55 protein-coding genes (1 of these 55 cut by a window edge) are annotated in these 54,961 nt (G+C 73.0%); 28 read left to right on the top strand and 27 right to left on the bottom strand.

What is annotated here, in order from left to right; translation table 11 throughout:
• Positions 1-1,346, bottom strand: the 5' portion of a protein-coding gene (gene xylB, locus AOM09_RS07145) for a xylulokinase (RefSeq protein ID WP_062386099.1). 82 nt of this gene lie to the left of the window's left edge; 1,346 of the gene's 1,428 nt are visible here — the first part of the coding sequence; the start codon lies at positions 1,344-1,346; its stop codon lies beyond the left edge, outside the window.
• Positions 1,347-1,444: 98 nt separating this feature from the next.
• Positions 1,445-2,635 (bottom strand): xylose isomerase, encoded by a 1,191-nt coding sequence (xylA, locus tag AOM09_RS07140; protein ID WP_062386097.1) that lies wholly within the window; start codon positions 2,633-2,635, stop codon positions 1,445-1,447.
• Positions 2,636-2,821: 186 nt separating this feature from the next.
• Between xylA and AOM09_RS07135 the strand changes: the two genes are divergently transcribed.
• Together AOM09_RS07135 and AOM09_RS07130 are read left to right on the top strand one after the other, a co-directional pair.
• Complete coding sequence (locus AOM09_RS07135) at positions 2,822-3,991, top strand: ROK family protein (protein WP_062386094.1); 1,170 nt, start codon at positions 2,822-2,824, stop codon at positions 3,989-3,991.
• A complete protein-coding gene (locus AOM09_RS07130) occupies positions 3,988-4,938 on the top strand; it encodes an NAD(P)-dependent oxidoreductase (RefSeq protein ID WP_062386092.1) in 951 nt (316 codons plus the stop codon). Before AOM09_RS07135 ends, AOM09_RS07130 begins: the two co-directional genes overlap by 4 nt.
• A gap of 140 nt (positions 4,939-5,078) precedes the next feature.
• On the opposite strand, the gene AOM09_RS15620 is transcribed toward AOM09_RS07130, so the two are convergent.
• From AOM09_RS15620 to AOM09_RS07090, 8 genes are all read right to left on the bottom strand, one after another.
• Positions 5,079-5,558: a methylated-DNA--[protein]-cysteine S-methyltransferase gene (locus AOM09_RS15620; RefSeq protein ID WP_062386090.1), complete on the bottom strand. Its 480-nt coding sequence runs from the start codon at positions 5,556-5,558 to the stop codon at positions 5,079-5,081.
• Positions 5,555-7,078 (bottom strand): DNA-3-methyladenine glycosylase 2 family protein, encoded by a 1,524-nt coding sequence (locus tag AOM09_RS07120; RefSeq protein WP_228375081.1) that lies wholly within the window; start codon positions 7,076-7,078, stop codon positions 5,555-5,557. The genes AOM09_RS15620 and AOM09_RS07120 overlap by 4 nt, the downstream gene beginning before the upstream one ends.
• A 58-nt stretch (positions 7,079-7,136) precedes the next feature.
• Positions 7,137-7,451, bottom strand: a complete 315-nt coding sequence (locus AOM09_RS07115) for a hypothetical protein (protein ID WP_062386088.1) — start codon at positions 7,449-7,451, stop codon at positions 7,137-7,139.
• Between the two features lie 163 nt (positions 7,452-7,614).
• A complete protein-coding gene (locus AOM09_RS07110; protein WP_062386086.1) occupies positions 7,615-8,940 on the bottom strand; it encodes a cryptochrome/photolyase family protein in 1,326 nt (441 codons plus the stop codon).
• Between the two features lie 44 nt (positions 8,941-8,984).
• Complete coding sequence (locus AOM09_RS07105; protein ID WP_062386083.1) at positions 8,985-9,821, bottom strand: SDR family NAD(P)-dependent oxidoreductase; 837 nt, start codon at positions 9,819-9,821, stop codon at positions 8,985-8,987.
• A 131-nt stretch (positions 9,822-9,952) separates the two neighbouring features.
• Positions 9,953-10,516 carry an NADPH-dependent FMN reductase gene (locus tag AOM09_RS07100; RefSeq protein ID WP_062386080.1) on the bottom strand — a complete coding sequence of 188 codons (564 nt, stop codon included), beginning with the start codon at positions 10,514-10,516 and terminating at the stop codon, positions 9,953-9,955.
• Between the two features lie 157 nt (positions 10,517-10,673).
• Positions 10,674-11,360, bottom strand: coding sequence for an NADPH-dependent FMN reductase (locus AOM09_RS07095; protein WP_062386078.1), 687 nt, complete (start codon positions 11,358-11,360; stop codon positions 10,674-10,676).
• Positions 11,361-11,462: 102 nt separating this feature from the next.
• Positions 11,463-12,212: a MerR family transcriptional regulator gene (locus tag AOM09_RS07090; protein ID WP_062386076.1), complete on the bottom strand. Its 750-nt coding sequence runs from the start codon at positions 12,210-12,212 to the stop codon at positions 11,463-11,465.
• A gap of 75 nt (positions 12,213-12,287) precedes the next feature.
• On the opposite strand from AOM09_RS07090, the gene AOM09_RS07085 reads away from it, so the two are divergent.
• The 5 genes from AOM09_RS07085 (at position 12,288) to ilvC (ending at position 18,659) form a co-directional block, all read left to right on the top strand.
• Positions 12,288-12,689: a GNAT family N-acetyltransferase gene (locus tag AOM09_RS07085; RefSeq protein WP_062386073.1), complete on the top strand. Its 402-nt coding sequence runs from the start codon at positions 12,288-12,290 to the stop codon at positions 12,687-12,689.
• Between the two features lie 327 nt (positions 12,690-13,016).
• Positions 13,017-14,714 (top strand): dihydroxy-acid dehydratase, encoded by a 1,698-nt coding sequence (gene ilvD, locus AOM09_RS07080; protein WP_062386071.1) that lies wholly within the window; start codon positions 13,017-13,019, stop codon positions 14,712-14,714.
• A 474-nt stretch (positions 14,715-15,188) separates the two neighbouring features.
• Positions 15,189-17,060: an acetolactate synthase large subunit gene (locus AOM09_RS07075; RefSeq protein ID WP_062386068.1), complete on the top strand. Its 1,872-nt coding sequence runs from the start codon at positions 15,189-15,191 to the stop codon at positions 17,058-17,060.
• A 4-nt stretch (positions 17,061-17,064) separates the two neighbouring features.
• Positions 17,065-17,586 carry an acetolactate synthase small subunit gene (gene ilvN, locus AOM09_RS07070; RefSeq protein ID WP_062386066.1) on the top strand — a complete coding sequence of 174 codons (522 nt, stop codon included), beginning with the start codon at positions 17,065-17,067 and terminating at the stop codon, positions 17,584-17,586.
• Between the two features lie 41 nt (positions 17,587-17,627).
• Complete coding sequence (ilvC, locus tag AOM09_RS07065; RefSeq protein ID WP_062386063.1) at positions 17,628-18,659, top strand: ketol-acid reductoisomerase; 1,032 nt, start codon at positions 17,628-17,630, stop codon at positions 18,657-18,659.
• Positions 18,660-18,721: 62 nt separating this feature from the next.
• On the opposite strand, the gene AOM09_RS07060 is transcribed toward ilvC, so the two are convergent.
• Positions 18,722-22,888, bottom strand: a complete 4,167-nt coding sequence (locus AOM09_RS07060; protein ID WP_169747629.1) for an nSTAND1 domain-containing NTPase — start codon at positions 22,886-22,888, stop codon at positions 18,722-18,724.
• Positions 22,889-23,029: 141 nt separating this feature from the next.
• Here AOM09_RS07060 and AOM09_RS07055 point away from each other — a divergent pair, with 141 nt between their 5' ends.
• From AOM09_RS07055 to AOM09_RS07020, 8 genes are all read left to right on the top strand, one after another.
• Positions 23,030-23,803 carry a hypothetical protein gene (locus tag AOM09_RS07055; protein WP_062386059.1) on the top strand — a complete coding sequence of 258 codons (774 nt, stop codon included), beginning with the start codon at positions 23,030-23,032 and terminating at the stop codon, positions 23,801-23,803.
• 129 nt (positions 23,804-23,932) lie between these two features.
• Positions 23,933-24,991: a 3-isopropylmalate dehydrogenase gene (locus AOM09_RS07050; protein ID WP_062386057.1), complete on the top strand. Its 1,059-nt coding sequence runs from the start codon at positions 23,933-23,935 to the stop codon at positions 24,989-24,991.
• Between the two features lie 107 nt (positions 24,992-25,098).
• Positions 25,099-26,208, top strand: a complete 1,110-nt coding sequence (locus tag AOM09_RS07045; RefSeq protein ID WP_062386055.1) for a branched-chain amino acid aminotransferase — start codon at positions 25,099-25,101, stop codon at positions 26,206-26,208.
• Between the two features lie 88 nt (positions 26,209-26,296).
• Positions 26,297-26,740 carry a YbhB/YbcL family Raf kinase inhibitor-like protein gene (locus AOM09_RS07040; RefSeq protein WP_228375080.1) on the top strand — a complete coding sequence of 148 codons (444 nt, stop codon included), beginning with the start codon at positions 26,297-26,299 and terminating at the stop codon, positions 26,738-26,740.
• Between the two features lie 260 nt (positions 26,741-27,000).
• A complete protein-coding gene (locus tag AOM09_RS07035; protein WP_062386053.1) occupies positions 27,001-27,972 on the top strand; it encodes an alpha/beta fold hydrolase in 972 nt (323 codons plus the stop codon).
• 86 nt (positions 27,973-28,058) lie between these two features.
• A complete protein-coding gene (locus tag AOM09_RS07030; protein ID WP_062386051.1) occupies positions 28,059-29,018 on the top strand; it encodes an ATP-binding cassette domain-containing protein in 960 nt (319 codons plus the stop codon).
• Positions 29,015-29,854: an ABC transporter permease gene (locus AOM09_RS07025; RefSeq protein WP_062386049.1), complete on the top strand. Its 840-nt coding sequence runs from the start codon at positions 29,015-29,017 to the stop codon at positions 29,852-29,854. Before AOM09_RS07030 ends, AOM09_RS07025 begins: the two co-directional genes overlap by 4 nt.
• 69 nt (positions 29,855-29,923) lie before the next feature.
• Positions 29,924-30,313 carry a hypothetical protein gene (locus AOM09_RS07020; protein ID WP_062386047.1) on the top strand — a complete coding sequence of 130 codons (390 nt, stop codon included), beginning with the start codon at positions 29,924-29,926 and terminating at the stop codon, positions 30,311-30,313.
• Positions 30,314-30,418: 105 nt separating this feature from the next.
• On the opposite strand, the gene AOM09_RS07015 is transcribed toward AOM09_RS07020, so the two are convergent.
• Both AOM09_RS07015 and AOM09_RS07010 read right to left on the bottom strand, forming a co-directional pair.
• A complete protein-coding gene (locus tag AOM09_RS07015; RefSeq protein WP_062386045.1) occupies positions 30,419-30,979 on the bottom strand; it encodes a dihydrofolate reductase family protein in 561 nt (186 codons plus the stop codon).
• A gap of 46 nt (positions 30,980-31,025) precedes the next feature.
• Entirely contained in the window at positions 31,026-31,553 is a 528-nt protein-coding gene (locus tag AOM09_RS07010; RefSeq protein ID WP_062386043.1) for a hypothetical protein, read from the bottom strand.
• 95 nt (positions 31,554-31,648) lie between these two features.
• Here AOM09_RS07010 and AOM09_RS07005 point away from each other — a divergent pair, with 95 nt between their 5' ends.
• A complete protein-coding gene (locus AOM09_RS07005; protein ID WP_062386041.1) occupies positions 31,649-32,359 on the top strand; it encodes a M50 family metallopeptidase in 711 nt (236 codons plus the stop codon).
• On the opposite strand, the gene AOM09_RS07000 is transcribed toward AOM09_RS07005, so the two are convergent.
• Together AOM09_RS07000 and AOM09_RS06995 are read right to left on the bottom strand one after the other, a co-directional pair.
• Positions 32,310-32,765: a very short patch repair endonuclease gene (locus tag AOM09_RS07000; RefSeq protein ID WP_228375079.1), complete on the bottom strand. Its 456-nt coding sequence runs from the start codon at positions 32,763-32,765 to the stop codon at positions 32,310-32,312. The two genes, AOM09_RS07005 and AOM09_RS07000, sit on opposite strands and share 50 nt — an antisense overlap.
• Entirely contained in the window at positions 32,762-33,847 is a 1,086-nt protein-coding gene (locus AOM09_RS06995) for an HNH endonuclease signature motif containing protein (RefSeq protein ID WP_082098922.1), read from the bottom strand. Before AOM09_RS06995 ends, AOM09_RS07000 begins: the two co-directional genes overlap by 4 nt.
• Before the next feature lie 41 nt (positions 33,848-33,888).
• Here AOM09_RS06995 and AOM09_RS06990 point away from each other — a divergent pair, with 41 nt between their 5' ends.
• From AOM09_RS06990 to AOM09_RS06940, 11 genes are all read left to right on the top strand, one after another.
• Positions 33,889-34,536: an NADPH-dependent F420 reductase gene (locus AOM09_RS06990; protein WP_062386037.1), complete on the top strand. Its 648-nt coding sequence runs from the start codon at positions 33,889-33,891 to the stop codon at positions 34,534-34,536.
• Between the two features lie 77 nt (positions 34,537-34,613).
• Positions 34,614-35,195 carry a hypothetical protein gene (locus tag AOM09_RS06985; protein WP_062386035.1) on the top strand — a complete coding sequence of 194 codons (582 nt, stop codon included), beginning with the start codon at positions 34,614-34,616 and terminating at the stop codon, positions 35,193-35,195.
• 70 nt (positions 35,196-35,265) lie between these two features.
• Complete coding sequence (trxB, locus tag AOM09_RS06980; RefSeq protein ID WP_062386033.1) at positions 35,266-36,234, top strand: thioredoxin-disulfide reductase; 969 nt, start codon at positions 35,266-35,268, stop codon at positions 36,232-36,234.
• Positions 36,235-36,255: 21 nt separating this feature from the next.
• Positions 36,256-37,284: a metalloregulator ArsR/SmtB family transcription factor gene (locus tag AOM09_RS06975; RefSeq protein ID WP_062386031.1), complete on the top strand. Its 1,029-nt coding sequence runs from the start codon at positions 36,256-36,258 to the stop codon at positions 37,282-37,284.
• Positions 37,281-37,694 carry an arsenate reductase ArsC gene (locus AOM09_RS06970; protein WP_062386029.1) on the top strand — a complete coding sequence of 138 codons (414 nt, stop codon included), beginning with the start codon at positions 37,281-37,283 and terminating at the stop codon, positions 37,692-37,694. The genes AOM09_RS06975 and AOM09_RS06970 overlap by 4 nt, the downstream gene beginning before the upstream one ends.
• A gap of 63 nt (positions 37,695-37,757) precedes the next feature.
• On the top strand, positions 37,758-38,636 hold the full coding sequence (locus tag AOM09_RS06965) for a hypothetical protein (protein WP_062386027.1): 879 nt from the start codon (positions 37,758-37,760) through the stop codon (positions 38,634-38,636).
• Positions 38,636-38,983, top strand: a complete 348-nt coding sequence (locus AOM09_RS06960; RefSeq protein WP_062386026.1) for a DUF2568 domain-containing protein — start codon at positions 38,636-38,638, stop codon at positions 38,981-38,983. Before AOM09_RS06965 ends, AOM09_RS06960 begins: the two co-directional genes overlap by 1 nt.
• A gap of 24 nt (positions 38,984-39,007) precedes the next feature.
• On the top strand, positions 39,008-39,214 hold the full coding sequence (locus tag AOM09_RS06955) for a ribbon-helix-helix protein, CopG family (protein WP_062386545.1): 207 nt from the start codon (positions 39,008-39,010) through the stop codon (positions 39,212-39,214).
• A gap of 3 nt (positions 39,215-39,217) precedes the next feature.
• A complete protein-coding gene (locus AOM09_RS06950; RefSeq protein ID WP_062386024.1) occupies positions 39,218-39,589 on the top strand; it encodes a type II toxin-antitoxin system death-on-curing family toxin in 372 nt (123 codons plus the stop codon).
• 9 nt (positions 39,590-39,598) lie between these two features.
• Positions 39,599-40,714 (top strand): branched-chain amino acid aminotransferase, encoded by a 1,116-nt coding sequence (locus AOM09_RS06945; protein WP_062386022.1) that lies wholly within the window; start codon positions 39,599-39,601, stop codon positions 40,712-40,714.
• A 59-nt stretch (positions 40,715-40,773) separates the two neighbouring features.
• Positions 40,774-41,313 carry a M48 family metallopeptidase gene (locus AOM09_RS06940; RefSeq protein ID WP_062386020.1) on the top strand — a complete coding sequence of 180 codons (540 nt, stop codon included), beginning with the start codon at positions 40,774-40,776 and terminating at the stop codon, positions 41,311-41,313.
• On the opposite strand, the gene AOM09_RS06935 is transcribed toward AOM09_RS06940, so the two are convergent.
• From AOM09_RS06935 to AOM09_RS06880, 12 genes are all read right to left on the bottom strand, one after another.
• The gene (locus AOM09_RS06935; protein ID WP_062386019.1) at positions 41,310-42,818 is read right to left on the bottom strand and encodes a hypothetical protein; all 1,509 of its coding nucleotides are present in this window, start codon (positions 42,816-42,818) and stop codon (positions 41,310-41,312) included. The two genes, AOM09_RS06940 and AOM09_RS06935, sit on opposite strands and share 4 nt — an antisense overlap.
• 88 nt (positions 42,819-42,906) lie before the next feature.
• Positions 42,907-43,824 (bottom strand): hypothetical protein, encoded by a 918-nt coding sequence (locus AOM09_RS06930; protein WP_156162281.1) that lies wholly within the window; start codon positions 43,822-43,824, stop codon positions 42,907-42,909.
• Positions 43,821-44,378 (bottom strand): sigma-70 family RNA polymerase sigma factor, encoded by a 558-nt coding sequence (locus AOM09_RS06925; protein WP_062386016.1) that lies wholly within the window; start codon positions 44,376-44,378, stop codon positions 43,821-43,823. The genes AOM09_RS06930 and AOM09_RS06925 overlap by 4 nt, the downstream gene beginning before the upstream one ends.
• A gap of 136 nt (positions 44,379-44,514) precedes the next feature.
• Complete coding sequence (locus AOM09_RS15175) at positions 44,515-45,993, bottom strand: hypothetical protein (protein ID WP_062386015.1); 1,479 nt, start codon at positions 45,991-45,993, stop codon at positions 44,515-44,517.
• The gene (locus AOM09_RS06915) at positions 45,990-46,574 is read right to left on the bottom strand and encodes an RNA polymerase sigma factor (RefSeq protein ID WP_062386013.1); all 585 of its coding nucleotides are present in this window, start codon (positions 46,572-46,574) and stop codon (positions 45,990-45,992) included. Before AOM09_RS06915 ends, AOM09_RS15175 begins: the two co-directional genes overlap by 4 nt.
• Positions 46,575-46,623: 49 nt before the next feature.
• Complete coding sequence (locus AOM09_RS06910; RefSeq protein ID WP_062386010.1) at positions 46,624-48,177, bottom strand: hypothetical protein; 1,554 nt, start codon at positions 48,175-48,177, stop codon at positions 46,624-46,626.
• A complete protein-coding gene (locus AOM09_RS06905; protein WP_062386008.1) occupies positions 48,177-49,085 on the bottom strand; it encodes a hypothetical protein in 909 nt (302 codons plus the stop codon). The genes AOM09_RS06910 and AOM09_RS06905 overlap by 1 nt, the downstream gene beginning before the upstream one ends.
• Positions 49,082-49,606: an RNA polymerase sigma factor gene (locus AOM09_RS15170; RefSeq protein WP_062386005.1), complete on the bottom strand. Its 525-nt coding sequence runs from the start codon at positions 49,604-49,606 to the stop codon at positions 49,082-49,084. The genes AOM09_RS06905 and AOM09_RS15170 overlap by 4 nt, the downstream gene beginning before the upstream one ends.
• Before the next feature lie 64 nt (positions 49,607-49,670).
• The gene (locus tag AOM09_RS06895) at positions 49,671-51,140 is read right to left on the bottom strand and encodes a hypothetical protein (RefSeq protein ID WP_062386002.1); all 1,470 of its coding nucleotides are present in this window, start codon (positions 51,138-51,140) and stop codon (positions 49,671-49,673) included.
• Positions 51,137-51,652 carry a sigma factor-like helix-turn-helix DNA-binding protein gene (locus tag AOM09_RS06890; protein ID WP_082098919.1) on the bottom strand — a complete coding sequence of 172 codons (516 nt, stop codon included), beginning with the start codon at positions 51,650-51,652 and terminating at the stop codon, positions 51,137-51,139. The genes AOM09_RS06895 and AOM09_RS06890 overlap by 4 nt, the downstream gene beginning before the upstream one ends.
• A gap of 54 nt (positions 51,653-51,706) precedes the next feature.
• Positions 51,707-53,155: a hypothetical protein gene (locus AOM09_RS06885; protein ID WP_062385998.1), complete on the bottom strand. Its 1,449-nt coding sequence runs from the start codon at positions 53,153-53,155 to the stop codon at positions 51,707-51,709.
• Positions 53,152-53,712 (bottom strand): RNA polymerase sigma factor, encoded by a 561-nt coding sequence (locus tag AOM09_RS06880; protein ID WP_062385995.1) that lies wholly within the window; start codon positions 53,710-53,712, stop codon positions 53,152-53,154. Before AOM09_RS06880 ends, AOM09_RS06885 begins: the two co-directional genes overlap by 4 nt.
• A gap of 87 nt (positions 53,713-53,799) precedes the next feature.
• On the opposite strand from AOM09_RS06880, the gene AOM09_RS06875 reads away from it, so the two are divergent.
• Positions 53,800-54,651 carry an alpha/beta fold hydrolase gene (locus AOM09_RS06875; RefSeq protein WP_062385993.1) on the top strand — a complete coding sequence of 284 codons (852 nt, stop codon included), beginning with the start codon at positions 53,800-53,802 and terminating at the stop codon, positions 54,649-54,651.
• The last annotated feature ends 310 nt before the right edge of the window (positions 54,652-54,961 follow it).

The following is a 54,961-nucleotide window of genomic DNA, read 5'->3' as shown; positions in this document are numbered from 1 at the left end:
GCGAGCGGCCAGTCGGGCCGCGCGCCGGTGAGCGCCCACGCGGCCTGCACCGCGGCGCCGGCGGCCACGTACTCGCCGGGCTCCGGCACCTCGACGGGGATGCCGAACACCTGCGCCGCGATCGCCTGCACCGCAGGGTTCTGGGCCGAGCCCCCGACCAGGAGGGCGCGGTGCGCCACCACCCCCGCGGACAGGATTGCCTCCATGCCCACCGCCTGCGCCGCGAGCATGCCCTCGATCGCGGCGCGCGCCATGTTCTCGCGAGTCGTGTTCGCGAGGGTCATGCCGGACAGCGTCGCCGTGGCGTCCGGCAGGTTGGGGGTGCGCTCGCCCTCGAAGTAGGGGACCAGCGTGAGGCCGCCCGCGCCGGGCTCGGCCTCGAGCGCCAAGGCGCCGAGCTCGTCGTAGCCCACGCCTAGCACGCGCGCGAACGCGTCGAGCACGCGGGACGCGTTGAGCGTGCACACGAGCGGCAGGAACTCGCCCGAGGCCGAGGCGAATCCCGCCACGGTGCCGGTCGCGTCCGGCACGGAGGTCTCGGTCACCGCGAACACGGTTCCCGAGGTGCCGAGCGAGATCACCACGTCGCCCACGGTCGCGCCCAGACCCAGGCCGGCGGCCGCGTTGTCGCCGGCACCAGGACCGACGATGCAGTCCTCGCGACCCGCGACCGAGGCGTGGACGGCGCCCGCGCTCTCGCCCGGCCCGAGCACGCGCGGGACCACCGCATCGTGCCCCAGCGCGGCGATCAGCAGGTCGCGGTCGTACTCGCCCGTGACGGCGCTCCAGTAGCCGGTCCCGGACGCGTCCGAGCGGTCCGTGGTCAGCTCGGACAGCACCGGGCCCAGCGGGGACGAGCCGTCAGGGCCATAGCCGCGCAGGCGCCACGTCAGCCAGTCGTGGGGGAGGGCGACCGCGGCGACGCGCGCGGCATTCTCCGGCTCGGCGTCGCGCAGCCACCGCAGCTTGGTCGAGGTGAACGATGCGACGGGCACCAGGCCGGTCCGCTCAGCCAGCTCGATCGCGCCGACCTCCGCGATGAGATCCGCCGCCGCACCCGCCGAGCGGGTGTCGTTCCACAGCAGCGCGTCGCGCACCACCTCGCCCGCGGAGGACAGCGCGACCATGCCGTGCTGCTGGCCGCCCACCGAGATCGCGGCCACGTCCGCGAGACCGCCCGCCTCCGCGAGGGCGGCGAGCAGGGCGTCCCACCAGCGCTCCGGGTCCACGGAGGTGCCGTCGGGATGCGGCGCGCGCCCGGTGCGCACCACCGCTCCGGTGTCGAGGTCGCGGATCACGACCTTGCAGGACTGCGTGGAGGAGTCGACTCCGGCGACGAGCGTCATGGCGCGGGCCTTTCAGGCGAAGTTCTGGGGCGAGAAGGAGGTGCGCCCCGCCCGCTCCAAGGAGGCAGAGCGGGCGGGGCGCGAGGTGGGAGGAACGATCAGCGGGCGCCCATGAGGTGCTCGACGGCGAGCTGCTGGAGCCGGACGAAGCCGAAGCCCTTGCCGTCGTAGTACGCGTCGGCGTCGAAGTCCTCGTAGGCGGAGGTGTCGGCGAGCAGGTCCGCGACGGTCTCGCCGGCGCCGAGCGTGGTCTGCGCGAGCTCGTGCTGCTTGGTCGCGGCGATGGCCTCCTGGACCTCCGGGTCGGCGCGGAAGGCTGCCGCGCGCTCCTTGAGGATGAGGTACATCCGCATGTTGGCCTTCGCGGACTCCCACACGCCGTCGAAGTCCTCGGTGCGCGAGGGCTTGTAGTCGAAGTGGCGCGGGCCCGCGTAGGACTCGCCGCCGTTCGGGCCGCCGTTCTCGAGGAGGTCGACGAGCGCGAACGCGTTCTGCAGGTCGCCGTGGCCGAACACCAGGTCCTGGTCGTACTTGATGCCGCGCTGGCCGTTGAGGTCGATGTGGAAGAGCTTGCCGTGGTCGAGCGCCTGGGCGATGCCCGCGGTGAAGTTGAGCCCGGCCATCTGCTCGTGGCCCACCTCGGGGTTGAGGCCCACGAGCTCGGGGTGGTCGAGCGTGTTGATGAACGCCATCGCGTGGCCGACCGTCGGCAGCAGGATGTCGCCGCGGGGCTCGTTGGGCTTGGGCTCGATCGCGAACTTGAGGTCGTAGCCCTTCTCGAGGACGTAGGCGCCCAGGACGTTCGCGGCCTCGCGGTAGCGCTCGAGGGCGACGCGGATGTCCTTGGAGAAGTCGTACTCGGCGCCCTCGCGGCCGCCCCACATGACGAACGTCTTCGCGCCCAGCTCGGCGGCCAGGTCGATGTTGCGCAGCACCTTGCGCAGCGTGAAGCGGCGCACCGCGCGGTCGTTCGACGTGACGCCGCCGTCCTTGAACACCGGGTGGGTGAAGGTGTTCGTGGTGATCATGGGGATGGTCATCCCCGTCTCGTCGCATGCCTTCTTGAGCGCGTCGATCGCGGCCCGGCGCTCGGCGTCGGTGGAGCCGAACGGGAACAGGTCGTCGTCGTGGAAGGTCATGCCGTAGGCGCCCAGCTCGGAGAGCTTGTGGATCGCCTCGACCGGGTCGAGCGGCGCGCGCGTCGCGGTGCCGAACGGGTCCGCCGCCGGCCAGCCGATGGTCCAGAGGCCGAACGTGAAACGGTCGGCCGGGGTGGGGGTGAACGACATGCGAGAGCTCCATTCGTCATTGAGCGGGTTAAAATGTTCTCGGAGAAAACATATACCCGCGACGTGTCTCCGTCAAAGCGGCCGGCGCGCCGCGCATCGTCCCTGGTGACGATGCGGCGGGTCGCGGCCCGGCGGCCCGCGCGCGGCCGCGCGGCCCGGCATACTGGCGGGCACGGAGGAGGTGCGATGGACGACGAGCAGGCGAGCGGAGACGCGCCCGCGGAGGCGCGGATCGCCGCCGCGCGCGGCAGCCGCAACGACCACACGCGCCGCCACAACCTGTCCGCGCTGCTCACCGCCGTGCATTACGGCGGGCCGCTGACCCGCGCCCAGCTCACGCGCGACACCGGTCTCAACCGGTCGACGATCGGCGGCCTGGTCGCCGAGCTCGCGGAGCTCGGGCTCGTGCTCGAGGACGCCGCCGCGGAGACCGGCGCCGTGGGGCGGCCGAGCCTCATCGTGCGTCCGCGGACGGATGTGGTCGCGCTCGCGCTGCACCCCGACGTCGACGCGCTCGAGCTCGGCGCGGTCGCGATCGACGGCACGGTGCTCGCGCGGCGGCGCGCCTCGCTCGAGGTCCCGCCGACGCCCGCAGACACGGTCGCGTTCGCGTGGGAGGCCGCCCGCGAGGTCGCGGCCGAGCTCGGCGGCGCCCGCGTGGTCGGCATCGGCGCCGCGGTGCCGGGCCTGGTCGACGCCGACGGCGCGACGGTGGTCGACGCCCCGCACCTGGGCTGGCGCGATGTGGTGCTGGGCGACGCGCTCGGCGACGCCCTCGGGATCCCGGCGACCGTGGGCAACGACGCCAACATGGGCCTGCGAGCGGAGTGGAGCTTCGGCGCCGCGAAGGGCGTCGACACGGTGGTCTACCTCAACGGCTCGGCGTCGGGCATCGGCGGCGCCGCGCTCGTCGGCGGACGCATGCTGCGCGGCGGGCGAGGCTACGGCGGCGAGTTCGGCCACATGATGATCCGCTCCGACGGCGAGCGCTGCTCGTGCGGGCGCTCCGGGTGCCTCGAGACCGAGGTGAACGCGCCGCGGCTCGACGCCGCCGCGCACGACGCAACGGCGCTCGACGGCTACGCCGAGACCCTCGCGGCGGCCATCGCGAACCTCGAGTGCGCGTTCGACCCCGATGCGGTGCTCCTCGCGGGCTACCTGGGCGCCTTGTTCGACGTGCGCCGGTCGCTGGTGACCGAGCGCGTCAAGGCGCTCGCGTTCCGCCCCGACGTCGAGGACGTGGTGATCGCCCGCGCCGCGCTCGGCGGCAACCGGCTGCTCATCGGCGCCGCGGAGCGCGCCTTCGCGCCGCTGCTGCAGGACCCCGCCGGGATCCCCCTGGTGTCGCTCGCATGATCACCGTCGCGGTGCCCTCCGCCGAGGTGGCCGAGGCGCTCGGCGATCCCGGGCCGGATGCGCGCGTCATCGTCTGGAACCCCGCGGACGGCGACCTTCCGGAGGGGGAGCGTGACGGGCTCGCGCTCGTGTGCCTGGCGCACTGGACCGGCGGCCGGAGGGTGTTCGGGCGCCTCGCGGCGTGCCCGGATCTCCGCGTGATCCAGATCGCGTCGGCGGGCTTCGAGCACGCCGCGCCGTTCGTCCCGCCGGGGGTCGTGCTCGCGAACGCGCGCGGGGTCCACGACACGCGCGTCGCGGAGATGACCCTGCTGCTCGCGCTCGCGTCGCAGCGCTGGCTGCCGCGGTTCCTCGACGCGCAGCGGCGCGGCATGTGGGAGCCGGACCAGGGCGCGCCCTCGCTCGCCGACTCGCGCGCGCTGATCGTCGGCTACGGCAGCATCGGCGAGGCCATCGCGGTGCGGCTGCGCGCGAGCGAGGTGCACGTCGAGGGGGTCGCGCGCACGGGCCGCACGGCGCCGGACGGCACGCGCATCCACGCGATCGCCGACGTGCGCGACGTGCTTTCGGGCTTCGATCTGGTCATCATCGTCACGCCCCACACCGAGGAGACGGACCGGCTGGTCGACGCGGGCTTCCTCGCCGCGATGAAGGACGATGCGCTGCTGGTCAACGTGGGTCGCGGCAGGGTGGTCGACACCGACGCCTTGTTGGCGGAGCTCGAGTCGGGCCGCCTCCGCGCCGCGCTCGATGTGACCGATCCGGAGCCCCTGCCCGACGGGCACCCGCTGTTCGCGGCCCCGGGATGCATCGTGGTCCCTCACGTCGCGGGGACGGAGCGGCTGACCGATCGGCGCTACACGGACCTGGTCCGACGTCAGATCGAGGCGCTCGTGCGTGGCGACGCGCCCGTCAACGCCGTGATGATGGGCGCCTTCCCCGCGTAGCCCCACCTGCGCGGGGAAGGCACCGCCCCTCAGCCTGGGCGGATCACGCGCAGATGTGCCGCGCGGCGCCTCACCTGGCTCAGGCTACGACCAAGCACGACCGCGCGCGCGGCGACCGTGACCATAATGTGACCTGGAGCTCAGATGCCCTCGTGCGCGAGCAGCCAGCGCTTGCGCTCGATGCCGCCCGCGTAGCCGGTCAGGGCGCCATCCGCGCCGATCACGCGGTGGCACGGAACCGCGATCGTGAGCGGGTTCCGTCCGATGGCCGCCGCGACGGCCCGGACCGCGCTCGGGCGTCCGATCGCTCCCGCGACCTGCGCATACGTCCACGTCTCGCCCGCAGGGATGGCCAGCAGCGCGCGCCACACCTCGCGTTGGAACGGCGTGCCGGGCGCGACCGCGCCCACCGGGACGTCGCTGGCCGCGCCCGAGAAGTAGGCGCCGAAGCCGCGCTCCGCGCGGTCGAGCACGCCGTGCGCGGCGGGCGCGTCCCAGCGGTCGAGGTCCGGCCGGCGCCGGTGGTCGGCGAAGTACGCGCCGAGCAGCGCGGAGTCATCCGCGATCAGCGTGAGGGGGCCGAGCGGCGTGGCGATGTCGCGCCTCACCATGGGGGTCATGAGATCCGTCCTTCCGTCGTCGCTGTCCACAGGTGCATGGCAGCGTAGGCCCGCCACGGCCGCCACCGTTCGGCGGCCGCGGCGAGCGCCTTCCCATCGAGCCGAGCCGCCTTCTGGAGCACCAGGTCGCCCGCCGGGAACGCATCGGGGTCGCCCAGCGCCCTGAGCGCCACGTACTCCGCGGTCCACGGGCCGATGCCGGGGACGGCCAGGAGCGCCGCGCGCGCGGCGTCGCGGTCGGCTCCGGGGCCGAGGTCGAGCGCGCCGTCGAGCATCGCGCGCGCGGCCGCGGAGATCGCGCGCCAGCGCGCCTGAGGGATCAGGCCGATGGCCGGATCGACCTCGGCGAGCGCCTCGGGATCCGGGAACGCGCGGCTCGGGACGCCGGGGTCTCCTGCGGCGCCTGGCGCGGTCGGGATGCTCAGTTCCGCCCCGAACCTCGCGGCGATCGCTCCGAGCGTCCGCCGCGCGCCCACGACGCTCACCTGCTGCCCGACGATCGCGCGCACCACCATCTCGAACGGTTCCACCGCGCCGGGCACGCGCAGCCCCGGCGCCGCAGCCACCAGAGGTGCGAGCAACGCGTCGGCGGACAGCGCATCGTCCACGGCGACAGGGTCGGCGTCGAGGTCGAGCAGCCGCCGGCAGCGCGCGACGGCGGTGCCGAGGTCCCGGACGTCCTCGAGCTCGAGCGCCGCATGGACGGCATCGGGCGCCGCGCGCAGGGTCACGTGGGCGCCGCCGTGCGGCAGGCGCATCGTCCGCACGTACGCGCCACCGTCCCAGGTCTCGACGCTCGTGACCGTGCGCGCCCCCACGAACGCGAGGGCCTGCTCGACCCCCGCGGGTAGCCGATGCGTGAGCCGGAGGTCCACGCGGACCCAGCCGCCCGGCGCGGGTGCGCCCGCCTGCCGCGAACGCCCGCGCACCGCCGTCGGCGTGAGGCCCCACGCCGTCCGCGCGGCGTCGTTGAACTGGCGCACCGAGCCGAAGCCCGCCGCGAACGCGACCTCGGCCATGGGCATGGCCGTGGACTCGAGCAGCGCGCGCGCATGATGGAGACGATGCGCGATCGCGAGCGCCTGCGGTCCGGCGCCGAGCTCCTCGGTGAGCACCCGCGTGACGTGCCGCTCCGTGTAGCCGAGCCTGAGCGCGAGCCCCGCCACGCCCTCGCGCTCCACCACGCCGTCGTCGATGAGCCGCATCGCCCGGCTCGCGACGTCCGCGCCGACGCGCCACCGCGGCGATCCGGGCGAGTCGTCGGGGAAGCACCGCCGGCACGAGCGGTAGCCGGCGCGCTGCGCGGCCGCCGCGCTCGGGAAGAACGACACGTTCGCACGCGCGGGGGTCCGTGCGGGGCACGACGGTCGACAGTAGATCCCCGTGGTCCGCACCGCGGTGACGAACTGGCCGTCGTAGCGCGCGTCCCTGCTATGGATCACGGCATACCGTGTGTCGTCGTCCCACATGCCCTCGAGCATGACGCATGCGCGACCATGCCGCTGGCGGCGATCGGACATGGGGGTGAGGCGTGCGGACCGCCCCTCGGCGGCGCTCCGCGCGCATCGGACGTGGGGGTCAGGCTCGCATCACGGCGGCATGCACGGCATGCGCGAAGTAGGCGGCGTGCGCGGCGAGCGCCACGCCGTATCCCAGCGCGAGGCTCGCGCGGGCGCGTCGCACCGCGCCGGACTCGCCGCGGCGTATCGCGCGGCGGCTCACATGCCCGAGCGCGATCGCGGCGGGGAACAGGAGGACGGCGCCGGCGACCACCGCCGCGGTGCCGACCCAGTCCTTGCGCTGATCGGGCCGGCGGCCGCGGTAGGGGTAGTAGCCGTGGGGCAGCTCGGGATGCCCCACGTATCCCAGGTACTCGCTCGTCGCGGACGTCATGGCCGCTCCTTCCCCCTCGGGAGGGCGCCGCGCCGGCGTGGGCTTCGGCATGGGCCGTGCGCCCGGGTGGGCGCCCTCGCTGGCGGGACTCACGCTACGGCGCGCATGTGTCGACAGGATGTCGGATGGGAAAGATGTACGTTTCGCACGGGTTGCGAACGGCTCACCCGCGCGCGGCCTCCCGGCCTCGGCGGAGGGCGGCGAGCGCGGCGGCGCGCTCGGTCCCGTGATCGACGATGGGCTCGGGGTAGGCCGGGGTGTCGACCTCGGGCACCCAGCGCTCGACGTAGCGCCGGTCAGGGTCGTGGCGCGTCGCCTGCGACGCCGGGTTGAAGATCCTGAAGAACGGAGCGGCGTCGCGTCCGGTGCCGGCCACCCACTGCCAGTTGAGCTGGTTCTGGGCGTGGTCGTAGTCGAGCAGCGCGCGGCGGAAATGGTCCGCGCCTCTCTGCCACGGGAGATGCAGATCCTTGACCAGGAAGCTGGCGACCACCATGCGGACCCGGTTGTGCATCGTGCCCGTCGCGGCGAGCTGGCGCATCCCGGCGTCGACCAGGGGGAAGCCCGTGCGGCCGTCGCGCCATGCCATGAACGCCTCGTCGGCCTCCGGCCCCGTGAGCCACGAGTCCTCCGGCAGCACGGCGGTCAGGGACTCGCGTTGCGCCCGGGGGTGGCGGAACAGGACATCGGCGTGGAAGTCGCGCCAGGCCAGCTCGCTCTCGAGCTTGCGGGCCGCCTCCCCGGCGACCGCGGCCGTCGCCGCGAGCACCGTGCGCGGGTGGATCTGGCCGAACGCGAGCGGGACGGACAGGTGCGACGTCGAGTCGAGGTCCGGCCGGTCCCGCTCCGCGGCGTAGCGGTGCAGCCCCGACGCCGCGTAGTCCTCCCAGGCCTGGACGATGCGGCGCTCGCGGAACTCGTGGCGCGCGGCGAGAGGGTCGTCGGCGTCGCCGTGGGCGGCGCGCTGGTCGAGGTCGACGTCGGAGCTCACCGGGGTGAAGGCATCCGGGTCCGCGTCGGGCGCCGGGGAGGGCCAGCCATGCTCGCGCCAGGCGTGCGAGAACGGGGTGAAGACGCGGTACTCCGATCCGTCGGCCTTGCGCACGCGGCCCGGCGCCACCGCGTAGGGCGTCCCGGTGAGGCGGAGCTCGCGACCGTCGGCCTCGAGCGCGGCCGCGACGTCCCGCTGTGCGCCGATGCCGGCGGGCGACGCCTCCCGCGCGGCGTGCACCACCGTCGCGCCGTGCTCGCGCGCGACGGCGAGGACCGCATCGGCCGCCTCTCCGCGCCTCACCCCGAGTGCGCCTGCCGTGTCCTCGCGGAGGCTCCAGAGCACGCGCGCGAGGTGCGCGCGACGCCGCCCCGACCACAGATGGACTGCGGGGGACCACGCGAATACCGCGGCGGCAGGGCCGTCCGCCTGCGCGGCGAGCAGCGCCGGGTTGTCCGCGAGGCGCGCGTCGCGCCGTACCCACCACACCGACGTCATGCCCGCTCAACGCGACGGGAGCGGTGGCTGATTCCGGCGGTTCGCTACGGCGCCAGCCCGACCCGGCGCTCGCTCTCGCGCCAGAGCGCGTCGCCGAGCGCGTCGTCACCGAGCTGCGGGTGCGGCCGGCGGGGGAGGACCCGGCGCTCCGTGTACGTCTCGCCGGAGCGCCACGTGGTCCCGTCCGCGCCGTCCATCGCCCACATGAGGTTCGCGGCGCCGAAGTCGGGGGTGCGCAGGAACCGTGCCATCGGGCCCTTGTAGAAGAGCTTCATCGACGCCGTGCCGGTGTCCTTGGCGAAGTTCGATGCGATGTCCCCCGGGTAGATCGCGAGGGCGGTCACCCCGCGGTCGCGGAGGCGCGTGTGGAGGGAGCGCGCGAACAGCATCGTCGCGAGCTTCGCGTCCCCGTACGCCTTCGTGGCCTTGTAGGCGCCCGTCGCGTCGAGATCGCTCAGGTCGAGGCTGCCGTACTTGTCGGCGGCCGCGCTCGCGGTGTTCACGACGGTGGCGCCGCCCGCGACGAGCTCGTCCTCGAGCAGGCGCGTGAGGAGGAACCCCGCGAAGTGGTTCACCTGCATCGTGAGCTCGTTGCCGTCCTCGGTGACGGTTCGGTCCGCGAAGATCCCGCCCGCGTTGTTGGCGAGGACGTCGAGCCGATCGGTGCGGTCGCGCACCCAGTCTGCGAGGGCGCGCACGTCGGTGAGTTGGGCGAAGTCGGCGGCGTACGCCTCGGCCCCCGTGTCGTGCGCCACGCGCGCGAGCTTCGCGGGGGAGCGGCCGGTGAGCAGCACCCTGTCCCCGCGCCGCGCCAGGGCGCGCGCGGTCGCGGCGCCGATCCCGTCGGATGCGCCGGTGATGAGGATGGTGCGTCGCGTCATGGGGGCCTCCTGTCGTGTGCGCATGCTACTGAGGGCGAGGCGGTCGGGTGCGCCCGGCGGCTCCCCGTCACGCAAGCGAAGGGTCCCGCCCGGCACATGCCGGACGGGACCCTGCGAGGCGGTGCGAGGCGTTACGCGACGGCGACCGGCGCGTGCTTCTCGACGTGCGCGACAGCCGCGTTGACGAAGCCGCTGAGGACCGCGGCCGAGGCCTCGTCCTGGAGCGAGCCGTCGGTGCCGAAGGCGTCGGCGCGGTAGTGGAAGAAGGTCTCCGGCTGGCCCATGGTCGGGGCGTCGTAGTGGCCGAGGATCGCGCGGAGGTGCTGCTGCGCCGCGGCGGTCCCGGCTGCACCGATCGACGCGCCCATGATCGCGACCGGCTTGCCCGCGAACGAGCCCTGGCCCCACGGGCGGGCCGACCAGTCGAGGGCGTTCTTGAGTACGCCGGGGATGGAGCGCGAGTACTCCGGGGTCACGATGATGACGCCGTCGACGTCGGCGATGGCCTGCTTCCAGTCGCGCGCGACCTGCGGGTAGTCGGCATCCTGCGCGTAGTCGTAGAACGGCAGGTCCTTGTACTCGAGGAAGACGAACTCGACGTCGTCGCTCGCGGCGAGACCGGGCAGCACGTTGGCGACCTGGCGGTTGATGGACGCGTCGGCGATGGAGCCGACGATGATTCCGATGCGGGTCATGGGAGTCTCCTGTTCAGAGTGGGTGGGAGGCGCCGACAACGGCGTCGGACGGTCATCGCAACGACGGTGACACGTCAACTATTCCAGATGATGACGTATCAACCAAGTCGAGGGTGACGATGCCCTCGCGCAGTCACGATGCGACGGCGCGGCCGGCCTACTGCTGGTCGACGGGCGGGGCGAGCGCCACCGTGTCCACGAGCGAGGGCATTCCTGCGGCGGGGCTCGCCGGTCCGGGCGTCGCGGCGCGCACACGCGCGACCGGGTCCGACGGCACCACCGGGATCGGGCCTGAGGCGCCGACGCGCGCCACATGCGTGACGTACTCGGCCGCGGCGTGGGCCAGCACGCTCGCCTGCGCCGCGAGATCGGGGGTCCGGCACGCGCCGCTCGACTCGAAGTCCTCGGCGCTGACGGTGAGCTGACGTTCGGGCTGGCCCATGACGGCGGCGCCCGCGTCGGTGAGGAAGCTCCGCAGTCGCACCATCGCGAGGAAGGTCCCGGCGCCGGGCGCCGCGGCGCCTGCGATCACGACAGGCTTGCCCTCGAGCGTCGACGGTTCGGCGCAGGCCCAGTCGATGAGGTGCTTGAGCGAGCCGGGCACCGAGCGCCCATGCGTCGGTGCGACCACCAGCAGGCCGTCGACCTCCTCGATCCGTTGCCGCCACGCGACGCCGGCCTCGGGCAGGGGCGTGTCGGCGAACGGCGCGTGGGCCGGCAGCGCGGTCGGCTCCAGCTCGACGATCGTGGCGCCGTCGGGGGCGGATTCGCGGAGCAGGCCCGCGAGCAGGGACGCGGCGCGCGCCTGGGGCAGATGGCCGACAAGCAGGCCGACCGTCACCATCGCTGCCCCTCCCCGCACGGTCGCCGGACCGCCGTGCCCCTGTCGCCACCGTAGGCGTCCGATCGCCGCGATGCACCTGGTGGCGACAGGAGAGTCTCGCGGTCAGTCGGGAAGCGTCTCCGCGTGGATCGCGATCGCGTCGCGCAGGAGCGCGGCGGTGCCGTCCCCGTTCTTGTCGTAGGTCGCGCGGAACCGAGGGTCGTCGACGTACATCCGGCCCAGGCCCGCGTACGCCTCGCGGCCGGGCGTCCAGAACAGCGACACCCAGGCGTGGTGGCGCGCGACCAGCGCCTGCACCTCGGCGGCGGCCGGGTCCGCGTCCGCGGTCGCGAGGCGTGCCAGTGCCTCGGCGATCGCCTCGTGCTCCGCGAGGTGCGCGCGCTGCCCGTCGGGGGCCAGGCGCTTCCACGCGGCGTTCGACCGCGCCACCGCATCGTCCCCCCAGCGCTCCCGCGCCTCGGGCTCGTAGGCGGCGTGGTCGAAACCCTCGAACATGTCGTCGGCGGTCATGGGCAGTCCCTTCTCGATGCGGGTGAGGGAGCGCTCGACGGTGGCGGCGAGCGCGGCGAAGCGATCGCGCTCCGCCAGGAGCGCGGTGTGGTGCTCGCGCATGAGCGCGGCGGTGACCTGTGCATCGTCGGTGTCGACGATGCGCGCGATGGTCTCGAGGGGCACGCCGAGCTCGCGCAGCACCAGGATGTGCTGCAGTCTCAGGAGCTCGGCCTCGCCGTAGCGGCGCCGTCCGTCGTGCGCCGTCCACGCGGGCGGCAGCAGGCCGATCGCGTCGTAGTGACGCAGGGTGCGGCTCGTGAGGCCCGTGGCGCGGGCGACGGAGGCGATGTCGAGGTCCATGCCGACCACGGTAGGAGTTGACGCCACGTCAACGTCAAGCGCCGTTTCGCGGTCCGGGCCACGTAACGTCGGTCCATGGACTACGCCATGTCTGCGCCTCGGGCCGACGAGTTCCGTGCGCTGTACCTCGCCACCGGGTGGGGTGCGCCCACGGAGGACCATTGCGCCCGCGCTCTCGCGGGCAGCTGGGCGGTGTGCAGCGCGCGCGACCCGGAGGGGGTGCTCGTCGGCGTCGGGCGGCTCGTCTCCGATGGCGCGCTGCACGCGTATGTCAACGAGATGATCGTGCGTGAGGACCTCCGGGGATCCGGGGTCGGGACGGAGATCCTGGCCCGGCTCGTCGAGACCGCACGCTGCGCGGGGATCACCCAGGTGCAGCTGTTCGCCGCGCGGGGTCGAGCGCCGTTCTACACGCGCCACGGCTTCGTGTCGCGGCCGCCGGATGCGCCGGGCATGGAGCTCCCCCAGGGAGCGTGACGCGAGGGGTGACGTGGTCCCTCCACGGCTCCTCCGCGAATTCATGCGGGATGCGACAGCGTCACGTCGCGTGGCGCAATGCCTGGCGCGGCGTACCGGCTGTCGCGCGAGGTGCCGACTGTCGCGGCGTGCGGGCTGTCGTGACGTGCCGGCTGTCGCGCGAGGTGCCGGCTGTCGCGACATGCATGAAAACGCGGAGGACGTCCACGCGACCATGGCCATGCCGGCACGCCGCGACCTCGCCTCGCCGTGCCGGCCCCGTTCTCGCATCGTCCCTGTCCACGATGCGGGCACCACGTCCCACGCAGGCGCCCTAGACTCGCGCGTATGACGCAGACTCCCGACATCAAGCCCCGCTCGCGCCAGGTCACCGATGGCCTGGAGGCGACCGCGTCGCGCGGCATGCTCCGTGCGGTCGGTCTCGGTGACGACGACTTCGCGAAGCCGCAGATCGGCATCGCCTCGTCGTGGAACGAGATCACCCCCTGCAACCTCTCGCTGCAGCGCCTCGCGGCCGCGTCGAAGAACGGCGTCCACGCGGGCGGCGGCTACCCGCTCGAGTTCGGCACCATCTCCGTCTCCGACGGCATCTCGATGGGCCATGAGGGCATGCACTACTCGCTCGTCTCGCGCGACCTGATCGCGGACTCCGTCGAGACCGTGATGATGGCGGAGCGGCTCGACGGCAGCGTCCTGCTCGCCGGTTGCGACAAGTCGCTTCCAGGCATGCTCATGGCCGCCGCGCGCCTGGACCTCGCGAGCGTGTTCCTCTATGCGGGCTCGATCATGCCGGGCCACGTGAAGCTCTCGGACGGCACCGAGAAGGACGTCACCATCATCGACGCGTTCGAGGCGGTGGGCGCGTGCGCCGCGGGCCTCATGTCCGAGGAGGACCGCCTCGCGATCGAGAAGGCGATCTGCCCGGGCGAAGGCGCGTGCGGCGGCATGTACACCGCGAACACGATGGCGTCCGTGGGCGAGGCCCTCGGCATGTCGATCCCCGGCTCCGCCGCCCCGCCGAGCGCCGACCGCCGCCGCGACTACTACGCGCACAAGTCGGGCGAGGCCGTGGTGAACATGCTGCGCCTCGGCATCACGGCGCGGCAGATCATGACCAAGGAGGCGTTCGAGAACGCGATCGCCGTGGTCATGGCCTTCGGCGGCTCGACCAACGCGGTGCTCCACCTGCTCGCGATCGCGAACGAGGCCGAGGTCGACCTTACGCTCGACGACTTCGCGCGAGTCGCCGCGAAGGTCCCGCATCTGGGCGATCTCAAGCCGTTCGGCCAGTTCGTCATGAACGACGTCGACCGCGTGGGCGGCGTGCCCGCCGTCATGAAGACCCTGCTCGACGCCGGCCTCATGCACGGCGACGTCATGACCGTCACCGGCAAGACCCTCGCCGAGAACATGGACGAGCTCAAGCCGGCGAAGATCGACGGCCGCGTGGTGCGTGCGCTCAACAACCCGATCCACAAGTCCGGTGGAATCACCATCCTGCACGGTTCGCTCGCCCCCGAGGGCGCCGTGGTGAAGTCGGCCGGCTTCGACGACGACGTGTTCGAGGCCACCGCGCGCGTGTTCGACCGGGAGCGTGCCGCGCTCGACGCCCTCGAGGCCGGCGAGATCCAGAAGGGCGACTGCGTCGTCATCCGCTACGAGGGCCCCAAGGGCGGCCCCGGCATGCGCGAGATGCTCGCCATCACCGCGGCCATCAAGGGCGCCGGCCTGGGCAAGGACGTGCTCCTGGTGACCGACGGTCGCTTCTCCGGCGGCACCACCGGTCTGTGCGTGGGTCACATCGCCCCCGAGGCGGTCGACGGCGGCCCCATCGCGTTCGTGCGGGACGGCGACAGGATCACGCTCGACGTCGCCCACGGCACGCTCGAGCTGCACGTCTCCGACGAGGAGCTCGCCGCCCGCCAGGAGGGCTGGGAGCCCATCCCGGCGCGCTTCACCAAGGGCGTGCTCGGCAAGTACCAGAAGCTCGTGGGCTCGGCCTCGAAGGGTGCCGTCCTCAGCTGAGCCGCGCGGAGACGCCCGGGAGGCCCCGCATCGTCCCCTCGGGGGAATGGTGCGGGGCCTCCCGGGCTTTCGGGCCGCCGCGCCAGCACAAGTCACGGATTCCGGGCTGCTCGCTCACGAGGCTCCGTGTGCATCCGGATCGGGGGAGCGGTGGCGCGTGACTTGTGAGCGCGGCGCACTGTGACCCGGCGCACTGTGACCCGGCGCACTGGGACCCGGCACCGCACGCTTGCGTCTCATATTTCAAGATGGTGAACCACGATGTGAGATTAGGTGCCCCTGTGGTGACACCCGCCCGGACCCGGGCGTAGAGTCGCATCCATGCAGACGATCCTCGTACGAGTTATCGGGCGCGCGGACTAGCCCCGAGACCCACGCATCGTCCGCGCGCCGACCCCGAAGCCGCCAGGCGGAGGGGTTCTTTCATGCGAGGCGGACGCGAGGACCGCCTCACCCCGACCCCCAGGAGAGAAGATGGCTCAGGTTCAGGCCAAGCCGGGCGTGCCCGCGGCCCGCATCGCCCGCCAGGCGCCCGGTGCGTCCACGCTGGCGCGCCCCACGCCGCAGTCGAATCCGGATCCCGCCCTCAACGGCGTCCAGATGACCGGCGCCGAGGCGATCATCCGTGCGCTCGAGTGCGCCGGCGCGACCGACGTCTTCGGGATCCCGGGCGGCGCGATCCTCCCGACCTACGACCCGCTCATGGACTCGCAGAAGCTGCGCCACATCCTGGTCCGCCACGAGCAGGGCGCGGGCCATGCGGCGCAGGGCTACGCCCACGCGACCGGCAAGGTCGGCGTGTGCATCGCGACCTCGGGGCCGGGTGCCACCAACCTGGTCACCCCGATCGCGGACGCGAACATGGACTCGATCCCGATGGTCGCCATCACCGGGCAGGTCGGCGCCGCGATGATCGGCACGGACGCCTTCCAGGAGGCGGACATCGTCGGCATCACGGCGCCCATCACCAAGCACAACGTGCTGGTGACGGACCCGGCCGAGATCCCGCGGGCCATCGCCGAGGCCTTCTACATCGCGAGCCACGGCCGTCCCGGCCCCGTGCTGGTGGACATCGCCAAGTCGGCGCAGCAGGCGACCACCACGTTCCAGTGGCCCGGCCGCATCGAGCTGCCCGGCTTCAACGCGGGCGCCCGGCCGCACCAGAAGACCATCCAGGAGGCCGCGCGCCTGCTCGCCACCGCGCGCCGCCCCGTGCTGTACGTGGGCGGCGGCGTGATCCGTTCGGGCGCATCGGCCGGTCTGCGCAAGCTGGTCGACCTGTCGGGCGCCGCGGTGGTGACCACGCTGATGGCGCGCGGTGCGCTGCCCGACTCGCACCCGCAGCACCTGGGCATGCCCGGCATGCACGGCACGGTCGCGGCCGTCGCGTCGATGCAGAAGGCGGACCTGGTGGTCTCGCTCGGTGCGCGCTTCGACGACCGCGTCACGGGCGCGCTCAACTCGTTCGCCCCGCACGCGACCATCGTCCATGCCGACATCGACCCCGCGGAGATCGGCAAGAACCGCGCCGTCGACGTGCCGATCGTCGGCGACCTCAAGGACGTGTTCGAGGCCCTGGTCCCCGCGCTCGCCGCGGAGCACGAGCGTCACGGCAAGCCGGACCTCGAGGCCTGGTGGGCGCAGCTGGACGACTGGCGCACCACGTTCGCGCTCGGCTACACGCCCACGCAGGACAAGCTGTCGAGCCCTCAGCACGTGATCCAGCGCCTCGGCGAGCTCAACGACCCGGATCGGACCATCTACACGGCCGGCGTGGGCCAGCACCAGATGTGGGCAAGCCAGTTCATCAAGTACGAGCACCCCAACACGTGGATCAACTCGGGCGGTCTCGGCACCATGGGCTTCTCGGTGCCCGGCGCGATGGGTGCCCAGGTGGGCGTGCCCGACAAACAGGTGTGGGCGATCGACGGCGACGGCTGCTTCCAGATGACCAACCAGGAGCTGGTCACCTGCGCGATCAACGAGATCCCGATCAAGGTCGCGATCATCAACAATTCGTCGCTCGGCATGGTGCGCCAGTGGCAGACGCTGTTCTACGAGGGCCGCTACTCCAACACCGACCTTCACACCGGCCACGGCACGCGCCGCGTCCCCGACTTCGTCAAGCTCGCCGACGCGATGGGCTGCGTGGGCCTGCGCTGCGAGTCCGACGCGGACGTCGACGCGACCATCAAGCGCGCGAACGAGATCGACGACCAGCCCGTGGTGGTGGACTTCACCGTCTCGCGCGACGCGATGGTGTGGCCGATGGTCGCCGCCGGCAAGTCGAACGACGAGATCCAGTACGCCAAGGGCATCGCGCCCGAGTGGGACCGGGAGGACTGACCCCATGACGAAGCACACCCTCTCCGTCCTCGTGGAGAACAAGCCCGGCGTCCTCGCCCGCGTGGCCGGCCTCTTCAGCCGCCGCGCGTTCAACATCCACTCGCTCGCGGTGGGCCAGACCGAGCACCCGGAGATCTCGCGCATCACCGTGGTGGTCGACGTCGAGGACCTCCCGCTCGAGCAGGTCACCAAGCAGCTCAACAAGCTGGTGCACGTGCTCAAGATCGTCGAGCTCGAGCACGGCCGCTCGGTCCAGCGCGACCTGCTTCTGGTGAAGGTGCGCGCCGATGCGCGTCAGCGCACCGACGTCCTGCAGATCGTGGACCTGTTCCGCGCCCACGTGGTCGACGTCTCCACGGACTCCGTGGTGATCGAGGCCGTGGGCACCCCCGACAAGCTCGAGGCGCTTCTCGCGGCCCTCGCGCCGCACGATGTCCGCGAGATCGTCCAGTCCGGCACCGTCGCCATCGGCCGCGGCGCCCGCTCCATCACGGAGCGCGCGCTCGACCGGGTCGCCACCGCCTGATCGTCATCCCAAGCAAGTCACCCCAAGAAGGAGATACCCGCATGGCTGAGCTGTTCTACGAGAAGGACGCCGACCTCTCGATCATCCAGGGCAAGAAGGTCGCGATCGTCGGCTACGGCTCGCAGGGCCACGCCCACGCCCAGAACCTCCGCGACTCGGGCGTCGACGTCCACGTCGCGCTGCGCGAGGGCTCGAAGTCGATCGCGAAGGCCGAGGAGGACGGCTTCACCGTCCAGTCCGTCGCCGACGCGACGGCGTGGGCCGACGTCATCATGATCCTCGCGCCCGACCAGCACCAGCGCGGCATCTACCACGACGAGATCAAGCCGAACCTCTCCGAGGGCAAGACGCTCGCCTTCGCGCACGGCTTCAACATCCGCTTCGGCTACATCGAGGCTCCCCAGGGCGTCGACGTCATCCTCATCGCGCCGAAGGCCCCGGGCCACACCGTGCGCCGCGAGTACGTCGCGGGCCGCGGCATCCCGGACATCATCGCGGTCGAGGTCGACGCGTCGGGCTCGGCGTGGGCGACCGCGCTGTCCTACGCCTCGGCGATCGGCGGCACGCGCGCGGGCGTCATCAAGACGACCTTCACCGAGGAGACCGAGACCGACCTGTTCGGCGAGCAGGCCGTGCTCTGCGGCGGCACGTCGCACCTGGTCCAGTACGGCTTCGAGGTCCTCACCGAGGCGGGCTACCAGCCCGAGATCGCCTACTTCGAGGTGCTCCACGAGCTCAAGCTCATCGTCGACCTCATGTGGGAGGGCGGCATCGCGAAGCAGCGTTGGTCGATCTCCGACACGGCCGAGTACGGCGACTACGTGTCCGGCCCGCGCATCATCACGCCCGAGGTGAAGGAGTCGATGAAGGCCGTGCTCGCGGACATCCAGTCGGGCGCGTTCGCGACCCGCTTCATCGGCGACCAGGACGCCGGCGCCCCCGAGTTCAAGGAGCTCCGCGCCAAGGAGGAGAGCCACCCGATCGAGAAGACCGGCAAGGAGCTCCGCGCCCTGTTCTCTTGGTCCGGCGCGACCGCCGACAAGGACTACGTGGACGGCTCCGCCGCGCGCTGATCCCGCTCACCTGAGCCGACGCGAAGGGGAGGTCCCGCCCGGGGCCTCCCCTTCGCCGTGCCTCAGGACGACGCGACGCACGGCTCGTCGCCGAAGCCGCAGGTCGAGCGCCAGTCGCCGAGCGGGGCGAGGTAGGTGTCCCACTCGTCGGCGGTGAGGTCCCTGCCCGCCGAGGCGCAGGCGGCGTCGCGCAGGGCATCGGGCTCGAGGGTCCAGATGCCGATGCCGTCCGCCTCGTCCACTGCCACCTCGAGCCCATCCTGGCGCGGCCAGGCGGGCCAGGCGAACGGCGCGCTCGAGTCGAAGGGGCCAGCCACACGCTCGCCTGTCGCAGACTCGTACATCGTGCTGTGCTGGTCGAGGTCTTCCGAGACGAACACATCCCCGTCCGCGGCGAACAGGAAGGCCCCGATCTCGGCACGCGAGCCCTCGAAGGTGTCGAGCGGCTCGAGCTTCTGCGTGTAGCGGCCGATCATCTGGCCCACCAGAGCGACCACAAGGCCGTCGCCGTTGATCGAGGCGTTCTCGAGCCCTTCGACGAACGGCGAGACTGCCTCGCCCGTCCGGAGATCGAAGACCTGGGCGCCGACGCCGCCGCCCGCGAGGTGGGAGGACACAGCGACGAGCGAGTCGTCCGGAGTGGTCGTGATGTGCGACGCCACTCCCTCGACGTCGATGGTCGGGCCCACGCGCTCGCCGGTCGCGAGGTCGAAGGCCCACACGGTTCCGTCGGGGTCGGCGGCGAGCTGCAGCGTGCCGGAGCCGCTGCGGAAGTTCTCGTCCACCTCCGGTCCCATCGGGTACGTCAGGGTCCGGCGCTGCTGGGTGAGGTCGTAGCGCCCGAAGTCGTTCGTCTGGGGGAAGTAGGCGAGGAGCGCATCGTCCGACGCCCAGCCGGGTGTGCCTTCCGTCACGAGGTCGATGTGGCGCTCGACACGGTCCCGTGCGACGTTCCGTACCTTCCAGTCGCACGGCCCGTCGGGCTGCTCCAGGTGGCACAGCAGCAGCGCCTGGCCATCCGAGCGGTAGCCGTCGCCGATGATGTCGCCGGGGGTGCCGATCACCCGGTGCACCGGACCGTCCCGGTCGAGCGACCAGCGTGTGAGCACGGGGCTGCGGCGGGAGAACGCGAACAGGTCGCCTCCTGCGGTCATGAGGGTCCCTGTCGCTCCGTGCTGGACGTCGAGCCTGTGAGGCGTGGGCCCGCCCAGCTCGAGGGTCCGTTCCTGCACCTCGCCGAAGTAGCCGCCGCAGTAGTACAAGCCGGTCGAGGGGTGTGCCGCCATCGTGGCGCACGCGCCCTCCTGGTCCGATGGGATCGTGACGGTCCAGGCGATCTCCCCGTTCTCGGGATCGAGCAGCGCGACGTGAAGCGGGCCCGAGGTCAGCACACGCCCGTCGCTCATCGCCGCGATCCCGAGGCCCGTCGCGGCGGGGTCGACGGTCCACGCCGCGACGATGCGGCCGGTGGCGGGATCGACGGACCGGATCGTGCCGCCCGAGCCGACGAGGAACGAGCCGTCCGCGGCGACCGCGAGCACGGCATCGTCGCCGGATGCGACGATGCCCGGAACGGTCCGGAGCACGTCGAGCGTGGTGGCGTCCCTCAGCTCGACCGAACCGGAGCCCTGGCCGACCGTCGCCACCACCTCGCCGCCGGGCGAGATCGCGAGCGCGAGCGGGACATCCGCGCTGCCCGGCACCGTTGCGTCCGCCGTGCCGAGCACGGCTTCGCTCGCGACGTCGTAGGAGGTCAGACGCCCGCAGGTCGTCGCGGTGGCGCAGCCGGAGGCCTGTGCCAGCACCACCGCGACGGCGCCGTCGTCCGCGACCGCGACGGCGCGATCGGCGCGCGTGGGGGAGGGATCCGCGATGGACGCCGTCACCGTGAGGTCCGCCGGATCCCGGACCTCAAGCCCCGCCGCGGTGGCGACGACGATCCGCCCGGCACCGTCCGTCGCCCCCGCGATGCCCGAGGAGCCCGGGGTGACGACGGCCTGCACGAGGTCGGGATGCGAGGCGGCCACGTCGAAGAGCGCGGCCCGCGTGCGCGGATCGTCCGGCCAGGTGTTGCCGAGCTCGACCGCGACCAGCGCGGCGGTTTCGCGCGAGGAGCCGACGAGGCCGGAGACCGCGTCCGCGAGGGTCTGGACCATCGCATCGTGCGCCTGCCGCGAGGCATCCCGATGCGATGCGATCGCCATGCCGCCGAGCACGACGGCGGCGATCGCCGCGACCACGCCCACCGCGCCGAGCACCCGCGCCCACCGGCGCGCACGGTGGTCGCGCGCCGCGGACTCCGCGAGGGCAGAGGCCTCCCGGTCACGATGCGCGATGGACTCCGCGAGGAAGTCCCGTTCGACGTCCGCGAGCGCGTCGGCCGTAGCCTCGTGCCAGGCGAGCGCCGCCGCGAGCCGCGACCCGCGGTAGAGGTCGTCGACGTGCCTGCCGCTCGCATCCCACGAGCGAGCGCTGGCGGCGAGGTGCGCGACCAGGCGGTGCGTCTCGGCGTCCTCGTCGAGCCACGTGCTGAGGCGCGGCCACTCGCGTGTGAGCGCCTCGTGCGCGAGCAGGAAGTCGTCGGCGCGTGCCACCAGCAGGCGGGCCGCGACCAGCCGCGCCACCGCCTCGGCGCGCGCCTGGGTCGCATCGACGGCGGAGGCGTCCGCCGCGTGGAGCGCGACGGTGCCCGCGGCGTCGACGTCGACGAGCCGCCGCATCACCGCACGGCACTCCTCACGTTGCCCGGCTGTGAGGTTGCCGAACACGCGCTCGGCCGACCGCGCCACCGCGCCCGCGAGCCCGCCGGTCGCCTCGTAAGCCTCGATCGTCAACGTCGTGCCGTCACGCCGCTCCCACGTGGCCGCGAGTGCGTGCGACAGCAGCGGTAGCGCCGAGTCCACGCGGGACGCATCGTGGAGCACGACGTCGACCAGCCCGTGCTCGATCGAGAGGCCGCTCTGCACCGCGGGCTGCTCGATCACCTCTCTGATGGCGTCGGCGGACGGGGGAGCGACCAGGTGCAGCCCGGAGGTCACCAGGGGCCCGAGGGACGGCAGCGCGGCGCACCCGTCGAGGTGCCGTGACTGGATCGCGACGCATACCAGGGCGCCGGCGGCGTGGGCCGCCGCGAGCGCGAGGCACAGCTCGCTTGCGGTGTCCGGGTCGCCCAGGGCAGCGCCGAGGTCGTCCACGATGATCGGCCTCGAGCCGGCGGTCTCGACGGCCCGCGCGGCCGTCGCGTCCGCATCGAGGAGCACGGGCGCGAGCCCGCGACGACGTAACGCGGGGATCAGGCCTGCGCGGAGGATCGAGGACTTTCCGATGCCCGATGGTCCTGTGACGGTGGCGAACCGCGTGCGTTCGAGCGTGTCGAGGACGGCCGAGACGTCGTCGTCGCGTCCGAAGAACAGCTCCGCGTCCTCGGGTTCGTACTCCGCGAGCCCCTTGTACGGGCAGTCGGGGCTCGGCGGGCGAGCGGCCGGTGCCGCGAGGAGCGCCTCGTCGTGCCGAAGGATCGCCTGCTCGAGGTTCACTAGCGAGGCACCGGGGTCGATGCCGAGCTCCTCGATGAGCAGGCGCTGGGCGCGACGGACCGTGGACAGCGAGTCGGCCTGGCGCTCGCAGCGGTACTGGGCCAGAGCGAGCGCGTGCCAGCGGCGCTCGCGGTACGGCTCGGTGGCGCACAATGCGGCGGCCTGCTCGGCGACCGCGCGGTGATCCCCGGCAGCCAGCCGCGCCTCGAGCAGGTCGTCCTCCGCCGCCGCGCGGAGCTCGCTGAGCCGCTCGGCCTCGCCGTGCGCCGGAGGCCACTCCTCGAGCGCGGCGTACGGCCGGCCCTGCCACAGACCGAGGGCGCGTTCGAGCATGGTCGCGGCGCGCGGATGCTCGTGCCCGGCCGCCAGCTCGCGCGCGCGCTCGATCGCCTCCTCGAACTCGTCCGCGTCCACCTCGAGCCCACCGCCGGATCGCCGCGGGACGATGCGGTACCCGTGAGCCACGGTCACGATCGCATCGGAGCCATACGCCTTGCGGAGGCGGCTGATCGACGCCTGGAGCTGCTTGGCCCATGTTGATGGCGGCGCATCAGCCCAGAGCGCCTCGGCGAGAGAGGCGGCGCTCGCCTCGCTGGGCCGGCTCACGAGGAGCGCCTCGAGCACGGCGCGTTCGCGTGGGCTGACTCTCGGTTCGTCCGAGACGCCCCTTCCCCCGAGGACCGTGACCCTCATCCCTCGAGTGTCGGCGGCGCCCCAAGGCGGGTCAAGGACGGAGGTCGCGACGCATACCGCGCGCATACCGCGCTCTCGGGCGCACATACCGTGTCCATACGGCGGGCGGGTGTACTGGCGGCGATCTGAAAGGAGACCGCCATGTCCATCCTCTGTTCCGCGCGAGGCGTACGCGACGCCATGCTCCTCGTGACCGCCATCGGCGGCATCGTCGTGGTGTCCGGTGCGTGTGCCGCCGCGGGCACGGTGCCGCACCCGCCGTGCGAACCGGCTGCGATCTGCGTCGGGCTGTGGGACCCGTCGACCGGCTACGTCGTCCCCGTGCCTCCTGACGCCGCCGGCGTGGTCGCGTCGGAACGGGGCGCGCTAGGGGTCTCGTACGAGCTCCCCGACGGCTGGTCGACCACGCGGTTGCCCGAGGGGGACGTCATCCTGCGTCTGCCCGAGTGGATCGCGCCGGGGGCACCGGTGCGGCCCACGATCACCGTCTTCGCGGAGCCTCTGATCCCGACCCTGCCGTGCGGCGACACCGCAGATCCCGAGGTCGGCAAGGACCTCGCCTCGATCCGTGGCGCGTTGGTCGCACAGGACGGCGTCGGCGTGGTCTCCGACGAGCGGGTCGAGCTCGGGGGCCTGTCGGGCTACCGGCTCGACCTCGCGCTCGCGGAAGGATGGACGGACACGTGCCCGGCCAGTGCGGGGGTGCCAGGCGTCGCCTACCTCATCGACGACCACGGGACGCATCTCCATCGAACCATCACGGCGAGGTCGCCCGTCAGGCTGTACCTGCTTGATGGTCCCGCCGGAGTGATCGCCGTCGAGGCGGCCGTCCCGGTGGAGCGGGTCGCCTACGACGACTACATGGCGCTCGTCGCGCCGGTGGTTGAGTCGTTGGCATTCGACGTCGAGGAGTAGCCACCCGAGGGAATCCGTCTCGCGATGCGAGACGGATTCCCCAACATGTGGACACTTCCCCTAGGATGAGCGGAGAGCCGCCGGACCCGACGACGGGCGCGGCGCCACCGATCCACCGAGGGAGAACCGATGACCACCTACCGCCTCGCAGTAGTCGCCGGCGACGGCATCGGCCCGGAGGTCGTCGCGCAGGGGCTCAAGTGCCTCGCCGCCGCGACCGAGGGCACCGACATCACGTTCGAGACCACCGAGTTCGACCTCGGTGCGAAGCGCTGGCACGCGACGGGGGAGACGCTCACCGACGCGGACCTCGAGGCGATCAAGGGCCACGACGTCATCCTGCTGGGCGCGATCGGCGACCCGACCGTGCCGTCCGGCGTCCTCGAGCGCGGCCTGCTGCTCAAGCTCCGCTTCGAGCTCGACCAGTACGTCAACCTGCGTCCGTCGCGCCTGTACCCGGGCGAGGTCTCGCCGCTGAGCGAGCCCGGCGACATCGACTTCGTGGTGGTCCGCGAGGGCACCGAGGGTCCGTACGTGGGCAACGGCGGCGCGCTGCGCGTCGACACCCCGCACGAGATCGCGACCGAGGTCTCGGTCAACACCCGCCACGGCGTCGAGCGCGTGGTCCGCTACGCGTTCTCCGTCGCCCAGGGCCGCGCGCGCAAGCACGTCACGCTGGTGCACAAGCACAACGTGCTGGTCCACGCCGGCCACCTGTGGCGCCGCACGGTCGAGGCCGTCGCACCCGAGTTCCCGGACGTCACGTGGGACTACCTGCACGTCGACGCGGCGACCATCAAGCTCGTCACGGCCCCCGCATCGTTCGACGTCATCGTCACCGACAACCTCTTCGGAGACATCCTCACCGACGAGGCAGCGGCGATCTCCGGCGGCATCGGCCTCGCGGCGTCCGGCAACGTCAACCCCGACAAGACCGGACCGTCGATGTTCGAGCCCGTGCACGGATCGGCTCCCGACATCGCGGGTCAGGGCATCGCGGACCCGTCCGCGACCGTCCTGTCCGTCGGCATGATGCTCGACTTCCTCGGTCACAAGGACCTCGCCCAGAAGGTCGAGGACGCGGTCGCCGCCGATGCCGCCGCCAAGGTCGCCTCCGGAGCCGAAGGCAACGGCCCGCGCTCCACCTCCGAGGTGGGCGACGCGATCGCCGCCCGCATCCGCGGCTAGGCTCCATCCCTAAGCAAGCTGGGAGGTGCTGAGCGCCCGAATCCGTCGATTCTGAGCGCTCAGCACCTCGCAGGACGCACCCACAACACCCGCAGGAAGGCCCAGACGTGACCGACACCGCTGCATCGTCCACCGCGGAGGCCTTCCGCGTCGTCCGCAACCCCGACCCCGCCACCGACGCCGAGCGCGCCGAGCGGCTCAAGGACCTCGCCTTCGGCACGCGCTTCACCGACCACATGGCCCGCGTCACGTGGACCGCCGACGAGGGCTGGACCGACCGCCGCGTCGAGCCCTACGGCCCGCTCCTGCTCGACCCCGCCGCCTCGGTGTTGCACTACGCGCAGGAGGTCTTCGAGGGCCTCAAGGCGTACCGCTGGGCCGATGGCTCCGTGCGCACGTTCCGTCCCGAGAAGAATGCCGAGCGCCTCCAGCGCTCCGCGTGGCGCCTGGCACTCCCCGAGCTGCCGACCGAGGACTTCATGGCCTCGCTCCACGCCCTGGTCGAGCTCGACCACGCCTGGACGCCCACCGAGCCCGAGACCTCGCTCTACCTGCGCCCGTTCCTCATCGCGACCGACGTGTTCCTCGGCCTGCGCCCCTCCAAGCGCGTCGAGTACCTGCTCATCGCGTCGCCGTCCGGCCCCTACTTCAAGGGCGGCGTCAAGCCTGTGTCGATCTGGGTCGAGCGTGACTTCCACCGCGCGGGCCCCGGCGGCACCGGCGCGGCCAAGTGCGGCGGCAACTACGCCGCGGCGCTGCGCCCGCAGATCGGCGCGTCCGAGCGGGGCTACGACCAGGTGCTCTTCCTGGACGCGCGCACCAACACGGTGCTCGAGGAGCTGGGCGGCATGAACGTCTTCGCGGTCCAGCAGGACGGCACCGTGCTCACGCCGATCATCAACGGCAACATCCTCGAGGGCGTGACGCGCTCGTCGATCATCCAGCTGCTCGAGGACCAGAACCTCAAGGTGGTCGAGCGCGACATCACCCTCGCCGAGCTGCGCGAGGGCATCGAGTCCGGCGAGATCGCGGAGATCTTCGCGTGCGGCACGGCGGCGCTCATCACGCCGGTCGGCCGCATCGGCGCGGAGGAGTTTGACATCACGGTCGGCTCGGGCGACGCTGGCCCGATCACCCTCGCGACCCGCCAGCGCCTGCTCGACATCCAGTACGGCCGCGCCGAGGACACGTACGGCTGGATGCACCGCATCCTCTGACGGGACGATGCGGGGGCACCGCTCGCGTCGGCGGCGCGGCTCGCGCAAGATGGGTGCTGCAACGCACCCGAGCCGCAAGGAGGCGCCCGTGCCCGTGAAGGATCTCGCCCTGACCAGCCCCGACATCGTCGGGGGCGCACGCATCGAGGACCGGTTCGCCGGCCAGACGGGTGCGCAGACCCCTCGCCTCGTGGTGTCGGGCGTGCCCGCCGGCGCGGTCGAGCTCGCGCTCGTGTGCCATGACCCGGATGCGCCCCTGGCCCACGGCTTCACGCACTGGACGCTGTACGGCATCCCGGCGCGTGAGGGCGAGATCGACGTCGCGGCGGCCCGGCCGGGGCCGAACGACGACGGCGGCGTCGGCTACGTCGGCCCGTTCCCGCCCTTCGGCCATGGCGACCACCGCTACTACTTCTGGGTGTACGCGATGGCGCGGCCCGTGATCGGCGAGCCCTCGCGCGACGCGTTCCTCCACGCCTACGACGACGCGGTGCTCGAGCAGGCACGTCTGGTCGCGACCTACTCGCGGTAGGTGTCCCGCGCGCTGATCGGCGCCTCCAGGTCCTTGGCCGGCGACTGGGTGTCACCTGTGTCGCCTTGGCATCCTCCGCGGATTCATGCGTCTTGCGACGCGGGGCGCGGGGTGCGAGGCGCGCGATGCGGGTGACGCAAGACGCGTGAATCCGCGGAGCGGCGTGACACGGGCTGGGCCGTGCCGCGCGGTGGCGCGCGGCTCAGGCCGGGCGCATCCTGAGGGATGACCACCGCGCCCATCGGAGGAGGAGGCCGCGAATGCCCTGGACCGCCACCCACGGGTCCCGCCGGGACGATGCGCGCTACCGGGAGGCCGAGGCCGCCGTGTGGCGGCAGCACGGCATGCCCGATCCGACAGAGCGCTGGAGCGACGTCGCCGGCCTCGGCATCCGCGTGAGGTCGATGGAGCACGGTGAGGGCCGGCCCGTGGTGTTCGTCCACGGCAACCCGACGGCGGGCGCCAACCTGGTTCCGCTCGTGGGCGCGATGGAGGGGATCAGGGCGATCGTGGTCGACCGGCCCGGATGCGGCCTGAGCGATCCGCTCGACTACTCCGACATGACCCCGGCCGCTCTCATGGACGCGATCGCGCGGTCGCTCGCCGCGGTGGTCGAGCAGAGCGGCGCCGGTCCGGTCGACCTGGTGGGCAACAGCGCCGGCGGCATGGCGGTGCTGGTGCTGGCGGCGCGGCGGCCCGACCTGGTGCGGAGCGTGGTCGTCGAGGGGGTGCCGGCGATTCGGGGCATGCGGCTGCCGCGCGCGGTAAGGGCGAGCGCGATCCCGGCCGTGGCGCGCCTCGTGGAGCGCCATGCGCTCAACGAGCGCGACCTGCGGCGCTCGTTCGCGGCCATGGGGCATGGCGGGCTGATCGAGGCCGGCCGCGTCTCCCGCCCCGACCTCGAGTGGCGCTACGCGCTCAGCAGGTGCACCGACACCTATCGCCACGAGCTCGCGCTCATGAGCCGCGCCGCGACGTGGCGCGGGCTGCGCCCGGAATGGGTGGTCGGACGCGACACGCTCGAGGCGATCGAGGCGCGGTCCCTGTGGGTGGTGGGGGATCGCGACCCGTTCGCGACGCCCGCGCGTGTCGAGGCCTGGGCACGCCATGCGCGCGGCTCCACGGTGCGCATCGTCCGTGGGACCGGGCATCAGCCCTGGTTGGACGATGCGTCCGGCCAGGCCCGCACCATCGCGCGGTGGTGGGCGCGCGCGGAGGCTGTCGCGCGCTGAGCTCGCCCCCCAGAAGTGGGGCCTGACGCGTGTCGGCGGGCGGACGTACCCTGACGGGGTCGCGACGAGCCCAGGGGAGGGCGACGATGACGGAGCTGGTGATCGAGACCGCGGGGCTGACCAAGGTCTACGGGGACACACGCGCGGTCGACGGCATCGACCTCGCGATCCCGCGCGGGGGCGTGCACGGCTTCCTCGGCCCGAACGGCGCCGGCAAGACGACGGCGATCCGGATGTTCGCGACCCTCATCCGCCCCGACGCCGGGCATGCGCGGGTGCTGGGCCACGACATCGTCCGCGCGGCTGACGAGGTCCGCAGCAAGGTCAGCCTCACGGGGCAGTTCGCCTCGGTGGACGAGGACCTCTCGGGTCGGGAGAACCTCCGGCTCATCGCCAAGCTCTTCGGCTTCCGCGGCGCCGCCGCGACCCGCCGCGCGGACGAGCTCCTGGGGGCCTTCGGTCTCGACGATGCCGCGGACCGGCAGGTGAAGAAGTACAGCGGCGGCATGCGGCGGCGCATCGACATCGCCGCGTCGCTCGTGGTGAGCCCCGAGCTGCTGTTCCTCGACGAGCCCACCACCGGGCTGGACCCGCGCGCACGCAACGAGGTGTGGGACATCATCCGTGCCCTGGTGAGGCACGGCACCACGGTGATGCTCACCACGCAATACCTGGACGAGGCCGACCAGCTTGCGGACCGCATCTCGGTGATCGACCACGGCCGGATCATCGCGGAGGGCACGTCCAGCGAGCTCAAGGCTTCCGTCGGGTCGGGGACGCTGCACGTGCGCGTGATGCGTCGCCAGGACCGTGACGCGGCACGCGACATCCTCGCCCGCGAGCTCGGCATCGAGCTCGGCACCACCCACGACCCCCAGGCGCTCGTCGCGGGTCTCGAGGACCGCTCGGGCGTGACCCGGGCGCTTGCCGCGCTCGAGCAGGCGCACATCGAGCTCGCGCAGTTCTCGCTCGGACAGCCGACGCTGGACGAGGTGTTCCTCGCGCTCACGGGCCGGCCTGCAGAGGACGAGGAGGAGGCGGCATGAGCACCACGACGGCGCAGGAGGCGGAGCTGAGGACCGATGCCATCGCATCGGCGCTCACGAGCGTGACCCGCCCTGCGCGACCCTCGGCGCTCGCGACATCGGTGACCTTCGGATGGCGGGCGCTGCTGAAGATCAAGCACGTTCCCGAGCAGCTCTTCGACGTCACCGTGTTCCCCGTGATGATGACGCTGCTGTTCACGTACCTGTTCGGCGGTGCCATCGCGGGGTCGCCGGCCGACTACATCGCGTACATCGCGCCGGGCGTGCTGGTGCAGTCGGTGCTGTTCATCACCATGTACACGGGGTCGAACCTGCGCACCGACATCGACCGCGGAGTGTTCGATCGGTTCCGCTCCCTGCCCATCTGGCGGCCGTCCCCGCTGGTCGGGATGCTGCTCGGCGATGCGGTCCGCTTCATGGTGGCGTCGATCATCACCGCGCTGGTGTGCCTCGCGATCGGGTGGCGGCCGGCGGGCGGCGTCGCAGGGGTCGCTGCCGGGATCGCGCTGGTGCTCGTCTTCGCGTTCTCGCTCGGCTGGATCTGGACCTTCCTGTCGCTGATCCTGCGGACTCCGCAGGCGATCATGGGCGTCGCCGGGTTCACCCTCATGCCGCTGCTGTTCGGCTCGAACATCTTCGTCGACCCGTCGACCATGCCGGGCTGGCTCCAAGCCTGGGTGGACGTCAACCCGGTGTCCGACCTGGTGACGGCGGTGCGCGCGCTCATGGACGGCATCTCGCCGGGCGGCGAGGTCGCGATCTCCCTCGCATGGTCCGCAGGCCTGGTCGCGGTGTTCGGCTCGCTCACGATGTGGAAGTACCGCGACCCGCGTTGATCAGGCATCTCGCCCGCGCCGGGACCAACGGTGGCACTCGGTGCTATTGGGATGCTGAATAATCTTCCGGTGACAATCGCCCAGGACATCGAGCCCCGGACCTACTTCCGATCCTTCGAGTCGGCGCTCGCGGACTTCAAGCCGCCCGCCGAGAACATCGATCAGATCGTCGAGACCGTCCGCGGCCTCCGCTACGAGCACGTGTACATCCCCGAGTCGCGCGCCTTCATCGCCCTCGAGCCCACAGGCGGGGGCAGCCCGGTCGCCTTCATCGCGCACGGCTACATCGCCGTCCACCCCGAGGACGGACAGAACTACTGGGTCGAGCTGCCCGCGCATCAGGCGAGCGCGAAGGGCTTCACCGCGGTGGTCGAGAAGGTGCAGGAGGCGGTCGTCCCGACGTGCGCCTCGTGCTTCACCAACCTGCCGTCGACCGGCCGCTGCGACTACTGCGACTAGTCCCGCCTCTCATACCCGATAATTGAACCGACTCCGAGGTCGGGTGCCCTTTCCTTCCAGTTCCGGGTTCCCGATCTCGGAGTCCTTCCATGTCCGGGCGCGTCGCTAAAGGACCTCGTAGTCGAGCGTGACGTGGCCGCTCGGGAACGTCTCGACCGCGCTGAGTCGCAGGCTGCGCGGGTGCCGCAGCCCCGGGGTCGACGGGCGTCCCTCACCCAGGAGGACGGGCACGATGCGCAGCCGCACGTGGTCGACCAGCTCGGCCTGGAGCAGCGCGCCCGCGAGCATGAGGCTGCCCCACACGATGACGTCGCCGGGGTAGCGCTGCTTGAGCCGGCGGACGCTGTCGCGCGGCTCGCCCGACTCGACGGTGGCAGACGAGTAGTCGCCCCACGGCGCCCGGCTCAGGGTGTTGCTGATGACGTGCTTGGGGGCGCCGTTGATGAAGTCGGCGAGCGGCTCCTCGGCGGTGGTACGACCGGGCCAGTAGGCCTCGAAGAGCTCGTAGGTGCGCCGCCCGAGCACGATCGCGTCCACGCGCGCGAGTAGCGCGAGCTGGCCGGGGTCGATCGGGTCGTCGGGCGGCACCACGAAGTCGAGCCCGCCGTCGGGACCGGCGGCGAAGCCGTCCGCGGTCACGATCTGCTCGATGATGAGGCGACCCACGCGGCCAGGATAGGTCGCGCCGACCGTCCCGCGCCGGGTGCCGGTGTCAGGCGCGCAGCGCGTGAGCCCGACTGTCGCTCAGCCGATCAGGCCGGGGCGCGGTGCGGAGATCCCTCGCGAGGATCACGAGCGCGGCGACCGCCGGGATCGCGGCCGCGGCGTCGACGAACGGCCCGGGGAACCCCATGCCGATCACGCCGTCGTCGGGCTGCGATGCGATCCACTGGGACGTCGCGAGCGCCGCGATCCACGGCACCATCCCGATCGCCGCGATCCAAGCGCTCGCGCGCCAGAGGCGACGGCCCACCGCGCGGTCGCCCGCCGCATCGTCCATCCGCCCGCGTCGCACCCACCACCCGGCGATCAGCGCGCCGGCGGTGGCGAGCATGAGGATGGGAAGCAGGTAGTTGGCCGCGTAGGGCATCGTGTGCTCGGTCGGCAGGGTGGAGGCGGCGGGATCGCGCCACGTGTCGAGCTGCTCTGGGGCTGCGGACGCCACGAACAGCGCGCCGAGCGCGAGGACGATGCGCAGCGCCAGCGATGCCGCCGACATGAGGCGCGAGGCGATGCTCATGGGCTCATCGTCGCTGGTGGAGAGCGCTTCCGCTACGGTGCGCGGGTCACGGTTCAGGCACGGTGCGCGGCGCGGGCGGCTAGGGTCGGGGGCCTATGGGCATCGGCGAGGCGTGGGACCGCATCTGGGCGGACGCCACGTCTGTGGTCGAGGCACCTCCGGCCGCGGTGTGGATCGCGTTGGCAGCGGTGCTCGCGTGCGTCGCGGTGCCCATGCTCTGGCACGCGGTCCGCCACGTGGTGACCCTGGTGCACGAGGCCGGGCATGCGCTGATCGCGACGCTGCTCGGGCGCGAGGTGCGCAGCATCCGCCTGCATGCGGATACGTCGGGCGAGACGGTCTCCCGCGGCGACGCGCGCCGGCTCCCGCTCGCGCTCAAGGCGTTCGCCGGCTATCCCGCGCCGGGCGTCGCCGGCGTCGCGGCGGCGTGGGGCGTGGGCGCCGGGCACGGGATCGCGGTGCTGTGGGCGGCGGTCGTGCTGACGATGCTGGTGATCGTCCGGGTGCGCAACGTCTACGGCCTGCTCGTGGTCGTCGCGATCGGTGCGGGGCTGGCGTGGGCCGCGCGGGCGCTCCCCGATTCGTGGCGCATCGGCCTCGCATGCGGCCTCGCGTGGCTGCTGCTGGTCGGGGCGGTGCGGGCGGTGGTCGAGCTCCAGACGGCGCGGGCGCGAGGGGCGCGCGGGTCGGACGCCGATGCGCTGGCCCGCCTCACGTACGTGCCGGGCGGCGTCTGGGTGGGGATCTTCTGGCTGATCACGGCGGGGTGCCTCGCGGTCGGCGCGTGGGTGCTCGCCGCGCGGTGACCGTGGCGATGATGGTCGCGGCGACATCTTCTGGGTCCTGGTGCTCCCAGAACCGGAGCACCAGCCAGCCTGCTTCCTCGAGCGCGGCGGTGGTCTCACGATCGCGCTCGCGGTTGCGCTCGAGCTTGGGCAGCCAGTAGTCGCTGTGCGCCTGGGGCCTCGTGCCGTGCACCGGGCACGAGTGCCAGAAGCAGCCGTCGATGAACACGGCGACCGCGGTGGGACGGAAGAGGAGGTCCGCGGTGCGCCGGACGCCCTTGATGGGGGCGGCGGCGACCCGGTACCGCAGCCCGGCGGCGTGGACGATGCGGCGCACGGCGAGCTCGGGGCCGGTGTCGCGCTTCTTGTTGGCTCGCATCGAGCGCGCGACTCCTGGGGTGGAGGCCCAGGAATCGCCAGGAGTCATCTGTCGACGGTATCCCTGTGCGATCGTGGCGCGACGGCCTGCAGAGTGCTCCGATGCTCGTCCCAGTGCTTGCCCAGCCAGTCGACCTGTGCATCCTTGAGGGTCACCGAGAGCGGTTCGGCATGCAGCTTCGCGTATTGCGGGTATGTCGCGAGCTCCGGTGCGACGTCGACCCTGAGCCGGGCGGGATCGACGGCGAGCAGGCCGTCGTCGAACAACCGATGGATGTCCCGTCGGAGCATGAGCCCGCCATGGGGCCGGTGCTCGCCGAGGGCTGCGTAGCTGTAGAGGTGCCCGGCGTCGAGCACGCGTTCCGGTGCACGTCCGGTGAATGCGCAGACGTTGCCCTGCTGGGCGAGGATCTGGTCGCGGAACTGGCGCTGGCCCCGGCGCACCCGCACGAGCGCATGCCTGAAGCCGTGGGGGATCGCGACGACGAGCCCGGAGGTGGGCGGGCGAACCACCTCGGGCATGCGACCCGTCAGCCGCGCGAGAGCGCGCAGCGCCCGCTTCTCCATGAGCGCGGCCTGCAGAGCCGACCAATCGATTGGTCGCATCGCGTTGAAGTCGCCGTCATGCACCATCAGGGCACGAACCTCGTCGCCGGTGAGGACGCCGTCGAGCGCGGTCCAGCCTGCGTCGTAGCGGGCTTGATAGAGATCGACCTCGACGATGTCGACGAGGGGTCGGTCGAACTCGAGATGGCAGTCCGGCTTCATGCACCGGTAGCGGGGAAGCTTGGTCTTCCGTTCGCTGACCCGCGTCGTGCGACACCGGGGGCAGCGGTTCAGCATCTTGGGTCCCCGAGTCGTGTCGATCTCCTCGATGACCGAGACGCCGAGCAGCCGTTCCTTGTCCCACACGGCGACGGGGTCCCCAACTGCGAGGCCCTTCGAGTTCGGAACATTGCTGTCCCACGAGTAGTACGCGTCGACCTGGTCGTCGTAGCCGTCGTTGCCTGCGTGGCCGCGATTCTCGCCGGCGGCCATCAGCAGCCAGGCGCGCGGGCCCGGGGGTGTCATGGAGAGCAGCTTGGCACGGCGAACGCCGCCCGCGTCCGAGCGACGCACCTGCATGCGCATCGTCCAGGAATACCCGCGCCCCTACGAGGGTTGCCGCCACCATGACCACCCTCGGCATCATCGGCTCCGGCCGCATCGGTTCCAACGTCGCTCGCGCCGCCACCGCGGCGGGATACGACGTCGTCCTCTCCAACTCGCGCGGCCCGGCCACGCTGGGCGAGCTGGTCGCGGAGCTCGGCGATCATGCGAGCGCCGCCACTCCGGAGGAGGCCGCGCGCCGCGGCGACCTTGTCCTCGTCGCCGTCCCGCTCGGGAAGATCGACCAGCTTCCGGCCGAGGCGCTGACCGGCAAGGTCGTCATGGACGCCAACAACTACTACCCCCAGCGCGACGGCCGCATCGCCGCGCTCGACGGCAACGAGAGCACCACGAGCGACCTGCTGCAGGCGCTCGCGCCCGGCGCCCGCATCGTCAAGGCGTTCAACAACATCTACGCGCACGAGATCCCTGCCGACGCCTCGCCCACGGGCACCGAGGGCCGTCGCGCGCTGCCCATCGCGGGTAACGACGAGGCCGCGAAGAGCCTCGTCGCGAGCTTCCTCGACGCGATCGGCTTCGACGCCGTGGACCTGGGGCCGCTCGCCGAGTCGTGGCGCGTCGAGCGCGACACGCCCGCCTACGGCAAGCGCACCACGGCGAGCGAGCTCGCGGCCATCCTTCCCACCGTGGAGCGCGTGCAGCAGGTCTAGCGGCGCTGCCGCCGCATGTCGCCGGGGCCGGATGCGGCTCGGCGCTAGGCTGGCCTGAACACCAGGGGGCGACCGGCATGATTCCAGGCCAGCAGGCGAATGCGGACCACCGCAACAGCGAGGGGCGCGACCCGCAGCAGGCGGGGGTGTCCGAGCACGGCGACGGTGCCGCACCCCCGGAGCCGAACCGCACGTGGATCGCCTTCGTCGCCATGGCCGTGGTGGTCGGCGCCGCGGTCGTCGGCTGGAACGCGATCTCCGACAAGGGCGACGATGCGGCACGCACGGCGCTCGCGGGGGCCGGAGCAACCATCGCGGACGACGCGACGGACGATGTCACGGTCTCGGTGCGAGGAGACGGCTTCCGCCTGTTCGTCTCGGACGCGACGCCGCGCAACGCGCTCAGCGGCACCGCGTTCGACATCGCGATCGCCGGCGACGCGGCCGCGACCGACGGCTGCAGCCCCATCGACTGGCCCCAGGACGGCGTGACCGCCGTCTCCTGCGTGGACGATGCTGCCGTGGTCCGCGTCTCGACGAGCGAGGGCGACTGGACCGTGACGCCGCCGGCGTACTACGCCGAGGCCCAGTACGCGAGCGATCTCGCGGACCTGGGAGCCGAGCTCGCCGGCGTGGTCCGCTTCGACGCGGGGGAGTAGCCGCCGCGCAGCCATGCGCAGGCGCACATGGCCGCTTGCAGTCTGATTAGAGGTATGTCTAAATAGAGACATGTCGAATCAGCGTGCTCTCATCATCGTCGGTTCTGGTCCTGCCGGGTATACGGCGGCTATCTATGCGGCGCGTGCGGGTTTTGCGCCGTTGGTGGTGGCGGGGTCGATCACGGCGGGTGGGGCGTTGATGAACACCACGGAGGTGGAGAACTTCCCGGGCTTCGTCGAGGGGGTGCAGGGTCCGGAGCTGATGGAGACGTTGCAGGCGCAGGCGGAGCGTTTCGGTGCCGAGGTGCTGTTCGACGATGCGGTGTCGCTGGATCTTGAGGGTCCGGTCAAGACGGTGGTGACGGGCATGTCGGGCACCTACACCGCGCAGGCGGTGATCCTCGCGACCGGGTCGGCGTACCGGGAGCTGGGGCTGGACGATGAGAAGCGGCTGTCGGGCAAGGGTGTGTCGTGGTGCGCCACGTGCGACGGGTTCTTCTTCCGTGACCAGGCGGTGGTGGTCGTCGGTGGTGGCGACTCCGCGGTGGAGGAGGCGACGTTCCTGACCCGGTTCGCGTCCAAGGTGTATCTGGTGCACCGCCGCGGTGAGCTGCGGGCGTCGAAGATCATGGCCGACCGTGCCCATGCGGATCCGAAGATCGAGTTCGTGTGGGACTCCGAGGTGGTCGGCCTCGACGGTGAGGACAAGCTCGCCGGGGTGCGGGTGCGCAACCGGGTCACCGGTGAGGAGTCGACGCTGGCCGCGACCGGCATGTTCGTCGCGATCGGTCATGAGCCGCGCAGCGAGCTGGTCAAGGGTGTGGTCGACACCGACACCGAGGGCTACGTCCAGGTCATCGGCCGCACCACCGCGACCAACGTCTCCGGTGTGTTCGCGTGCGGCGACCTGGTCGACAACCGTTACCGCCAGGCCATCACCGCCGCCGGCTCGGGCTGCGCCGCCGCCCTCGACGCCCAACACTTCCTCGACGGTCTCGCGGATCCCGACGCCGGGCTCGCGCTCGCCGCGCAGGTCTGACCCGGCGAAGGAGCACGTGCCATGTCCACCGCGACCCACCCGGCACGGGAGACGTGCATCGGCAACATCGACGCCTGCACCATCGCGCCCGAGCTCGCGACAGCCGCGGCGGCCATCCTCAAGGCGGTGGCCGACCCGTTGCGTCTGCGGATGATCGCGCTCATGGCGCAGGCGCCGGACGGCGAGGTGTGCGTGTGCGACCTCACCGAGCTCGGGGACGTCTCGGGCCCCACGGTGTCGCACCACCTCAAGACGCTCAAGGAAGCCGGGGTGGTGGTCGCCGAGCGTCGCGGAACCTGGGTGTACTACCGCGTCGCCGCGGCCTACGTGCCGACGGTGAGGGCGCTCCTCGAGACGCTCGTGCCGGCGAGCGCCGCTCGCAGCGCCGCGCACGAGGTCGTCGAGCTCGAGGACGTGAGCCGCGCGCTCGCCGAGGTCGAGGCCGGCCTCACCGGGGTCTTCCCGGAGATCGGAGCGAAGGAGGTCGCGCGCATCGTCCGCGAGTCCTACGCCGCTCTCGCGCGTCGCGCGACCATCCACCAGCACCTGGTGCCGCTCACGCGGCACTTCGCGCGTCAGCGCCTCGAGGACGTCCGCAAGGCCGAGTCGGCCGCCGCGGTCCATCCGCCCCAGGTGCTGTTCGTGTGCGTGCAGAACGCGGGCCGCTCGCAGATCGCCGCCGCGCTCCTCCAGCACTACGCGGGGGACCGGGTGGTGGTGCGTTCCGCCGGCTCGGCGCCGGCGCCGCAGGTCCACGCGAGCGTCCGCCCGCGCCTCGAGGCGCTCGGCGCGGGCGAGGCGGCCTTCCCCAAGCCACTGACGGACGATGCGGTGCGCGCCTCCGACGTGGTGGTCACCATGGGCTGCGGCGACGTCTGCCCCGTCTATGCCGGCACGCGCTACGAGGACTGGCAGGTCGGCGACCCGGCCCTCGCCAGCGCCGCAGGCGTCGACGCCATCGTCGACGACCTCGACGCGCGCGTGCGCACGCTCCTGTCCGACCTCCTTCCCGACCTCACCCTCCCCCCGATCCGAAAGGCATCCGCATGACCGTCAAGCCCTCCGCCCTCTTCGTCTGCGTCCACAACGCGGGCCGCTCCCAGATGGCCGCCGGCTACCTCCGGCACCTCTCCGGCGGCGCCGTCGAGGTCCGCTCTGCGGGCTCGATGCCCGCGGACCAGATCAACCCCGTCGCGGTCGAGGCGATGCTCGAGGACGGCATCGACATCCGCGAGGAGAGCCCCAAGGTGCTCACCGCCGAGGCCGTCGAGGCCTCCGACGTGGTCATCACCATGGGGTGCGGCGACGTGTGCCCGTATTTCCCCGGCAAGCGCTACGAGGACTGGAAGCTCGAGGACCCTGCGGGCCAGGGCATCGACTCCGTCCGTCCCATCCGCGACGAGATCAAGGGCCGCATCCTCACCCTGCTCGAGGAGCTGGGCGTCCAGCCGGTCGCCTGACACGCATCGTCCCTCCTCCCAGGGTCCCTGGTCGGCGCCCGCGGCCTGCCCTAGATTCGAGTCATGTCAGTCGACTGGTCGATCCTGGTCCCGGGCCTCATCATCGCCATCGTGGCGGGTGCGGCGGTGGGCGGGTTCCTCGACCTCTCCCGCCGCGTCGAGGAGCGCCGTACCCGCCGGCGCGCGTTCGCGGACGAGGCGCCGGTCGCGCTGTCGAGCGCGCACGACCTGCTGATCCCGCCTCTCGCGAAGGATCCCTCCTCCCTGGTGCCGCCCGAGAGCCTCACCCGCGGCGTGCGCGAGCAGGCCGTGCGCCTCACGCGCGGCACCGAGCGCCAGCGCGCCGGGGTGCCTGCGATCGACATGGTGCTCGAGATCGACCGAGCGCTCGAGGACCTCGCGGTGCGCGGCCGTGCCCTCGACGGCCGGCTCGCGATCGTCATGGCGGCGGCGCCCCAGACGCTCGAGCAGCGCCTGGTGCTGCGCCTCGCGACCCAGGCCGTCCAGAAGGACCCGGTCCCCGGCGACGTCATCCCGCGCATCGAGAACCCCGAGGCGCAGGCGGCCTTCGAGGGCGACCCGGCGCTGGTGGCGGAGGTCATCCGCTACCGCCGCGCGCAACAGCTGCTCCACGAGGCGCGCGATGCGTTCGTCGATCATTGGTGGACGGTGCGCGACCTGCGCCTCGCCTCCGAGACGCGGCTCGCGACGGCGCGCCACGAGCAGGGGGAGAACGGCCGCCGCGCGGCCAAAGCGCTCGAGCGGGAGCTCGCGGAGGCGATCGCGGCGGACTTCGCGCGCAACTGGGCGCGCATCGATCACGGCATCGCGCTGGCCGAGGTGGCCGATGCCGCTCCCGCCGCGCCACCTGCCGCCGCGAACGCGCCGCATCCGGAGCAGACCCCCGGCGCCGCCGCACGCCCCGGCAGGATCCAGCTCTGATGAGGTGGCTCGGCGGCGGGTTCGTCTTCCTCGCGGAGCTCACGCTCTACGCCGTGCTCGTGTGGTGGCCGGTCGCGGCCATCGGCGGCGCGGTGGGCTGGGTGCTCGCCATCGCACTGCCGATCGCCGTGGGATCGCTGTGGTTCACGTTCCTCTCGCCCAAGGCCCGCCGACCCCTCGGGTCGGTCCCGACGCTCGTCGCGCGCACGCTGCTGCTCGCCGCCGGCTCGCTCCTCTACGCCTCGCTGGGCGCCGGGATCATGCTGTGGGTCCACACGGCGGCGTGGGCGATCGGCACCCCCATCGCCGTGCGCTGGCCCATCGAGGATCCGCCCTCGTCGCCGTGATACCACGGTGATACCGTGGTGCGCATGGCGATGACATTGCGTACGGATTCAGCACTTGAAGCAGCCCTCGAACTCCTCGCACGGGAGGAGGGTCTGTCGCGGCAGGAGGTCGTTCGGCGTGCGGTGCTCGAGCGTGCTGACAAGCTGACGCGGCGCCAGCGGCTCGCGAACTTGACCGATGAGGCGTTGAGCGAGTGGAGCGAGACCCTCGAGCGCCTGGGCCGGGAGTGACCGGTGACCGGCTACATCGAGCTCGATGAGCTCCTCGAGATGGGGCGCCTCGCGGGACTCGGCCCGGTGCGGGACGCGGGACTGCTCGAATCCGCGCTTGCGCGACCCGCGACAACGCTGATGGGCGTCGACGCATACCCATCGCTTGAGCTCAAGGCCGCGGCCCTCCTGCACTCGATCGTGAAGAACCACGCATTGGCGGACGGAAACAAGCGTCTCGGATGGCTCGCGACGGTCGTATTCATCGGGTTCAACGGACAGCGCGTCCAGCTGAGCCAAGCCCAGGCGTTCGACTTGGTGTGGGCGATCGCCGACGGCACCCTCGACGCGGTCGCCGACATCGCCGCGCGGCTCCCGCTGGTCCCGCGGGGCTAGGCTCGGCGCATGGAGACGCAGGCCCTCACCGCATCGTTCACCGTCATCCCGAACCGCCACCCGGCGTCCGCCGAGGAGCGGTGGATCGCGATGGAGAACCCCGTCTTCGGCAAGGTCTTCACGGATCACATGGCGCGCGCGACGTGGCGCGACGGCGAGGGGTGGGCCGACCGCCGCATCGTCGCCCTGTCGCCGCTGCCCATGCACCCCGGTGCGGCGGTGCTGCACTACGCGCAGCAGGCCTTCGAGGGGCTCAAGGCCTACCGTCACGAGGACGGCTCGATCTGGCTGTTCCGCCCCGAGGCCAACGCGGCACGCCTGGCCGCGAGCTGCCGCCGCATGGCGCTTCCCGAGGTGAGCGAGCAGGACTTCCTCGCCGCGATCGAGGGTGTGATCGCCGCGGACCAGAACTGGGTGCCCGGCACGCCGGGGGCGAGCCTGTACCTGCGGCCGTTCGTCATCGCGACGGAGCCGAGCCTGCTGGTGCAGCCCGCGCACGAGGTCGACTTCCTGGTGACCGCGAGCCCCGTCGGCGCCTACCTGTCCACCGAGGGCGACGGCGTCGCCATCTGGGTGTCGCGCGGCTACCACCGCGCCAACCCCGGCGGCACGGGCGAGGCGAAGACGGCGGGCAACTATGCAGCGAGCATGCTTCCCCAGCGTGAGGCGAAGGAGCACGGCTGCCAGCAGGTGCTGTTCCTCGACGCCAAGGAGGACACGTACGTCGAGGAGCTCGGCGGCATGAACGTCATCGCGGTGCGCGCCGACGGGGGCATCGTGACCCCGCGCCTGACCGGCACGATCCTCCCGGGCGTCACGCGCGACTCGATCCTCACGCTGCTGCGCGACGAGGGCCGCGAGGTCGAGGAGCGCGACCTCGCGCTGACGGAGATCCTCGAGGGGCTCGAGTCGGGCGCGATCGTCGAGCTGTTCGCCTGCGGCACCGCCGCGGTGGTCACGCCGATCGCGCGCCTGGTCTCCGACGACTTCGACGTCGCGGTGCCGTCGCGGGAAGGCGAGTCGGTGGCCGATGCGGTGCTCGCCCGCCTCACCGACCTCCAGTACGGCCGCGCGGAGGACCCCCACGGCTGGATGCGCAAGGTGGTCGACGCGCCCGAAGGCTGACCCGCATTCGGCCTGTGGACAGTCCCGAGCGTGTCGGTGGGCGCGCCTACAGTGTTCGCATGTCCGGCCCGATCCCCGCCTACACCCTCACGCGGCGACGCATGAAGAACCTGCGGATGGTGGTGCGGCCGGGCACGGGCGAGGTGGCGGTGAGCGCGCCGCTGCGCACCCCGCAGCGTGAGATCGACGCGTGGGTGCGGTCCAAGGCGGCGTGGATCGAGGCCAAGCAGGCCGAGGCGGCCGCTCAGCCCGCGGCGCTCGCACCCGGCCCCGAGGCCGACGCCCTGCGACGGGCGCTGCGCCCGGTCCTCGCGGCGCTCATCGCGGAGTGGGTGCCGGTGATGGGGGTTCCGGAGCCCACCTGGGGCATGCGGATCATGCGCACCCGCTGGGGCAGCTGCAACACGACGCGGCGCTCGCTGACCTTCAACGTGGAGCTCGCGCGTCACGGGTACCACCTGGTCGAGTACGTGGTGGTGCACGAGCTGGCCCATCTGCTCGAGCCCAACCACGGTCCAGGCTTCTACGCCGTCATGGACCGGCATCTGCCCGGCTGGCGCGAGCATCGCGCTGAGCTCAACGGGCGCGCCGTCGACTAGTCGAGCGGCGCCTCGAGGATCAGCACGCGGGACGGGTCGTCGACGAACGGCATCGACACCCTCGCGGTCGCGGCGCCCGTGCCGCCGATGGACGTGGCGAGCGCGTCGAGGTCGATCGGGTGGCTCGCCCACAGGGGTCCGGGCGTGAGCTCCGAGTAGCCGCCCTGCGTCCCGGGGCCCAGGGGATAGCCGCCGTCATAGCCGAACACGACGGCCGCACGGCGGCCGTCGGGAAGCCATGCGGTGCCCTCGGTCACCAGGTCGTCGTAGCCGGTGAGCGCGAGCGTGTCCCGCGGAGCCGCCTGCGCGCCGACGTCGCCCTCGATCAGCAGGCGGGGGTGGTCGGCGAGGATCGGGCGGTCGGCGACCGCGTCGACAGCCCACTCGAACGTCGGCCCGTACGTGCCCTCGCCGACGGCGCCGGCGCCGGCTCCCGAGACCAGCGCGCCGTCGACCCACCCCGCGTCGCAGGCGACCACGGCCGACCACGCACTCCCGTGGAGGACGCGTCGCGGGATGGTGCACAGCAGCGCCGCCTGCGCATCGTCGCGCGGAGCCTCGCTCCGCGCCCGGGGCACGAAGCCGGTGGCCAACGCGTCTGCGGTGAGCCCGGGCCTCGGGGTCGCGATCGGCATGGTGACCTCGAGCAGCAGCACGCTGAACCCGTCCTCGGACGCGCCGGGCACGCGCATCTGGAACGTGATCGCGCCGGAGGCGGCGCCGTGCGCGATCGCCCACGTCGGCGAGGCCTCCGCGCCGGGCGCCGGCGCCTCAGCGGCGAAGGTGAAGCCCGTCCCGAGCGAGGTGCCGGGCTCGACGGTCATCCCCGGATCCTCGGAGGGCTCCAGCAACGCCGTGCGTCGCGAGCCTTCGACCCACAGCGACGTGCCGTCGTACTGGAGGAAGTCGTGCGCCGCGCCCTCGCCCTGCGGCGCGTCCGGGTCGCTGAGGAGCGCGGTGAGCCCGCTTCCCCACGTGATCTGCACCGGCACGCCGCCGGTCGCGGCGAAGGTCACGTCGAAGTCGAGCCGCGCCCGCTCCGCGCCCACGAAGGCGGTCACCTGCGACATGGGGTCGATCCCGACCAGCCGCCGGTCGCCGACCCATACGGCCGCGCAGTCGACCAGGGCGCCCGTGGCCTGGGACGCGTCGCACACGAGCGCCTCCTGGCGGTCGCCGCTCTCGCCCGCGTGCCGCGGCGTCGCGCTCGCGATGAGCGAGGCCGCGGACAACGGACCCGCATGCGTGCTGGGGATGTACTGCGCCTCGGTCGCGGAGGGCGAGGGCGCGGCAGGCGCCGGTGTGTCGGTGCCGGGCACCCGCGCGGCGCTCACGGCGAGCGCGGCGACCGCCAGCACGCCGATGCCCCCGGCGGCGGACGCGCCGAGCCGCCGGCGACGTCGCGAGCGCACCCGCGCGGCCGCGCGCGTGGCGAGCCCGCCCAGCGACTCCTGGGCACCCGCATCGTCCTCGGCCCCGAGCGCGCGCACGAGCGGGGCGCTCATCGCGTGGTCCTCGCGTGCATCGTCCCCCCGGCGGTCGTGTGCGATCGATCCTGCCAGGTGCGACGGGCCCGACGCGGGAACGCGGCGGCTACGGCGTCGCGGCGCCGGTCCACGTGTCGCGCAACGGCACCTCGAGCACCACGAGGGTCGAGCCGTCGCCCGTGGTCGCCACCATGGGCACCGTGAGCCGCAGGTCCGCGCGGTCGAGATCCTGCTTGGGCTCCCAGCGCTGCTTCACGGTGACGGTGCCGCGCATCGTGTCGCCGGGGTCGAGGGTCGTGAGCGCGGAGACGTGCGCGAGCCCCAGCATCCGCACCGAGTCCGACTTCCACAGGCTCGCGCCCATCATGATCCCGGTGTCGGGGAAGCCCACATACGCCCAGTGGGCGCCGGGGCCGGGCTCGGCCGCGGTCTGCACGTTCACCACGGCGCCGGCACGGTCCACCGTGACCGGGACGTCACCGGAGTTGCGGACCTCCCAGGTCACGTCGAGGTTGCCCGAGGCGGCATCATGAGCCGCGACGAGCCCGGTGCGTTCGAGCACGGGTCCCTCCTCGAGCCACACGGCGTCGCAGACCCAGTAGTTCAGGCCGTACGCGCCCACGTTGGCTCCCTCGAACGCGACGTTCTCCTCCGCGTCGACGTCGCACAGGAATCCCGCCTGCCGCCCGTCAGGAGCGTCATGGAAGGTCCGCGGCTCGGCCGCGGCCTCCACGGTGGGCGGGCCGATGAGCGTCGTGGGGGCGGTGGCGACCGACACGGGCGACGCCGTGGGGGCGGGTGCCGCAGGTGCGGGCGCGACCCCGTCGGAGGGGACCTGCGCGATCGCCACGCCGACCGCCCCGACGGTCGCGAGGGCACCCACGGCGATGCCCGCCGCGCGGCGTCGGCGCGATCGCCTCACTCGGTGCATGACGGGAGGGACCACGAACGCGGCGCGCGAGGAGAACAGCGCCTCGCCCTCGGCGATCTCTCCCTCGAAGACCTGCTCCACCGGACCGCTCATCGCGAGCCCCCTTCGATCACGATGACATCCGCGTCGCTGCCGCCGTCCGTCGCGTCCGCGGGCTCGAGCCCGAAGCCACCCGACGTGCGCTGCAGCGTCTCGACGGCATGCGACAGGTACTTGCGCACCGTGCCCGGCGCGAGACCGAGCTCGTGGGCGATCGCCGCGGCTGAGAGCCCGTCGTAGTAGCGCATCACCAGGCACGTCCGCTCGCGTGGCGGCAGCGCGCGGACGGCGTCCCTGACGGCGCCGCGCAGCGCCGACCCCTGAGCGGGGTCGGGCTCGAGCAGGTCCGCCTGCCGGTCGTCGCGTCGCGGTCGGGACGCCTCGCGCCGATGCGTGTCGATGAACGCGGTCTGAATGGCCCGCTTGACGTACGCGTGCGCGGCCGCGAGCCCGGCCGGGACGCGGTCGCGCCGGAACGATCGCACCAGCGCCTCCTGGAGCAGGTCCTCCGCGACATCCGCGTCACCCGCGAGCAGGTACGCGTACCCGAAGAGCGCTCGGCCGCGCTCCCGCACGAGGGCTTCGAGCGTCTCGGGCCACGTCGCCATGGTGGTACCTCCCCCGTAGGAGAACGTACGGGGGAGCAAAAGTGCGGTGTGCCGCGCGGGAACGGGCCCGCCCGGCCGTGCCGCGTCCGCGCGCGCCATGGGGCACGCGCGGACGCTTTCCGGCGGGTCCTGCGTCCTAGGGGGCGCTGAGCGTCGGCGGCCCGTCCCACTGCGCCTCGAGCACCAGCTCGCGCGCGCCGTTCGCGTCGTCCTCGCGCGCCACCCGGATCGTGATGAACGCGCGGTCGGCATCGGCGAGCTCCCTGCCCGAGGCGTGGCCGATTCCGGAGAGCGTCTCGCCGGGCTGGAGCACCACCACGTCCGTCTCGGAGGCGAGGAAGGCGTAGTGATCGCCCTCGCCGGTCCACCCGACCGAGGTGTTCTCCGACGTCGACATCCAGCCGGCGCCGTCGATCTCGACGGCGATGCCCATCGCCGCCCGGTCGAGGCTGAGCGTGCCGTCCGACACGTTGCGCAGCGTCCAGGCGATGTCGAGGTAGTCGGTGTCGCCGCTCGCGCTCAGCTCCGTGACCTCGATCTGCGGCCCGCCCGGGATCCACACGGTGGGACACAGGGGTGAGGACCAGCCGGGCTCGCCGTCGTTGTCGGGCGCGCCGTTGACGCGGGGGTTGGCCGCATCCCCGATGTGGCACGCGAGGGCCGCCTGGGCATCGGCCCGGGTCTCGCCGGGCGCGCGTGCCTCGAGGCCGTCGAACGCCGGGGTGACCGGGTCGAGCGTGCCTGTCGCGGGCACGGTCGCCGAGGCCTCGAGCAGCAGCTCGTGCGTGCCCACGGCGCCAGCGGGCGGGATGCGGACCTGCACGACGAGCGTCGCGTCGAGCGTGCCGTCGGCCAGCTCCTCGAGGGGCGAGGCGAAGCCCGGACCGTCGAGCTGGTCGGGCGCGAACGTCGACGCTCCCGTGAGGGAGTCGCCCGGCGCGAGGCGCACGATGCGCGACTCTCCCTCCATGTGCGCGGTCCGCTCGGTATCGCCCGACCACAGCGACGTCGCGACGATGCCGCCGTCCGTCATCGCGATCCCCGTCCCCTCGCCGTCCGGATCGGTGGTGAAGGCGAGCGACGTCCCCGCCTCGTCGACCAGCAGCGCCTCGTCGGTCGTGTTCGTCAGCTGCCACGTCACGGAGACGGCACCATCGCCCGCCACGGTGACGGACGCCGCGCTGACCTCGAGCATGGGAGCGTCGCCCACCCACACCGCGCCGCACGAGTCCGCGAGGGACCCCTCGAACTGCTCGCCCCACGGGTTGTCGCTCACCGCGTCGAACTCGCACACGAGCGCGGCCTGGCCGGTGCCGGCCTCGCCCCGCACCCGCGGGGCGGTGTCCCAGCGCAGGTCCTCGGCGGTGACGGCCGCCGCGGTCGGCGTCGGGTCGGCGGGCGCGATCTCGGTGCGGTCGCCGCCCCACGCGGACGCGCCGATGGCCACCCCGGCCACCGCGATCGCGGCGACCCCCGCGGCACCCACGCCGCGCATCGTCCTCGCGCGCCGCACTCGCGACCGCGCCGGCCCGACGACCCCGGCGACGCGGGCGTCGAACAGCTCGCCTCCCGCCTCGGCGCCGCGCGCGAGCGACTCCATCAGCTCGTTGCTCATCGCGTGCCTCCCTTCGTCATGATCACCACGTGCTCGTCCCCGCCCTCCAGCGCGTCCGCCGGGTCGAGCCCGAAGTCGCCGTACGTGCGCTGGAGGGTCGCGATCGCGGTCGACAGGTAGCCGCGCACCGTGCCGGCCGAGAGGCCCAGGTCCGCGGCGATCGCGGTCGAGGACAGCCCGTCGAAGTACCGCATGACCACGCAGGTGCGCTCGCGGGGAGGCAGCGACTGCACCGCCTGCAGCAGCGCGTCGCGGGTGGACGATGCGCCCGTCGGGTCCGGCGCGACGCGGTCGGCCTCGCGGTGGTCGCGTTGGGGACGCGCGCTCGCGCGCCGGTGGGCGTCGATGAGCGCGGTCTGCATCGCCCGCTTGACGTAGGCGTGCGCCGCCTCGAGCGACTCGGGACCCCGGCCCCGCTTGAACGCGCGGACGAGCGCCTCCTGCAGCAGGTCGTCGGCCGCGTCGGCGGATCCCGCCAGCACGAACGCGTACCCGTACAGGGCTCTGCCACGCTCGCGCATCAGCGCATCCAGCGTGTCCGACCAAGCGCTCACCGCGTCCCCCGATCCCGTCGCGTGCATCCTTCCACCGCACAAGACGCACCGCGGGGGAGAAACGCAGGGTCGATCCCTACGGCGATGCGGCAGGCTCGGCGCCCGCGAGCGCGAGCGGAGTCTCGAGGATGAGCACGCGGCTCGGGTCGCCCAGGAACGGCACGTCGACCTGGGCGGTGACCGTGCCGCCCGCCTCAATCGCGGCGACCACCTTCGAGACGTCGATCGGCTCGCCGTCGGTGAGCATGGCGGGGAACAGGGAGTCGTGACCGCCGATCTCCTCGCCCGGACCGATGTCGCGCGCGACGTCGGCGTTGTCCAGGAGCGCGATGCGGCGCCCGTCCGCCGCCCACGCGTTGCGCGCCGTGACCACGCTCGAGCCGAGCCGCCTCAGCGGCGTGGCCGCATCGCGCACGTCGTCCGGCGCCTGCTCGACCAGCAGCCGCCACCCGGCGACCTCGAGCGAGCCCGTGGTCGCGGTCAGCACGCCCCAGCCGACGAGCGGCGCGACGTCGCCCGCCGTGATCCCCAGGGTGCCCGCGTCCGCGACGATGCGCGTAGGCAACCACCCCGCCTCGCACGCCGCCTCGCCCGCGGCGTACGGGAACGAGCCGCCCGGTTCGGCCCGGAGGTCCGGCGGCACCTCGCACAGCAGCGCCGCCTGCGCGCCGTCCCGGCGCTCGCCCGGCAGCCTCGGCGTGAGGTCCGCGACGAGCGTGTCCGCGCTCACGCCCGCCGCCGGCTCGGGCACGGCGGCCTCGGCCTCGAGGAACAGCTCCCGCGTGCCCGAGATCCCGAACGGCTGCACCCGCACCTGCACGCCGACCGTCGGCGCGTCCGCGCCCGTGGCGATGTCCCACACCGCGTCGCGCGGCTCGCCGCGCCCCGGCTCCCTGCCGATGAACCGCGTGGAGCCCTGCACGTACTCGCCGGGCTCGACGGTCACCGGACGCGAGGTGCCGCTGAGCGTCGCGTAGCGCTGCGTGTTGGACGCCCAGAGCGAGCCGCCCGCGTAGCGCCCCTCATCGAAGCCGCGGTCGGTGGTGACCTCGCCGGGATCCGTGAGGAGCGAGACGAGCACGCCGCCCGCGTCCAGCGCGAGCGCGGCCGATCCGCGGTTGCGGACCGCCCAGTCGACGGTGATGATGGCGCGGCCGTCCCCCGTGAAGGTCGTGACCGTGGTGGAGGAGCGGTCGATCGCGATCAGCGGCTCGCTCCCGGCCCACGCCGCCGAGCACGTGGCACGCACCGGGAGATCGTTGCGATCGGACGATGCGGCCCACGGGTTTCCTCCCTCCCTCACCGAGCACAGCACCGCCCGCTGCGCGGGCGCCCGCGCAGCGACGTCTCTGGCGCGTTCGACCACGGTCGCGGTGAGGTCCTCCGCGAACATCGTGGCGGTCACCGTCTGCACCGGCGCGGGCGGCGCCGGGTCGCCGCGGTCGAGGCCCGGCAGCACCGTGGCGGCCGCCCAGACCACGGCGACGCCCGCACCTGCCCACGCTGCCGTGCGGCTGCGCCGTCCGCGCCGCGCGCGCCGCCGCGCACGCTCGGCGACCCCGTCGGCATCATCGGCCTCGCGGCCGGGCGCTGTGCCCGCCTCGAGGGCCTCGACCAGCCCCGGCGTCATCAGGCCCCCTGCCCGTCGGTGAGGGGGACCTCGAGCACCAGGGCGTGCGCGGCATCGTCCTCGAACGGCACCACCACCGCGCCGGTCGCGACGGCTCCCTCCGCGAGCGCGCGGCGCAGCCCGTCCGCGTGGATCGGCGGACCCTCGCTGCGCTGGTCCGGCGCGAGCTCGGCACGGGCGAGCAGCGTCATGCTCGGCTCGAGGCGGACCGTGGCCGTCCCTGGCCTCATGAGCGCGCCGCGCAGGCCCTCGCCCGCCCACGCCGTATCCGCCACCACGAGCCTCCCGAGCACGCTCGCGCGCGGCTCCGCGGCGTCGGCGTCCCCGACGCCCCGTTCGAGGAGGAGGTACCACCCGGTGGTCGCGAGCCGCTCACCGGTGACGTTGGCGACCGCCCACGTCACCGCATCGGGCGTGCCTAGGGGCCCGTCGAGCACGGCGACCTGCTTCCGCGCCTCGAGCACGGGCCCCGCGACGGACCCGGCGCGGCACGCGGCATCATCGCCCCACGCGGATCCCTTCCCGTCCTGGGCGGTGCCCGTGAGGTCGCACAGGAGCGCCGCCTGCCGGCCGTCGACGACCTCGGAGGACGCGGTCCGGGCCTCGAACGAGGCGACCAGGGCGTCCGCGGTGAGCGCAGCCTCGCGCGGCTCGGCCGCGGGGACGCTGCGCTCGACGCGCGCGACCGCGTCCGGTGCGGCGCCGCGCCCTCCCGGCGACGACGTCACGACGGCCGCGGCGACGGTGACCAGGAGCGCGGCCGACGCCGCGGTGATCGCGCCGCGGCGACGCCGGGTCCTGACGATGCGTCGCCGTGCGCCGCGCGCGATGGCGGCGGCCGAGGTGGCGGTCGTGGCGGTCGACGCCGCACGGTCGCCCCCGAGCGCGGCGCGGAGCGGCTCGCTCACCAGCCGTCGCCGATCGTGACCACGTCGCGCGCGAGCGCGCCCCCCGCGAGCGCATCGTGCACGTCGAGCCGGAGCTCGGGGTGCGCGGCGTCGAGGTACTCGACCGCGTGGGTGAGCGCGTCCCCGACCATGCCTGCGTGCAGCGCGGTCTCGCGGCAGATGGCCGGCACGGCGAGCCCGTCGATGTAGCGCATCGCCAGCAGCGCGCGCTCGCGGACCGGGAGCGCGCGGAGCGACTCCTCGACGCGCGGCGCGGCGCTGCTTGCGGTGCGCGCGCCGGACTCCGCCTCGGAGCCGTCGGCGGCCACCCGGACCGCGGCCCGCCTGATCGCGCTCTGCACCTCGGCGAGCGCGCCGTCGACGTCGCGCGGGCATGCGCGGCGCCCGAAGACCGCCGCCAGCGCGTCCTCCACCACCGTGCTCGCGAGCTCGCCGTCACCCGTGAGCGTGCGGGCGTACGCGAGCAGCCCCGCGCCATGCGCGAGCATCGTCGCGTCGAGCACCTTCTCCCAGCGGCTCACATCGCCCCCTCGAGGACGCTTCGATCCTCCCACCGGCGTCGCGCGCGCGCATCGCGGGAGGCGCCTACCCCGTCGGCACCGGCAGCTCGAGCACCAGCAGCAGGTCGTCATCCGCGAGCAGCGGCAGCGCGATCTGCGCGGTGGCCGTGCCGCCCTCCCGGCGCGCCTCGGACGCGTCGAAGTACGCGTGCATGTCGGCCGGCCAGTCGAACGTCGCGTCCCAGTGCTGGAGCGCCACGAGGCGCGAGCCGTCGTCGAGCCAGGCGCTCCGGGGCAGCACGGTGCTGCCGGTGTCCGTCCAGGTCGGTTGATCCTCCGCGCGGGCCTCCGCATCGGGCGCGCTCTCGATCAGGGTCGCGAACGAGTAGACCTGCACCGGCACGCGCTGGACATTGGAGACGATGCGCGTATCGGAGTCGACCGAGGACACCTCATCCTCGGTGAGGACCTCGAAGAGCGTCCCCGCGATCGTGCCGGGCTCGCAGGCCCGGACGCTCTGGTAGTCGAAGCCCGACACGCTCGCGGGTCGGGCCCACGCGGGTGCGCTCAGGTCGCACAGGAGCGCGGCGGTGGACCCCGCGGGCACCTCGTCGCCGCGGGCGCGGGGCTCGAAGGTGGCCGCGAGCGCATCGGGGGCCATGCCGACCTCTCCGACCACGAGCGGCATCGACACCTCGAGCAGCAGCTGACGACGGGAGTCCGGCTGGGCGGAGCCGACCGAGAGCCACGCGGTCACCTGCGCGTCGACCGCCTCGGCGGCGCCCGTCGCGACAGCCCACACCGGGTCGGGCTCCTCGCCGGGCTCGGGGGCGACGGCGTCGAAGGTCACCTGGGTGACCGCGTAGCCCTGGCCGTCGAGCATCCACCTCTCGTCGGACGGGGGCACGATCGCCGTGCGCGTGAGCGGGCCGGTCCAGGCGGACTCGGCGCGGTCGCCCTCGAGTCCGCCGGCCGGCTTCGCATCCGGGGCGAGCTCGACCGCGGCGGGACCGAGGGCGACGGACGCGTCCAGGCCTCGGCTCGAGGCGTTGCGGACGGCCAACGTCACGGACAGGCGAGCGCGATCGCCGTCGATGTACGCGGTGACGCTCGACGACGACTCGTCGACCCGCAGCAGCGGTTGAGCGTCGATCTCCACCGCCGCGCACTCGGCGACCTCCTCGGGTGCGGCGTCCGCGGCGCAGATGACCCCGGCCTGACCCGCGACCTCGGCGCCGTGGAATCGTGGTGAGGCCTCGGCGAGCAGCTCCTCGGCGGTGCGGATGCCGGCCGCGCGGGCGACGGGCTCTGCGGTCGCCGTCGGGCTCGGCGTGCTCGCGGGCAGGGTGGTCGCCGAGGGGCCCGTGGCGCCCAGCGCGACCGCGACCGCGGCGAGCCCCGCGAGTGCGCCGCCCCCGAGCCCGCCGGCGCGGATGCGTCGCCGCCGATGGACCGTCGTCGCGGTCCGAGCCGTCACCGCGTCGAGCAGCTGCGGCGCGGCCGCGCGTCCCTCGTCGGACTCCGCGCCGATCGCGCGCTCGAGCGCCGCGCTCACCGTGCGTCGCCCACCGCGGTGGTCTCGAGCACGCCGCCCTCGAGTGCGTCCTCGACGGTCACGCCGATGCCCGGGTAGACCTCGCGCAGTGCGGTGACGGCACGGGCGAGATCCGAACGCACCGCCGCGGCCTTGAGGTCCACCTCCGACGCGATGGCCTCGACCGCGAGCCCGGCGCCGTACCGCAGCACCACGAGCGCGCGCTCGCGCCCGGGCAGCGTCGCGAGCGCGGCCCGCGCGAGGGACGATGCCTCGGTCGGGTCGTCCGCCGGCGCCAGGGGAGCGGCAGGCACGGCCGAGCGCACGGCCGCGTGCCGCATCGTCCTGCGCACCGACTCGAACGCCGCGTCCGCGTGCTCGGGCACGTGGCCGCGGGAGAACGCCGCGGTCAGCGCGTCCTCGAGCAGGCGGGCGGCCTGCTCGCCGTCGCCGGTGAGCTCGCGCGCATGCGCGAGGAGCGCCTCACCATGCGCCTGCATGGTCGCGTCGAGCATGCGCTGCCATCGCCTCATCGGGCCCCCGTCCCTCGTGTCGCCGATCCTGCCAGGCACGATCGAGGTCCGCCATCATCCGGAGGTGGGAATCTCGCCGTTCCACGGAATGTCGAGGAACAGCTCGCGATCGCCGGTCGCGTCGTCGACGGCGGCCACGCGGATCTGGACGCTGAACCGCAACCGGCCGAGCTCCGCGATCTCGGACAGGGGGACCACCCGTTCACCGGAGATGAGCATGCCGGGCATCACGGTGGCGACCTCGGACTCGGCGCGCACCACCGCGTGACGCGAGGTCGCCGAGGTCCAGATGCTGTTCGCGAAGACCGTCCCGTCCGAGCCGTACACGATGCCACCGTCGTTGAGCGGCTCCGTGTCCGCCGGCCACTCGAACACCAGCGTGGTCCCGCCGGTGTCGAGCTGGAGGGGGAGCTCGCCCGCGTTCTTCGCCGTCCAGCGGACGGTGAGGTTGTCGTGGGCCTCGTCGACGGCGAACGTGACGTCGGCGAGGGACACCAGCGGCGCATCGTCGGTGAGCCAGACCGCCGTGCAGAACGGGTCGATGGCCTCCTGGGCCTGCGGGTCCGTGCGGGGGTTGGCACGATCCTCCAGCGCGCAGTCGACGCCCGCCTGCGCCGATCCGCGGTCGAAGTCCTCCCGGTGCCGTGCGACGGCGGTGGCGCGCAGGTCGTCGGACGTGAGCGCGTCGACGCTGCTGGTCGCATCGATGCGGAAGGCCGCGACCGCGCCGTCTCCCGCGTCGGCGAGCAACCACAGCTCCCGCGCATCGCTCGCGTCGGCGAACGGCACGCGCACCAGCGCGCGCAGGCCGACCCGCGTCCCGGGCTCCACGGCGGAGCCGGCACCGAGCCCGACCTGCGTGGTCCCGCTCTCGGTCGCGCCCGCGGCGAGCACCGTGCTGTGGGCCTCGCCCATGACCGCGAGATCGGCGAGCGCCGCGGCCGCCGTCTCTTCGACGTCCACCGTGGGCTCGATGAGCGGGAGAACCGCCCATGGCACGATCATGAGGTCGGCGTCGGACACGTTCGCCACCCCCCACCTCACATCGGCGGCCGCTCCGTCCTCGACCAGCTCGACCGTGGTCGGCGCCGGGTCGATCTCGACCAGCGGTGCGTCGCCGATCCAGAGCTGATCGCACCGCCGCTCGGGCAGCGGCGTGCACAGCCACGCCATCTGCGCGGCGTCCCGCTGCTCGACGGTCGACTCGCTCAGGAGCTGCTCGGCGGTCGCCGCGGCGCCATGGGCAGGCGCGGCGACGCTCGCCGTCGCCGTGGGTGACGAGCTCGCCGGCGCGACCGGGGCGCTGCCGCCCGTCGCGACCGCCACCGTCGCGACCGCGCCGACCACGAGCGCCGCGAGTCCCGCCGTGCCCACGGTGCGCATCGTCCGAGCGCGGCTCACCTTCCGTGCGGCGGTGCTCATCATGGCATCCGCACGCGCGCCGTACTCGGCATGCGCGGCCTCAGCGCGCCGCGCCATGGCCTTCTCCAGCTCGCTGCTCACCGTGCGCCTCCGTTCGACGTGATGATGACCGTGGACGATCCGCCGCCCGTAGCGGCATCGGAGGGATCGAGCCCGAAGTCGCCGTGGGTGCGCCGCAGCGTCGCGATCCCGTCATGCAGGTAGCGGCGCACCGATCCGGGCGCGAGCCCCAGCTCCTCCGCGATCGCGGTGGCGTTGAGGCCGTCGAGATAGCGCATGACGATGCACGTGCGCTCGCGCGGGGGCAGCGAGGTCACGGCGTCCATGAGCGCGTCCAGCGTGTCGGCCGCGGCGGTCGGGTCGGGCGCGATGCGCTCGGCCTCGCGGTGATCGCGTTGGGGTCGCGCCTGCGCGCGTCGATGGGTGTCGATGAACGTGGTCTGGATCGCGCGCTTCACGTACACATGCGCGGCGTCGATGCCCTGGGGTGCGCCGCGCCGTCGGAACGCGCGCACCAGCGCCTCCTGCACCAGGTCCTGCGCATCGTCCCCGTCGCCCGTCAACACGTACGCATACGCGAAGAGCGCGCCCCCGCGCTCGCGCATCACCGCCTCGAGCGTGTCCCGCCAGCTGCTCACTCGACCCCCTCCGTCGGCACTGACAACGCATCGTGGCGCGCGGGTGTTGGGTCCGAGCCTCCGCCACGCGGGGATAGCGTCATGCCTATGGCACGTGAAGGTGATCTGAGCCGACCCGACGGGCGCATCGTGCACTGGTACGAGGACGGACCCGCGGACGGGGTGCCGCTCTTCTGGCATCACGGGACCCCGAACATCGGCCAGCCGCCCGGACCGCTCATGTCGCCGGCGGCGGACCGGGGGTTCCGGTGGGTGTCGCTCGACCGGCCCGGGTACGGGGGCTCGACCCGTCGGGAGGGACGATGCGTCGCGGACGTCGCCGAGGACGTCGCCGCGGTCGCGGACGAGCTCGGCATCGCGCGGTTCGCGGTGGCGGGTCACTCCGGCGGGGGCCCGCACGCGCTCGCGTGCGGCGCGATGCTGCCCGACCGCGTGCTGGCGACCGTGGCGGTCGCGAGCCTCGCTCCCTACGGCGCGGCGGGTCTCGACTGGTACGGCGCCATGGGCGCGGGAGGGCGGGCCGAGCTCGAGGCCGCGGCCATCGGGCCCGCCGCGCTGCGGGCGCAGCTCGAGGCGGAGTGGGATCCCGAGATGTTCACCGACGAGGACCACGGCGTGCTCGCGGGGGCGTGGAGCTGGTTCGGCGGGATCGTGAAGGCCGCCATGGCGCACGGGCCGGACGCGATGGTCGATGACGATCTCGCGTATGTGACGGACTGGGGGTTCGACCCTGCGGACGCCGCCGCGAACCCGGTGCTCATCGCGCACGGCGGGCGCGACCGCGTGGTGCCCATGACCCACGGCCAGTGGCTGGCGGCGGCGATCCCCGGCGCGGGCTGGCGCGCGTACGAGGGCGACGGGCACGTCTCCGTCCTGCTGCACGCCGACGATCTCTTGGACTGGCTCGCGGGTGCGGTCGAGCACCGGAAGGTGGGCTGACCGAGCGCCACCCCTCCGCGTGCGAGCGACCTACCTGGTGTCACCAAGTTATGGCCGTCTCGGTTGGACAACGCCGAAACATCTGTGTAACTTGTTCCGAGTTGCCAGCGAGCAGCCCGGGAGGGCGAGACGCGGCGACGGAGGCTCCGTCAGGGTCCTGGAGAGCGGTCAGCGAACCGGTCAAAAGGATGTAAGATGGAGAGCCGCTCGGGTCGAGCAGCTCCGACCGAAAGCCGCAAGGCGATTGGACAGGAAGCCCGGACCCGAGTAACATGGAGAAGTTGCCCCGAGCGAGGTCCTGGAAGGGATC

This window comes from Demequina iriomotensis (assembly GCF_000971395.1).
In the GTDB taxonomy this organism is placed as follows: domain Bacteria; phylum Actinomycetota; class Actinomycetes; order Actinomycetales; family Demequinaceae; genus Demequina; species Demequina iriomotensis.
Note: the sequence above shows the minus strand (reverse complement) of the source record. Positions and strands in the feature narration are given on the sequence as shown.

What these genes read in the sequence shown, in the direction of transcription:
- xylA (WP_062386097.1), bottom strand. Translation starts at nt 2,635, where the DNA reads ATGTCGTTCACCCCCACCCCGGCCGACCGTTTCACGTTCGGCCTCTGG.
- AOM09_RS07135 (WP_062386094.1), top strand. Translation starts at nt 2,822, where the DNA reads ATGGACGACGAGCAGGCGAGCGGAGACGCGCCCGCGGAGGCGCGGATC.
- AOM09_RS07130 (WP_062386092.1), top strand. Translation starts at nt 3,988, where the DNA reads ATGATCACCGTCGCGGTGCCCTCCGCCGAGGTGGCCGAGGCGCTCGGC.
- AOM09_RS15620 (WP_062386090.1), bottom strand. Translation starts at nt 5,558, where the DNA reads ATGACCCCCATGGTGAGGCGCGACATCGCCACGCCGCTCGGCCCCCTC.
- AOM09_RS07120 (WP_228375081.1), bottom strand. Translation starts at nt 7,078, where the DNA reads ATGTCCGATCGCCGCCAGCGGCATGGTCGCGCATGCGTCATGCTCGAG.
- AOM09_RS07115 (WP_062386088.1), bottom strand. Translation starts at nt 7,451, where the DNA reads ATGACGTCCGCGACGAGCGAGTACCTGGGATACGTGGGGCATCCCGAG.
- AOM09_RS07110 (WP_062386086.1), bottom strand. Translation starts at nt 8,940, where the DNA reads ATGACGTCGGTGTGGTGGGTACGGCGCGACGCGCGCCTCGCGGACAAC.
- AOM09_RS07105 (WP_062386083.1), bottom strand. Translation starts at nt 9,821, where the DNA reads ATGACGCGACGCACCATCCTCATCACCGGCGCATCCGACGGGATCGGC.
- AOM09_RS07100 (WP_062386080.1), bottom strand. Translation starts at nt 10,516, where the DNA reads ATGACCCGCATCGGAATCATCGTCGGCTCCATCGCCGACGCGTCCATC.
- AOM09_RS07095 (WP_062386078.1), bottom strand. Translation starts at nt 11,360, where the DNA reads ATGGTGACGGTCGGCCTGCTTGTCGGCCATCTGCCCCAGGCGCGCGCC.
- AOM09_RS07090 (WP_062386076.1), bottom strand. Translation starts at nt 12,212, where the DNA reads ATGGACCTCGACATCGCCTCCGTCGCCCGCGCCACGGGCCTCACGAGC.
- AOM09_RS07085 (WP_062386073.1), top strand. Translation starts at nt 12,288, where the DNA reads ATGGACTACGCCATGTCTGCGCCTCGGGCCGACGAGTTCCGTGCGCTG.
- ilvD (WP_062386071.1), top strand. Translation starts at nt 13,017, where the DNA reads ATGACGCAGACTCCCGACATCAAGCCCCGCTCGCGCCAGGTCACCGAT.
- AOM09_RS07075 (WP_062386068.1), top strand. Translation starts at nt 15,189, where the DNA reads ATGGCTCAGGTTCAGGCCAAGCCGGGCGTGCCCGCGGCCCGCATCGCC.
- ilvN (WP_062386066.1), top strand. Translation starts at nt 17,065, where the DNA reads ATGACGAAGCACACCCTCTCCGTCCTCGTGGAGAACAAGCCCGGCGTC.
- ilvC (WP_062386063.1), top strand. Translation starts at nt 17,628, where the DNA reads ATGGCTGAGCTGTTCTACGAGAAGGACGCCGACCTCTCGATCATCCAG.
- AOM09_RS07060 (WP_169747629.1), bottom strand. Translation starts at nt 22,888, where the DNA reads ATGAGGGTCACGGTCCTCGGGGGAAGGGGCGTCTCGGACGAACCGAGA.
- AOM09_RS07055 (WP_062386059.1), top strand. Translation starts at nt 23,030, where the DNA reads ATGTCCATCCTCTGTTCCGCGCGAGGCGTACGCGACGCCATGCTCCTC.
- AOM09_RS07050 (WP_062386057.1), top strand. Translation starts at nt 23,933, where the DNA reads ATGACCACCTACCGCCTCGCAGTAGTCGCCGGCGACGGCATCGGCCCG.
- AOM09_RS07035 (WP_062386053.1), top strand. Translation starts at nt 27,001, where the DNA reads ATGCCCTGGACCGCCACCCACGGGTCCCGCCGGGACGATGCGCGCTAC.
- AOM09_RS07030 (WP_062386051.1), top strand. Translation starts at nt 28,059, where the DNA reads ATGACGGAGCTGGTGATCGAGACCGCGGGGCTGACCAAGGTCTACGGG.
- AOM09_RS07025 (WP_062386049.1), top strand. Translation starts at nt 29,015, where the DNA reads ATGAGCACCACGACGGCGCAGGAGGCGGAGCTGAGGACCGATGCCATC.
- AOM09_RS07010 (WP_062386043.1), bottom strand. Translation starts at nt 31,553, where the DNA reads ATGAGCATCGCCTCGCGCCTCATGTCGGCGGCATCGCTGGCGCTGCGC.
- AOM09_RS07005 (WP_062386041.1), top strand. Translation starts at nt 31,649, where the DNA reads ATGGGCATCGGCGAGGCGTGGGACCGCATCTGGGCGGACGCCACGTCT.
- AOM09_RS07000 (WP_228375079.1), bottom strand. Translation starts at nt 32,765, where the DNA reads ATGACTCCTGGCGATTCCTGGGCCTCCACCCCAGGAGTCGCGCGCTCG.
- AOM09_RS06995 (WP_082098922.1), bottom strand. Translation starts at nt 33,847, where the DNA reads ATGCGCATGCAGGTGCGTCGCTCGGACGCGGGCGGCGTTCGCCGTGCC.
- AOM09_RS06990 (WP_062386037.1), top strand. Translation starts at nt 33,889, where the DNA reads ATGACCACCCTCGGCATCATCGGCTCCGGCCGCATCGGTTCCAACGTC.
- AOM09_RS06985 (WP_062386035.1), top strand. Translation starts at nt 34,614, where the DNA reads ATGATTCCAGGCCAGCAGGCGAATGCGGACCACCGCAACAGCGAGGGG.
- trxB (WP_062386033.1), top strand. Translation starts at nt 35,266, where the DNA reads ATGTCGAATCAGCGTGCTCTCATCATCGTCGGTTCTGGTCCTGCCGGG.
- AOM09_RS06975 (WP_062386031.1), top strand. Translation starts at nt 36,256, where the DNA reads ATGTCCACCGCGACCCACCCGGCACGGGAGACGTGCATCGGCAACATC.
- AOM09_RS06970 (WP_062386029.1), top strand. Translation starts at nt 37,281, where the DNA reads ATGACCGTCAAGCCCTCCGCCCTCTTCGTCTGCGTCCACAACGCGGGC.
- AOM09_RS06965 (WP_062386027.1), top strand. Translation starts at nt 37,758, where the DNA reads ATGTCAGTCGACTGGTCGATCCTGGTCCCGGGCCTCATCATCGCCATC.
- AOM09_RS06960 (WP_062386026.1), top strand. Translation starts at nt 38,636, where the DNA reads ATGAGGTGGCTCGGCGGCGGGTTCGTCTTCCTCGCGGAGCTCACGCTC.
- AOM09_RS06955 (WP_062386545.1), top strand. Translation starts at nt 39,008, where the DNA reads ATGGCGATGACATTGCGTACGGATTCAGCACTTGAAGCAGCCCTCGAA.
- AOM09_RS06945 (WP_062386022.1), top strand. Translation starts at nt 39,599, where the DNA reads ATGGAGACGCAGGCCCTCACCGCATCGTTCACCGTCATCCCGAACCGC.
- AOM09_RS06940 (WP_062386020.1), top strand. Translation starts at nt 40,774, where the DNA reads ATGTCCGGCCCGATCCCCGCCTACACCCTCACGCGGCGACGCATGAAG.
- AOM09_RS06935 (WP_062386019.1), bottom strand. Translation starts at nt 42,818, where the DNA reads ATGAGCGCCCCGCTCGTGCGCGCGCTCGGGGCCGAGGACGATGCGGGT.
- AOM09_RS06930 (WP_156162281.1), bottom strand. Translation starts at nt 43,824, where the DNA reads ATGAGCGGTCCGGTGGAGCAGGTCTTCGAGGGAGAGATCGCCGAGGGC.
- AOM09_RS06925 (WP_062386016.1), bottom strand. Translation starts at nt 44,378, where the DNA reads ATGGCGACGTGGCCCGAGACGCTCGAAGCCCTCGTGCGGGAGCGCGGC.
- AOM09_RS15175 (WP_062386015.1), bottom strand. Translation starts at nt 45,993, where the DNA reads ATGAGCAACGAGCTGATGGAGTCGCTCGCGCGCGGCGCCGAGGCGGGA.
- AOM09_RS06915 (WP_062386013.1), bottom strand. Translation starts at nt 46,574, where the DNA reads ATGCACGCGACGGGATCGGGGGACGCGGTGAGCGCTTGGTCGGACACG.
- AOM09_RS06910 (WP_062386010.1), bottom strand. Translation starts at nt 48,177, where the DNA reads ATGACGCCGGGGCTGGTCGAGGCCCTCGAGGCGGGCACAGCGCCCGGC.
- AOM09_RS06890 (WP_082098919.1), bottom strand. Translation starts at nt 51,652, where the DNA reads ATGAGGCGATGGCAGCGCATGCTCGACGCGACCATGCAGGCGCATGGT.
- AOM09_RS06875 (WP_062385993.1), top strand. Translation starts at nt 53,800, where the DNA reads ATGGCACGTGAAGGTGATCTGAGCCGACCCGACGGGCGCATCGTGCAC.